This is a genomic window from Xanthomonas pisi DSM 18956, assembly GCF_001010415.1.
GTDB classification, from domain to species: Bacteria; Pseudomonadota; Gammaproteobacteria; order Xanthomonadales; family Xanthomonadaceae; genus Xanthomonas; species Xanthomonas pisi.
On the sequence record NZ_JPLE01000032.1, the window covers coordinates 57,672 to 115,026 of the forward strand.

General features: G+C 65.5%; 48 protein-coding genes and 1 other RNA gene (2 of these 49 only partly in view). 33 read left to right on the forward strand and 16 right to left on the reverse strand.

Annotation, left to right across the window (positions count from 1 at the left end):
• From Y887_RS08350 to Y887_RS08375, 7 genes are all read left to right on the forward strand, one after another.
• Positions 1-303, forward strand: the 3' portion of a protein-coding gene (locus Y887_RS08350) for an FKBP-type peptidyl-prolyl cis-trans isomerase (RefSeq protein WP_046963898.1). It extends 177 nt beyond the left edge of the window; 303 of the gene's 480 nt are visible here — the last part of the coding sequence; its start codon lies off the left edge, out of view; it ends in the stop codon at positions 301-303.
• Positions 304-364: 61 nt separating this feature from the next.
• Positions 365-440, forward strand: a non-coding RNA gene (locus Y887_RS18840) — sX9 sRNA.
• Positions 441-646: 206 nt separating this feature from the next.
• Positions 647-1,891 (forward strand): DUF418 domain-containing protein, encoded by a 1,245-nt coding sequence (locus Y887_RS08355; protein WP_046963899.1) that lies wholly within the window; start codon positions 647-649, stop codon positions 1,889-1,891.
• A gap of 6 nt (positions 1,892-1,897) precedes the next feature.
• Positions 1,898-3,148, forward strand: a complete 1,251-nt coding sequence (locus tag Y887_RS08360) for an NAD(P)/FAD-dependent oxidoreductase (protein WP_046963900.1) — start codon at positions 1,898-1,900, stop codon at positions 3,146-3,148.
• On the forward strand, positions 3,145-4,515 hold the full coding sequence (gene gorA, locus Y887_RS08365; RefSeq protein WP_046963901.1) for a glutathione-disulfide reductase: 1,371 nt from the start codon (positions 3,145-3,147) through the stop codon (positions 4,513-4,515). The genes Y887_RS08360 and gorA overlap by 4 nt, the downstream gene beginning before the upstream one ends.
• Positions 4,516-5,103: 588 nt before the next feature.
• On the forward strand, positions 5,104-5,517 hold the full coding sequence (locus tag Y887_RS08370) for an MGMT family protein (protein ID WP_046963902.1): 414 nt from the start codon (positions 5,104-5,106) through the stop codon (positions 5,515-5,517).
• 40 nt (positions 5,518-5,557) lie between these two features.
• On the forward strand, positions 5,558-6,259 hold the full coding sequence (locus Y887_RS08375) for a rhomboid family intramembrane serine protease (protein WP_046963903.1): 702 nt from the start codon (positions 5,558-5,560) through the stop codon (positions 6,257-6,259).
• A gap of 466 nt (positions 6,260-6,725) precedes the next feature.
• Here Y887_RS08375 and Y887_RS08380 read toward each other — a convergent pair whose 3' ends face one another.
• The 3 genes from Y887_RS08380 to Y887_RS08390 all read right to left on the reverse strand — a co-directional run bounded on the left by Y887_RS08380 (position 6,726) and on the right by Y887_RS08390 (position 13,421).
• A complete protein-coding gene (locus Y887_RS08380) occupies positions 6,726-8,738 on the reverse strand; it encodes a M13 family metallopeptidase (protein ID WP_046963904.1) in 2,013 nt (670 codons plus the stop codon).
• Positions 8,739-8,913: 175 nt separating this feature from the next.
• Positions 8,914-11,013 carry a M13 family metallopeptidase gene (locus Y887_RS08385; RefSeq protein WP_046963905.1) on the reverse strand — a complete coding sequence of 700 codons (2,100 nt, stop codon included), beginning with the start codon at positions 11,011-11,013 and terminating at the stop codon, positions 8,914-8,916.
• 305 nt (positions 11,014-11,318) lie between these two features.
• Positions 11,319-13,421, reverse strand: coding sequence for a M13 family metallopeptidase (locus Y887_RS08390; RefSeq protein ID WP_046963906.1), 2,103 nt, complete (start codon positions 13,419-13,421; stop codon positions 11,319-11,321).
• 351 nt (positions 13,422-13,772) lie between these two features.
• On the opposite strand from Y887_RS08390, the gene Y887_RS08395 reads away from it, so the two are divergent.
• Positions 13,773-15,368 carry a phytoene desaturase family protein gene (locus Y887_RS08395; RefSeq protein ID WP_046963907.1) on the forward strand — a complete coding sequence of 532 codons (1,596 nt, stop codon included), beginning with the start codon at positions 13,773-13,775 and terminating at the stop codon, positions 15,366-15,368.
• Positions 15,369-15,473: 105 nt separating this feature from the next.
• Here Y887_RS08395 and Y887_RS08400 read toward each other — a convergent pair whose 3' ends face one another.
• A complete protein-coding gene (locus Y887_RS08400) occupies positions 15,474-18,563 on the reverse strand; it encodes a TonB-dependent receptor (RefSeq protein WP_046963908.1) in 3,090 nt (1,029 codons plus the stop codon).
• A gap of 770 nt (positions 18,564-19,333) precedes the next feature.
• On the opposite strand from Y887_RS08400, the gene apbC reads away from it, so the two are divergent.
• Positions 19,334-20,185 carry an iron-sulfur cluster carrier protein ApbC gene (gene apbC / locus Y887_RS08405; protein ID WP_046963909.1) on the forward strand — a complete coding sequence of 284 codons (852 nt, stop codon included), beginning with the start codon at positions 19,334-19,336 and terminating at the stop codon, positions 20,183-20,185.
• A 95-nt stretch (positions 20,186-20,280) separates the two neighbouring features.
• On the forward strand, positions 20,281-20,850 hold the full coding sequence (gene dcd, locus Y887_RS08410) for a dCTP deaminase (RefSeq protein WP_005912996.1): 570 nt from the start codon (positions 20,281-20,283) through the stop codon (positions 20,848-20,850).
• A 22-nt stretch (positions 20,851-20,872) separates the two neighbouring features.
• Here the strand turns inward: dcd and Y887_RS08415 are convergent, their stop codons facing one another.
• From Y887_RS08415 to Y887_RS08430, 4 genes are all read right to left on the reverse strand, one after another.
• A complete protein-coding gene (locus Y887_RS08415; RefSeq protein ID WP_046963910.1) occupies positions 20,873-21,058 on the reverse strand; it encodes a LiaI-LiaF-like domain-containing protein in 186 nt (61 codons plus the stop codon).
• Between the two features lie 380 nt (positions 21,059-21,438).
• On the reverse strand, positions 21,439-21,606 hold the full coding sequence (locus Y887_RS20960) for a LiaI-LiaF-like domain-containing protein (RefSeq protein WP_005994260.1): 168 nt from the start codon (positions 21,604-21,606) through the stop codon (positions 21,439-21,441).
• A gap of 28 nt (positions 21,607-21,634) precedes the next feature.
• Positions 21,635-22,072: an HIT domain-containing protein gene (locus Y887_RS08425; RefSeq protein WP_046963911.1), complete on the reverse strand. Its 438-nt coding sequence runs from the start codon at positions 22,070-22,072 to the stop codon at positions 21,635-21,637.
• A complete protein-coding gene (locus Y887_RS08430; protein WP_046963912.1) occupies positions 22,069-22,731 on the reverse strand; it encodes a dienelactone hydrolase family protein in 663 nt (220 codons plus the stop codon). Before Y887_RS08430 ends, Y887_RS08425 begins: the two co-directional genes overlap by 4 nt.
• A 183-nt stretch (positions 22,732-22,914) precedes the next feature.
• Between Y887_RS08430 and rimO the strand changes: the two genes are divergently transcribed.
• A complete protein-coding gene (gene rimO / locus Y887_RS08435) occupies positions 22,915-24,288 on the forward strand; it encodes a 30S ribosomal protein S12 methylthiotransferase RimO (protein ID WP_046963913.1) in 1,374 nt (457 codons plus the stop codon).
• A 125-nt stretch (positions 24,289-24,413) separates the two neighbouring features.
• Here the strand turns inward: rimO and greB are convergent, their stop codons facing one another.
• Positions 24,414-24,920 (reverse strand): transcription elongation factor GreB, encoded by a 507-nt coding sequence (greB, locus tag Y887_RS08440; RefSeq protein ID WP_046963914.1) that lies wholly within the window; start codon positions 24,918-24,920, stop codon positions 24,414-24,416.
• Positions 24,921-25,031: 111 nt separating this feature from the next.
• Between greB and Y887_RS08445 the strand changes: the two genes are divergently transcribed.
• Entirely contained in the window at positions 25,032-26,498 is a 1,467-nt protein-coding gene (locus tag Y887_RS08445; protein WP_046963915.1) for a rhomboid family intramembrane serine protease, read from the forward strand.
• 240 nt (positions 26,499-26,738) lie between these two features.
• Here Y887_RS08445 and Y887_RS08450 read toward each other — a convergent pair whose 3' ends face one another.
• Positions 26,739-28,013, reverse strand: a complete 1,275-nt coding sequence (locus tag Y887_RS08450; RefSeq protein ID WP_046963916.1) for a DUF4013 domain-containing protein — start codon at positions 28,011-28,013, stop codon at positions 26,739-26,741.
• 435 nt (positions 28,014-28,448) lie between these two features.
• Here Y887_RS08450 and nudK point away from each other — a divergent pair, with 435 nt between their 5' ends.
• Positions 28,449-29,048: a GDP-mannose pyrophosphatase NudK gene (gene nudK / locus Y887_RS08455; protein WP_046963917.1), complete on the forward strand. Its 600-nt coding sequence runs from the start codon at positions 28,449-28,451 to the stop codon at positions 29,046-29,048.
• 58 nt (positions 29,049-29,106) lie between these two features.
• On the opposite strand, the gene Y887_RS08460 is transcribed toward nudK, so the two are convergent.
• Both Y887_RS08460 and Y887_RS08465 read right to left on the reverse strand, forming a co-directional pair.
• Positions 29,107-29,763, reverse strand: coding sequence for a hypothetical protein (locus tag Y887_RS08460; protein WP_245879370.1), 657 nt, complete (start codon positions 29,761-29,763; stop codon positions 29,107-29,109).
• Between the two features lie 32 nt (positions 29,764-29,795).
• Positions 29,796-31,301 (reverse strand): helicase HerA-like domain-containing protein, encoded by a 1,506-nt coding sequence (locus tag Y887_RS08465; protein WP_046963918.1) that lies wholly within the window; start codon positions 31,299-31,301, stop codon positions 29,796-29,798.
• Between the two features lie 284 nt (positions 31,302-31,585).
• On the opposite strand from Y887_RS08465, the gene Y887_RS08470 reads away from it, so the two are divergent.
• Complete coding sequence (locus Y887_RS08470) at positions 31,586-33,166, forward strand: transglycosylase SLT domain-containing protein (RefSeq protein ID WP_046963919.1); 1,581 nt, start codon at positions 31,586-31,588, stop codon at positions 33,164-33,166.
• Between the two features lie 292 nt (positions 33,167-33,458).
• Here Y887_RS08470 and asd read toward each other — a convergent pair whose 3' ends face one another.
• Both asd and Y887_RS08480 read right to left on the reverse strand, forming a co-directional pair.
• Complete coding sequence (gene asd, locus Y887_RS08475) at positions 33,459-34,307, reverse strand: archaetidylserine decarboxylase (RefSeq protein ID WP_046963920.1); 849 nt, start codon at positions 34,305-34,307, stop codon at positions 33,459-33,461.
• Positions 34,304-34,954, reverse strand: coding sequence for an SCO family protein (locus tag Y887_RS08480; protein ID WP_046963921.1), 651 nt, complete (start codon positions 34,952-34,954; stop codon positions 34,304-34,306). Before Y887_RS08480 ends, asd begins: the two co-directional genes overlap by 4 nt.
• Before the next feature lie 80 nt (positions 34,955-35,034).
• Here Y887_RS08480 and prmB point away from each other — a divergent pair, with 80 nt between their 5' ends.
• The 9 genes from prmB (at position 35,035) to Y887_RS08525 (ending at position 44,428) form a co-directional block, all read left to right on the forward strand.
• Entirely contained in the window at positions 35,035-35,961 is a 927-nt protein-coding gene (gene prmB / locus Y887_RS08485) for a 50S ribosomal protein L3 N(5)-glutamine methyltransferase (protein ID WP_046963922.1), read from the forward strand.
• Positions 35,951-36,439: a hypothetical protein gene (locus Y887_RS08490; protein WP_046963923.1), complete on the forward strand. Its 489-nt coding sequence runs from the start codon at positions 35,951-35,953 to the stop codon at positions 36,437-36,439. Before prmB ends, Y887_RS08490 begins: the two co-directional genes overlap by 11 nt.
• Positions 36,429-37,532 (forward strand): chorismate synthase, encoded by a 1,104-nt coding sequence (aroC, locus tag Y887_RS08495; RefSeq protein WP_046963924.1) that lies wholly within the window; start codon positions 36,429-36,431, stop codon positions 37,530-37,532. The genes Y887_RS08490 and aroC overlap by 11 nt, the downstream gene beginning before the upstream one ends.
• Complete coding sequence (locus Y887_RS08500; RefSeq protein WP_046963925.1) at positions 37,525-38,583, forward strand: 2-hydroxyacid dehydrogenase; 1,059 nt, start codon at positions 37,525-37,527, stop codon at positions 38,581-38,583. Before aroC ends, Y887_RS08500 begins: the two co-directional genes overlap by 8 nt.
• A gap of 86 nt (positions 38,584-38,669) precedes the next feature.
• Positions 38,670-39,695 carry an aspartate-semialdehyde dehydrogenase gene (locus Y887_RS08505; protein WP_046963926.1) on the forward strand — a complete coding sequence of 342 codons (1,026 nt, stop codon included), beginning with the start codon at positions 38,670-38,672 and terminating at the stop codon, positions 39,693-39,695.
• 767 nt (positions 39,696-40,462) lie between these two features.
• Entirely contained in the window at positions 40,463-42,436 is a 1,974-nt protein-coding gene (locus Y887_RS08510) for a motility hub landmark protein FimV (RefSeq protein ID WP_084725970.1), read from the forward strand.
• 17 nt (positions 42,437-42,453) lie between these two features.
• Entirely contained in the window at positions 42,454-42,816 is a 363-nt protein-coding gene (locus Y887_RS08515) for a VOC family protein (protein ID WP_181112951.1), read from the forward strand.
• A gap of 173 nt (positions 42,817-42,989) precedes the next feature.
• Entirely contained in the window at positions 42,990-43,763 is a 774-nt protein-coding gene (truA, locus tag Y887_RS08520) for a tRNA pseudouridine(38-40) synthase TruA (RefSeq protein ID WP_046963929.1), read from the forward strand.
• Positions 43,760-44,428 carry a phosphoribosylanthranilate isomerase gene (locus Y887_RS08525; protein ID WP_005991331.1) on the forward strand — a complete coding sequence of 223 codons (669 nt, stop codon included), beginning with the start codon at positions 43,760-43,762 and terminating at the stop codon, positions 44,426-44,428. The genes truA and Y887_RS08525 overlap by 4 nt, the downstream gene beginning before the upstream one ends.
• 402 nt (positions 44,429-44,830) lie before the next feature.
• Here the strand turns inward: Y887_RS08525 and Y887_RS08530 are convergent, their stop codons facing one another.
• Positions 44,831-45,748, reverse strand: a complete 918-nt coding sequence (locus Y887_RS08530; RefSeq protein WP_046963930.1) for a LysR family transcriptional regulator — start codon at positions 45,746-45,748, stop codon at positions 44,831-44,833.
• 107 nt (positions 45,749-45,855) lie between these two features.
• Here Y887_RS08530 and trpB point away from each other — a divergent pair, with 107 nt between their 5' ends.
• The 10 genes from trpB to Y887_RS08580 all read left to right on the forward strand — a co-directional run bounded on the left by trpB (position 45,856) and on the right by Y887_RS08580 (position 56,667).
• Positions 45,856-47,073 (forward strand): tryptophan synthase subunit beta, encoded by a 1,218-nt coding sequence (gene trpB / locus Y887_RS08535; protein WP_046963983.1) that lies wholly within the window; start codon positions 45,856-45,858, stop codon positions 47,071-47,073.
• Complete coding sequence (locus Y887_RS08540) at positions 47,070-47,588, forward strand: hypothetical protein (protein WP_084725971.1); 519 nt, start codon at positions 47,070-47,072, stop codon at positions 47,586-47,588. The genes trpB and Y887_RS08540 overlap by 4 nt, the downstream gene beginning before the upstream one ends.
• On the forward strand, positions 47,585-48,406 hold the full coding sequence (gene trpA, locus Y887_RS08545; protein ID WP_046963932.1) for a tryptophan synthase subunit alpha: 822 nt from the start codon (positions 47,585-47,587) through the stop codon (positions 48,404-48,406). Before Y887_RS08540 ends, trpA begins: the two co-directional genes overlap by 4 nt.
• 380 nt (positions 48,407-48,786) lie before the next feature.
• Positions 48,787-49,674: an acetyl-CoA carboxylase, carboxyltransferase subunit beta gene (gene accD / locus Y887_RS08550; RefSeq protein ID WP_046963933.1), complete on the forward strand. Its 888-nt coding sequence runs from the start codon at positions 48,787-48,789 to the stop codon at positions 49,672-49,674.
• A complete protein-coding gene (gene glmM, locus Y887_RS08555) occupies positions 49,671-51,020 on the forward strand; it encodes a phosphoglucosamine mutase (RefSeq protein ID WP_046963934.1) in 1,350 nt (449 codons plus the stop codon). Before accD ends, glmM begins: the two co-directional genes overlap by 4 nt.
• A gap of 113 nt (positions 51,021-51,133) precedes the next feature.
• Complete coding sequence (locus tag Y887_RS08560; protein WP_046963935.1) at positions 51,134-52,072, forward strand: isopenicillin N synthase family dioxygenase; 939 nt, start codon at positions 51,134-51,136, stop codon at positions 52,070-52,072.
• A 254-nt stretch (positions 52,073-52,326) separates the two neighbouring features.
• Positions 52,327-53,010: a methylamine utilization protein gene (locus tag Y887_RS08565; protein WP_046963936.1), complete on the forward strand. Its 684-nt coding sequence runs from the start codon at positions 52,327-52,329 to the stop codon at positions 53,008-53,010.
• A complete protein-coding gene (locus Y887_RS08570) occupies positions 53,007-55,373 on the forward strand; it encodes a putative bifunctional diguanylate cyclase/phosphodiesterase (RefSeq protein ID WP_046963937.1) in 2,367 nt (788 codons plus the stop codon). The genes Y887_RS08565 and Y887_RS08570 overlap by 4 nt, the downstream gene beginning before the upstream one ends.
• A 50-nt stretch (positions 55,374-55,423) precedes the next feature.
• Complete coding sequence (locus tag Y887_RS08575) at positions 55,424-56,242, forward strand: DUF3034 family protein (protein WP_046963984.1); 819 nt, start codon at positions 55,424-55,426, stop codon at positions 56,240-56,242.
• Positions 56,242-56,667: a group I truncated hemoglobin gene (locus Y887_RS08580; protein WP_046963938.1), complete on the forward strand. Its 426-nt coding sequence runs from the start codon at positions 56,242-56,244 to the stop codon at positions 56,665-56,667. The genes Y887_RS08575 and Y887_RS08580 overlap by 1 nt, the downstream gene beginning before the upstream one ends.
• A gap of 74 nt (positions 56,668-56,741) precedes the next feature.
• Here Y887_RS08580 and Y887_RS08585 read toward each other — a convergent pair whose 3' ends face one another.
• On the reverse strand, positions 56,742-57,355 hold the 3' portion of the coding sequence (locus tag Y887_RS08585; RefSeq protein ID WP_046963939.1) for an SDR family NAD(P)-dependent oxidoreductase. It continues 187 nt past the right edge of the window; the window shows 614 of its 801 coding nt (coding positions 188-801); its start codon lies beyond the right edge, outside the window; the stop codon is at positions 56,742-56,744.

Below are 57,355 nucleotides of genomic sequence, written 5' to 3' on the forward strand. Positions count from 1 at the left end.
GTGGACGTCAAGGCCACCGAGGCCTATGGCGAATACCGCGAAGGCCTGAGCCAGCGCGTCCCCAAGAAGCACTTCGGCGCCACCAAGCTGGTCCCGGGCACCCAGGTGGTGCTGCAGACCAACTTCGGCCCGCGCGCGGTCACCGTGCAGAAGGTCGGCATGAGCGTGGTCGACGTCGACCTCAACCACCCGATGGCCGGCAAGGACCTGCACTTCGACGTGGAAATCATCGAAGTGCGCGAAGCCACGCAGGAAGAGCGCGATCACGGGCACGTGCACGGCGATGGCGGTCATCACCACTAAGCGCAACTCACAAAACGACTGCGCTCCCCGCCAGGCGGGCGCGGCCGGTACTCGGTGCGGCATGTACCACGCGTACACTGAGTTTCCTCCGCGCCGCCCACGCCCACCTGACGACTGCTCGCTACGTTTTGTAAGCCGCTCCAAGCGCGGCGATCAACACCTCTGTGCGGCCGCGCTGGGTACGCCCGGCCAGCGCCTCCGGCACGCACCGCGCGTGCACGCTGAGGTCTGCGTGCTACCCACGGTTGGTTGGTGGTGACGCGCAACGTGGTAGTGGCCGCAGCCCGTGGTGGCCGTCTGCTTTCTGCGGTGCGCAACGCCGCATCCGCTTGCCTGAGCTGCGATGACACAACGCGATCTGCTGTTACCCACTGCCGCGACCGAGCGCATCGTCGTCCTGGACGTCCTGCGCGGCTTTGCGTTGCTCGGCATCTTGCTGATGAACATCGAAGCCTTTGTCGGTCCGCTGGATCTGGCGCTGAGCGGTGTGGAGCCGCATTGGCACGGCGCCGATCGCGTGGCCGACGCGCTGGTCTACATTTTTGTGCAGGGCAAGTTCTACCCGCTGTTTTCGATGTTGTTCGGCATGGGGTTTGCGGTGATGGCGCAGCGCGCCGAGCGCGCCGGGCGCGGGTTTTTCGGCATGTATCTGCGGCGCACGGCCGGCTTGCTGGTCATCGGTCTGGCGCATGCGGTGCTGCTGTGGTCGGGCGACGTTCTGGTGACCTATGCCTTGCTGGCGATGTTGCTGCTGGGCGCTCGCACTGCGCCGACCGTGACGCTGCCGTGGCTTGCCGCGCTGGTTTACCTCTGTGCGCCGGCCCTGGTGCTGTTGTACGGCGTTGCCGGTGCGATGATGCAGGCCGATCCGGCATCGGCGTTGGACTGGAAATCGGCCATGGCCGATGTTGCGCAGCAGGCCGTGGCCAACGTGCAGGCACAGCGCGCTGCGCTGGGGCACGGCACTTATCTGCAGGCCACTGCGCAGCGCTGGCACGATCTGCGCGAAGCGATGAGCGGGCTGAGCATCAACGGCCCGGCCATGCTCGGCATGTTCCTGCTGGGCAGCTGGTTCGTGCGCAGTGGCGCGATAGCCGCGCCCGAGCGCTTCCCCCGGTTGTTCCGGGTGCTGCGCTACGGCGCCTTGCCGCTGGGGTTGGGCGTGATGCTGCTGAGCTATGCCGTGGAGCCCTGGATGGACCCGACGCGGTTGAGCATGCGCCTGTCCGGCGCATTCGCGCTGGCGTTGGTGGCCGGGCCGCTGATGAGCCTGGGCTACGCCGCGTGGGTGGTGCGCTTTGCCTCGCATCTGGACTGGCTTGCGCCGGCCGGCCGTATGGCATTGAGCAACTACCTGCTGCAGTCATTGCTATGCACCTGGATGTTTTACGGGTACGGGTTGGGGTATTTCGAGCAGCTGCCGCGCCTGTGGCAACTGCCGTTCGCGGTAGGGCTGTTTGCCTTGCAGGTGGTGACGAGCCAGCAGTGGCTGCGCCGGTTCCGCTTCGGGCCGATGGAATGGCTGTGGCGTAGCGTGACCTATCTGCACGTGCCGCCGATGCGGCGCGGCGACGCACGCACGGGATAGCGCGCGATGGCCGCCGTGCGCGAAGACGTGGTGGTGATCGGTGCGGGTGCGATCGGATTGGCCACTGCGCTGGCATTGGTGGAGGCGGGCCGCCAGGTCCGCGTGCTCGATGCCGGTGCCATCGGCGCGGCAACCTCGCACGGCAACTGCGGCACCATCACGCCGAGTCATGCGCCACCGTTGGCAGCACCGGGCATGATCACCCAGGCGCTGAAGTGGATGCTGACACCGGATGCGCCGCTGTATATCCCGCCGCGTCTGGATCCTGCGTTGTGGCGTTGGTTGCTACGGTTTGCGCAGCGCTGCAATGCGCGCGATTGGCAGGCCAGTGCGCAGGCGCGTGCGGCGCTGCTGCATGACGCGCGTGCCCGGCTGGACGATTGGGTCGCACGCTATGCGTTGGACTGCGAGTTCCGCGCCGATGGGTTGGATTATGTATTCGGCGACGCACGTCGCTTTGCGCAGTACCGCGACGAATGCGCAGTGCTGGCGCAGTGGGGGATCCAGGCGCAGGTGATCGAAGCGGACGACTACCTGCGGCAGGATCCGGCATTTCGCACAGGACTTGCCGGCGCGATCCATTTTCCTGGCGATGCGCACCTGCGCCCGGAGCGCTACACCGCAGAGCTGGCCAGAGTGGTGCGCAGCCATGGTGCGGTGATCGAGGAGCGCTGCCGTGTGCAGGGCATATTGCCCGATGCATCCGGTGCACGCGTGCAGACCGAACACGGCACGCTGCACGCGCGCGAGGCGGTCATCGCGACCGGGCCATGGTCGCCGTTGCTGGCCGCGCAACTCGGCTTGCGCCTGCCGGTGCAGGCCGGCAAAGGCTATTCGATCACCTACCGCGCCCCTGCGCTGATGCCGCGTCGCCCGGTGGTGTTGAAGGATCGCTGGGTATTCGTTGTGCCATGGCGCGACCGGCTGCGGATCGGCAGCACGATGGAGTTTTCCGGCCGCAACACGCAGCTCACGCCCACCCGCCTGGCGGCGCTGGAACGCGCAGCGGCCGACTATCTGCATGCACCGTGCGGACCTGCAGTGATCGAGCGCTGGTACGGATGGCGCCCGATGACCTGGGACGATGTGCCGGTGTTGGGTGCGGTGCCGGCATGTCCTCACGTCTGGCTCGCAGCCGGCCATGGCATGCTCGGCATCAGCATGAGCACTGCAAGCGGACAACTGATGGCCGACCTGATCACGGGCCGCGCACCTGCGCTGGACCCGCATCCCTACCGGGCGGAGCGATTCGCATGAGTGCGCGTTACGACTACGACGTGGTGATTCTAGGCGGCGGTTCCGGTGGGCTGGCGGCGGGATTTCGCGCTGCAAGGCACGGTGCACGTGTGGCGATCATGGAGCCTGATGCGTTGGGCGGCACCTGCGTCAATCTGGGGTGTGTGCCGAAGAAAGCGATGTGGTTGGCAGCCGATCTGGCCGGCAAGATCGAGCTCGCCAGCGCGCTCGGCTTCGATGTGCCGCGGCCGACGCTGCAGTGGCAGGAACTGGTCACGCATCGGCAGGGCTATATCGCCAACATCCATGCCAGTTATCGGCGTCGACTCGATGAAGACGGCGTGGTGCTGATTCCGCAACGCGGCGTGCTGCAGGACCGCCATACGATCATGGGGGGCGATGGGGTCGCGGTGACGGCCGAGCACATCGTGATCGCGACCGGTGCGTATCCATTGCGCCCGGACGTGGAAGGCGCCGAATACGGCGACGTCTCCGACGATTTCTTCAATCTGTGTCATGCGCCTGCGCACGTGGCGATCATCGGCGGCGGCTATATCGCGGTGGAAATCGCCGGCCTGTTGCAGGCGCTGGGCAGTCGTGTGCATCTGTATGTGCAGGGCGAGCGCTTGCTGGAACGCTTCGACGCCGAGCTGACGCTGCAGCTGGCCGACAACCTGCGCCATCTGGGTGTGCGCCTGCATTTCGGTTTCACCACCACCGGCCTCGAACGCGATGCGCAGGGCGGGCTGCGCGTGCACGGCCATCCGGTGCACCCGCGCGAACAGGGCAACGATGTGTTCGACAAGGTGTTCTTCGCGATCGGCCGGCGCGGCAATACGGCCGGTCTGGGTCTGGAGGCCCTGGGGGTGAAGTTGGGCGAGAAGGGCGAGGTGGTGGTGGACGATGCTCAGACCACCACGGTGCCCAACATCCATGCGATCGGCGATGTCGGCGGCAAGGTCGGGCTGACGCCGGTGGCGATCGCGGCCGGCCGCAAATTGATGGACCGGCTGTTCGGCAATCAACCGGATGCACGCATGGACTACGAAGGCGTGCCAAGCGTGGTGTTCTCGCATCCGCCGCTTGGCCATGTCGGACTCACCGAAGAACAGGCACGCGCGCGTTACGACGGCGCGGTACGCGTGTATCGCAGTAACTTCCGCCCGATGCTGCATGCCTTGGCCGATGCGCCGCAACGCAGTCTGTTCAAGCTGGTCTGCGTGGGCGACGAGGAGCGTGTGGTCGGCGTGCATCTGCTTGGCGAAAGCGCCGACGAAATGCTGCAGGGCTTTGCCGTGGCAGTGAAAATGGGTGCCACCAAGCGCGACTTCGACGAGACCGTGGCGATCCACCCTACGTCGTCGGAAGAGATCGTGTTGATGCATTGATGCATTGATGCATTGATGCATTGATGCAGTGGTGTGGAGAGCGTGGGAGCGTTAGCTGTCTGCGCCAGGGAAACGATGGAAGCGGCGCAAGGGAAGGCGGGCGGGGCGCGAGTGGAAGCAGAGGGCGCAGCGCCAACCGCCAACCTCAACTAGGGCCCTGCTCCAGCCAAGAGCGGGATTGAGGTGACGGTTGAGCATCAAGAAGGTGGTAGGCAACGCTGGCTCCGCACTGGGCGGTAGCCGCCCTGTGCTCATGCAATGTTGCGGGCTGTGTGGAGCTGATAGCCGTTTCGCTCTTCATGGCTTGGCCCGTACCCTCACCCCAACCCCTCTTCCGGCGGGAGAGGGGCTTTGCTGTTTTTCTCTCCAGGTGGGAGGGCGTGATGCTGCGGCTTTCGACGTTGGGCACTGCTTGATGTCTCGCGTGCTCGGCCGTGCGTGGCTTGGTCCGTACCCTCACCCCAACCCCTCTCCCGGCGGGAGAGGGGCCTTTGCGTTTTCGTCAAGATAGCCTTGGGTGACGCGCTTGGTCGCAGAAGCGCGGTGGCCCGGCCGGCATCGAGTCGCGTCAGCTGGCATTCTTGCCTGATGTCCAAACCTCGCCAGCCATCTTTGCGTTCGTTCGCAGCTGCCAAGTCCGCCACCTGTTCCGCGTCAACGCCGGTAGCGCTCTCAGGTGAGCAGGCGCGGCTGCGTATTCTTGATGTCATCCGCGCCATTCCTGCCGGTCAGGTCGCCGGCTACGGCGAGGTCGCTGTGCGTGCCGGGTTGCCTGGGCGTGCGCGCATGGTGGCGCGTGTGCTCAGTGGCAATGACGATCCGGATCTGCCCTGGCATCGGGTGCTCCGTAGCGATGGGCGCATTGCGTTGCCGCCGGGGTCGCCCGGCTACCATGCGCAATGCCAGCGGCTGCGTGCGGAGGGCGTGCCGGTGGTGCAGGGGCGGGTGCGCCGCGCCACGGCCGCGCAGCGGCTGGATGCGGCCGTGTGGGGTCCTTCATAAGGCTGACGTTATCATCTGCAGCATTCAGAAGGATGCCGCCATGCCTCAATTGCCGCCCGTTACCAAAGCACTGTTGATCGCCAATATCGGCCTGTTCCTGCTGCAATGGGCCCTGGGCGATCTGGGGGCGGGGGTGTTGCCATCCGACTCCAGCTTGTCGTGGCTCATGCTGTGGCCGATTTCCAACGGCTTTGATGCGTTCTCGCCGGGCGCCAGCTTCATGCCGTGGCAGTTGTTGACTTACGCGTTTTTGCACAGCGGCTTCAATCAGTTGTTCTTCAGTGCGCTGGTGATCTTTATGTTCGGCGCGCCGTTGGAGCAGACCTGGGGCCAGAAGCGCTTTTTGACGTACTACCTGGTGTGTGTTGCGGGGGCTGGTGTGTGCCAGCTCTTGATGGCCTGGATCGTCCAGAGCGTGGCACCTGTACTGGGAGCGTCCGGTGGCGTGTTCGGCCTATTGTTCGCTTACGCCATGCTGTTTCCCAAGCAGCGCGTGATGTTGTTGTTCCCGCCGATCCCGATGAATGCACGTACCTTGGTCATTGTGGTCGGTTTGATCGAGGTGATGCTGGGTGTACTCGGTCAGCGATCGGGAATTACATATTTCGCCTATCTTGGCGGGATGCTGTTCGGTTGGTTGATGATTCGCTATTGGCGCGGCCAGTCGCCGTTTGGCGGCAGCGGTGGCCGCAAGGGTGGCGGCGGAAAGGGGCGCAAGCCGCCGCTGCGGGTGGTGCGCTGAGTCGCGCGGCGCTGTGCCGGATCGGCTTGATGCGTAGCAGCGACGCTGGCTGCGATTGACGCTGCCGGTCATGCCTCATCGCGGCCGGGGCCGCTCCTACCAGAGCAAGAGTGCGGACGGCATAGCGTCGGAAGCAGGTGGGCGCTGGCGCATCTGGCGACCAGCGGACTGGGCAGCGAGCAGGCTGTAATGCAATCCAGGGAAGGGGCTGGCTGGATGCTGATCCGAGGATGGGTTTTGCTAGATCCAGCGGAAAGCGGATCGAGTTAAAGGCGGAACAGGCGAGAAGCAGATCAAACCAAGGCAGATCAAGCAAAGACGGATTGAGCAAAACGCACATCAATCCAAAGCAGATCAAGCCAAGGACAGATCAAGCGAAAGACAGATCAAGCATTTCCGTCACGAACGCCCATGAAAAAGAAGAGCGCGGAATCCGCGCTCTTCTTGTTGCCGATCGTGTCGGGACTCAGCGCCAGAGCTTGATCTGGTCTGCGTCCACGCGCTGCATCGGCTGGCCCGCCTTGCAGCTGAACGCTGCACCGAATTCCGGCAGGTTGGACAGCGGGCCATTGGTGCGCCACTGGCCCGGTGCGCGGATGTCGGCGCTTGCGCGCTGCACCGCTTCGTTCGGCGACAGCTGCTGTGCCCACAGGCCGGCCCAGGCGGTGAAGAACGCCTGCTTGTCGGCTTCGGTGGCGGCCGGTTGCGCCTTGCTGAAGGCCTGCAAGGCCAGTTCGACACCGGCCAGGTCGGCGAGGTTTTCTTCGGCCGTCTGCGCGCCGTTGACCTTGACGTTGGGCACGCCCGGGTACGGATAGGCGGCGAACTGGTTGGCGACCTTGCCGGTCAGCTGGGTCCAGCTGCTCTTTTCGGCAGGTGTCCACCAGCTGCGCAGCTCGCCCTTGGCGTCGACCAGCGAACCCTTGGCATCGATCGCACGGGTGAGTTCGTGCGCGACCAGCGCGCCGTAGGCGCCGTACTGGGCCGCCGGGGTGCTGCCGGTGGTCAGCACCGGTGCCTGCAATACGGCTGCGGTGACGATCAGGCGGTTCTGCGCGATGTCGTAGGCCACCGCCGGCTGCTGCGGCAGCACGTCCCAACGACGGTCCGCGTTGCCCTTGCCGATGCGCTTCATCTCTTCGCGGTGACGCCAGGTCGAGGCGATCAGCATGTTGCCGCCAAAGCTGCCGCGGCCCATCGGCTGCACGGTGTAATCCAGATCGCGGCGCGGTGCGCCGACTTCGATCTTCATCGCCGCCAGCTTGGCCTTGGCCTCGGCGATCACCTCACCGTTGCCCCAGCCGGTGCGCTCCAGCGCGGCCAGCTGCGCGTCGCGCACCTGGTCGGCAATGGACTCGGCCTGGCGACGGGTGTCGCTGCTCAGGTAACGCGCCACGTACTCGCGCCCCAGCATCGGGCCGGCAGCGATATTGATCGCGTCCAGCACCTGCTGCCAGCGCTGCGGCGGCATGGCGTCGCCGCGCAGCAGACGGCCGCGGAACTGGTATTCGGCATCGTGGAAGCTCTTGGACAGATACGGCGCCATCGCATCGCCGACGCGCCAGCGCAGGTAGGCCTTCCACTGCTCCGGCTTGATGCTGACGATCATGCTGTCGAGCTGCTTGAACATGGCCGGGTCGGCCATCGACACCAGGTCGTCCTTGACGCCCTGCGCTTCCAGGAAGTCGGCCAGGCGCAGGTTCTTGTACTGCTTGGTCAGCTCCTTGGTGGCGATCGGGGCATAGTTGTTGAACGGGTTGTTGATGCCCTGCACCGACTGCGCGCTACGCGCCAGTGCGGTTTCGATCTGCAGCACGGAGGCGGCATCGGCGTCGAGCTTGTCGGCCGGGGTGCCGGTCAGTGCCAGGATCTGCTTGACGTAGGCGCGGTAGCGGCCCATCAGCGCCTGGGTGTCGGCATCGGTGCGGGTGTAGAACGCCGGATCCGGCAGGCCCATGCCGCCCTGCATGAAGTAGCCGATGTGGCGGTCCAGCGCCTTCAGGTCCACGTCCGGGCCGAAGTTGAAACCGACCGGGATGCCGACCTGGTGCAGCGCGGCGATCGAAGCGGGCACATCCTTGGCCTTCTTGATCGCGTCGATGCGCGACAGCAAGGGGGCGATCGGGTTGGAGCCGTCCTTTTCCACCGCGGCCTCATCCAGGCCGCTGGCCCAGAAGTCGCCGAGCAGCTTCTGTACGTTGCCTTGTGGCGCCTTCATCGATGCGTCCAGCAGCTCGCGTTGCTGCTGCAGGGCACGCTCGGACAGCTGGCCCAGGGCGGTGACGGCACCGGCCTGCGGCACCGGGTTGGCCTTGAGCCAGCCGGCGTTGGCGTAGTCGTAGAAATCGGTGCAGGCCGCAGACACGGCCGGCGCCTTGGGGGCTGCCTTCTTCTTGCGAGCGGCGTCGGCGTCGGGAGCAGACAGCAGCGTGATCAGGCTGAAGCCAAGAGCGAGGGCAAGCGGGCGAATGGTGGGCATCGAGAAGAAGGGTGGCCAGATTGAAGTCGGCGGAGTTTAGCAAGGCTGCGCCTCGCGCAGGCGGGCGGCCGCAGCCGTTTGTCATCGGTACCGGCCGTCTGCATGAATGCGACAGGCCCGCGTTCGCGGGCCTGTGCGTCCTACCACTGTGCTGGAAGCGCTTGCAGCCGCTGGCTTACCAGATCACCACCCGGTCCTTCTCGGGCCGCACCATCGCATCGCCCGGCTTGCAGGCGAATGCACTGGCGAACTGCGGCATGTTCGAAGGCGGCGCAATGGCGCGCAGGTTGCTGGGCGCGTGCGGGTCCGAGGCCAGGTAGACCATCTGCTGCTGTTCGCGTACGCGTTGACGCCAGCTGCGCGCAAACGCCAGAAAGAACCGTTGATCGGGGCTGTAGCCGTCGATCGCCTTTGCCCGCTCGGGATGCTGATGCAGGGCGGTCTGCAGCGCGTCGTAGGCCACGTTGGTGCCGCCCAGGTCGGCGATATTTTCGCCCAGGGTGAGCTTGCCGTTGACGTGCAGCGTCGGGTGTTTGGGCAGTGGGGTATAGGCATCGAACTGGTCGACCAGCTGCGCGCTGCGCTGCTCGAACTTGCGTCGATCCTCGGCAGTCCACCAGTTGACGTTGTTGCCTGCACCATCGAACTGGCTGCCCTGGTCGTCGAACCCATGTGTTGCTTCGTGACCGATCACCGCGCCAATTCCGCCGTAGTTCAACGCATCGTCGGCGCTGGCGTCAAAGTACGGCGGTTGCAGGATCGCTGCGGGGAAATTGATGGAATTGGTGCTGGGGTCGTAATACGCGTTGACCGTCTGCGGGGTCATCTGCCAGCGTTTGCGGTCAGTCGGTTTACCGATCTGCGCGATGTCGTAGCGATAGTTGAACTTGGCCGCGGCCTGCAGATTGCGGTAGTACGCGCCGGGGACGATCTCCAATCCGGACCAGTCGCGCCAGGCATCCGGATAGCCGATCTTGGGCAGGAAGGTGTTCCACTTGGCGATGGCCTTGTCCTTGGTTTCCGCGCTCATCCAGTCGACGTTCTCGATGCGCGTCTTGAGCGCGGCGCGGACGTTGTCCACCAGTTCGCTGGCGCGCTGCTTGGCCTCGGGCGTAAACACCTTGGCGACGTAGAGTTGACCCACGCCTTCGCCCATTGCGCCATTGACCGCGCGCAGGACGCGCTTCCAGCGTGGCAGTTGCTCTGGCTGCCCGGAGAGGGTCTTGCCGTAGAACGCAAAGCGGTTGTCGACGAATGCCTTGCTGAGCTGCGCGGCTGCCTCATCAATCGCATGGAAGCGCAGGTAAGCCTGCCACTGCGCGATCGGCGCAGTGGCCAGTTCATGATCGAATGCAGCGAAAAAGCGCGGCTGCGCCAGCGAGAAGCCCTTGCCGATCTCCACGCCCTGGGTGGCGAAGAAATCTTTCCACGGAAAGTGCGGCGTGAGCTTGTCCGCCTCGGCGAGACTGACCAGGCGATACTGGTTTTTCGGCTCACGCGCCTCCACCGGCTTCATCGACGCGGCAGCCAGACGTGTTTCGAGTGCCAGCACATCGTTTGCCTGCGTCTTGGCCACGTCGGCAGAACTGCCGTTGAGTTCGAACGACCTGGCGATGTAGGCCAGATAGGCGGCGCGGATGGATGCGTGCTCGGCGTCGGTGTAGTAGTCCTTGGTTGGAAGGCCCAGGCCGCCTTCCTGGGTAAACGCAATCTGCATGTCGGCATTGTGGAAGTCTGCGCCGGCCCCGAATCCGAACACCTGTCCATCGCCTTCGCCATGACGGCTGATGATGTAACCGGCGACATCCTTGCCCGACTTCAACGCGGCAATGGTGTCCAGTTGTGGCTGGATCGGCTGGGCGCCTGCCGCTTCGATGGCAGCTTCGTCCATGCCGGCGGCATAGAGCGTTCCGATTTTTTGCTCCAGCGGATTTGCAGCTTTGCCTGGCTGTGCGGCCGTTTCGACAATGTTGCGCTGAATGGTCATGCTTTTTTCGGTGAGGATCTCGTCCACGCCCCAACTGGTGCGATCGGGCGGAATCGGATTGGTGTTCGCCCATTTGCCGTTGACGAATTCGTCGAGGTTCTGGCAGGCGCTGGCTGCCGGGCCGAGTTCGCTGATGTCGAACGCAGGCGTTGCCGGCGTGGCAGGGGCAGCCGCAGGTGTCCGGGGTGAGGTGTTTGCCTGCGTGCCGGTGTCCTCGGCGTTGCGCTTGCAGCCTGTCAGGGCCACAACCAGGGCAAAGGCGAGCGTGGAAGTCTTGAGCAATGGCATGGACGTCAGCCGCAGTGAGGGGCAAGGACGCTGAGCATAAGCGGGCGCGAGCTTGCCTGCGCACGCGTTGAGCTTTGTTGAGGCTTGTGTGTCGATGCCGTTATGCATGCAGTCCCGGTGGTGTGCAGTGTGCCGCGGGGGCGGCGTTCGGATGCCTGCGGCGTTGATTGAACTGCGTGACTCGAAACGAAGGTGGCTGGCCAGCGTGATTCACCTGCCGAGCAGAAGAACGATCCGAAAAGTCCCAAAAAAAAACGGGCGACGATCTTGCGATCGCCGCCCGCCTGATTTACCGCAATGCGCAATTACCAGATCACGACCTGCTGATCGCCCTGACGCACCATCGCATCGCCTGCCTTGCACGAGAACGCAGCGGCAAATGCCGGCATGTTCGACGGTGCACCGATGGCGCGGAAGTTGGCCGGTGCGTGCGGGTCGGTCTTCAGGCGCACCACCAGTTCTTCCGGGGTGAAGTTGCGGCGCCACACCGTGGCCCAGTTGAGGAAGAAGCGCTGGTCGCGGGTGATGCCATCGGTCTTGGGGTCGTCCTTGCCGGCGGTGGCGGTCTTCATGGCGTCGTAGGCGGTGTTGAGGCCGCCCAGGTCGGCGATGTTCTCGCCCAGGGTCAGGTCGCCCTTGACCTTGTCGCCGGCGGGCGTGCGGTAGCCGTCGAACTGCGCGACCAGCTTGCCTGTGCGCGCCTTGAACGCGTCCAGGTCCTTCTGCGTCCACCAACCCGGATCGGGGATGAAGTTGCCGTCGGCACCGAAGCGGCTGCCCTGATCGTCGTAACCGTGGGTCATTTCATGGCCGATCACCGCACCGATGCCGCCGTAGTTCATTTCCTCCGGCGCATTCGGGTCGAAGAACGGCGGCTGCAGGATCGCGGCCGGGAACACGATCTCGTTCTGCAGCGGGTTGTAATAGGCGTTGACCGTCTGCGGGCTCATGCCCCATTCGGTCTTGTCCACCGGCTTGCCGATCTTGGACAGGTTCCACTTGTAGTTGAATTCCTGCGCGGCCAGCACGTTGCCCAGGTAGCTATCGCGACTGGTGGCAAGGCCGTTCCACTCGCGCCACTTGTCCGGGAAGCCGATCTTGGGCGTGAAGCTTTCCCACTTGGCGATCGCCTTGGCCTTGGTCTCCGGGCTCATCCAGTCGAGCTTCTCGATCCGGGCCTTGAGCGCAGTGCGCAGGTTGGTGACCAGGGTTTCCATCTTGGCCTTGGAATCGGCCGGGAAGGCGACCTTGACGTACATCTGGCCCAGCGTCTCGCCGGCCTTGCCGTTGATGGTGGCCAGCACGCGCTTCCAGCGCGGCTTGATTTCCTTCTGGCCGCGCATGGTCTTGTTGTAGAACGCGAAGTTCTCGTCCACGAACGGCTGGCTCAGGAACGGCGATGCGCCATCGACGGTGTGGAAGCGCAGGTAAGCGCGCCAGATCGCCGGGTCGGTGTCGGCGATCATCTTGCTCACTTCCTGGTGGAAGGCCGGGATCGCCAGCGAGAACATCTCCGGCGTGGCCACGCCCTGCGACTTGAAGAACTCCGTCCACGACCAGTTCGGCGTCAGCTTGTCGGCCTCGGCCGGGGAGATCGGGTTGTACGCCAGCTTGGCGTCGCGCGACATTTCCGTGCTGGTCTTGGAGACCTTGGCCAGACGGGTTTCGAACGCGACCACCTGCTTGGCCTGCGCGGCAGCATCGGCGGCAGCCACGCCGGACAGCTCCAGCACCTTGGCGATATGTGCCTGGTAAGCCTCCAGCTTGGCCTTGTTGCCGGCGCTGGTGTAGTACTCCGGATCCGGCAGGCCCAGCCCGCCCTGCATGGCGTAGGCGATGTTCTGGCTGGACTTGTTGAAATCGGCTTCGGCGCCGAAGCTGAAGAGTTCGTTGTTGCCCTTGGCGGCGTTGCTGCGCAGGTAGTCGACCAGCTTGGCCTGGTCGCTGATGGCGTCGATGGCCGCCAGCTCCGGCTTCAGTGGCTCGATGCCCTGGGCGTTGATCTTGGCCTCGTCCATGCCGGTGGACCACAGGTCGCCGACGATCTTCTCCACACCGGTGGCGCCGGTGTCGGCAGCGGCCTGCTCGGCCAGCTGTTGCTGGATCGCGTTGGAGCGCTCGTCGAGCATCTCGAACGCGCCCCAGCTGGTGCGATCGCTCGGCACCGGGTTGGCGGCCAGGAACTTGGCGTTGGCGTAGGCGTTCAGATCGGTACAGGCGTTGCCGTTGGGGTCCAGGTCGGCCGCGGTGAAGCGGTTCACCGCCGGCAGCTTGCTCTGGTCCAGGGTCAGGGTCTTGGGCGCAGCGGGCGTGGCCGCCGCGGTATCGCCAGCCGGGGCCGCAGGCGCGGCGTCGTCGGACTTCTTGCAACCGCTCAGCGCGGCCGCCACGGCCAGGGTCAGCGTCAATAGATGAGGTGTTCGAATCACAAAGGCTCCAGGAGCAACAGTCGATTGGGGAGCCCCGTCACGGGGCCGTGGCCGGCACTCTACGCCTGCGCAGCCGATAGGCATGGTGTCGAAGGTCATGGGTGCGGGGTGTGTAGAGGAGCTGGCTTGGCGCGCCCTGGTGAGCGGCGGGCATCGTCGGGAGGCTGTGCGCGGCGGCAGTCCGGAGTGTTCTCGTGCTGGGCGCTGCGGCTGCCTGCCATGTTCGTGGTCACGTGGCCCGATACATCGATGTCGATGTGCCGAGTGCGCTCGGGATGGTGGCCAAGGCGCGAATGGTCCAGCTGCGCAAGCGGTGCTATATACGCGTGCATGCCTACCGCTTCCGAACCGTTGGACGCTTTGATCATTGGCGCCGGCCACAACGGCCTGGTGTGCGCTGCCTATCTGGCCAGGGCCGGCAAACGCGTGCTGGTACTGGAAGCACGCGACGTGGTTGGCGGCGCAGCCGTCACCGAAGAATTTCATCCCGGGTTTCGCAACTCGGTAGCGTCCTACACGGTGTCGTTGCTGCAGCCCAAGATCATCGACGATCTTGCGTTGGAGCGGCACGGGTTACGCGTCGTGGCGCGCCGCATCAACAACTTCTTGCCGCTACCCAATGGCGAGTATCTGCTGGCCGGTGCGGGGCGCACCGCCGTGGAAGTGGCAAAATTTTCCGCGCGCGATGCCGCAGCTCTGCCTGCCTATGAAGCGCGCCTGGAACAACTGGCCGATGTCTTGCGTGCACTGGCCTTGCAGGCGCCACCCGATGTCACCGATGCCGGATGGCTGCGTGCGTTGCCGCAGCTGTGGCGCGCGGGCAAGCTGGGGCTGGAGCTGCAACACTTGCCGATCACGTTGCGGCAAGACCTGCTCGACCTGTTCACCATTTCGGCTGCCGAATACCTGGATCGTTGGTTCGAGAGCGCTCCGATCAAGGCGCTCTTCGGTTTCGACGGCATCGTCGGCAATTACGCCAGCCCGTACACGCCGGGGACGGCGTATGTGTTGTTGCACCACGTGTTCGGGCAAAGCAACGGCGTCAAAGGCGCGTGGGGCCACGCGATCGGCGGCATGGGCGCCATCACCCAGGCGATGGCCGCCAGTGCGCGCGAACATGGTGCGCAGATTCGCACCGGCTGTGCGGTGGAGCGGGTACTGGTGGAGCAGGGGCGTGCGGTGGGCGTGGTGATGGCCGATGGCCAGACGCTGCGTGCGCGTGCCGTGGTCGCGAACGTCAACCCGAAGTTGCTCTACCAGCGTTTGATGCAAGCTGAAGACGTACCGCAGGCCACGCGCGAACGCATCGCCCATTACCGCTGCGGCTCGGGCACCTTTCGCATGAACGTCGCATTGTCGCGTCTGCCCGATTTCACTGCCTTGCCCGGCGCCGGCGACCATCTCACTGCCGGCATCATTCTGGCTCCCAGCCTGGACTATATGGACCGCGCCTGGCAGGACGCGCGTGCATCGGGATGGTCGCGCGAACCGGTGGTCGAATTGCTGATTCCCAGCACGCTGGACGATGCGCTGGCACCGCCCGGCCAGCATGTGGCCAGCCTGTTCTGCCAGCACGTTGCGCCGACGTTGCCGGATGGCCGGCAGTGGGACGACCATCGCGACGACGTCGCCGACCTGATGGTCGCCACCGTGGAGCGGTATGCACCGGGTTTTGCTGCATCGATCCTGGGCCGCCAGGCCCTAAGTCCACTCGACCTGGAACGTATCTTTGGCCTGATCGGCGGCGACATCTTCCACGGCGCGCTCAGCCTCAACCAGCTGTTCAGCGCACGCCCGCTGCTGGGGCAGGGCGCCTATCGCGGCGCGGTGCCCGGCTTATATCTGTGCGGCGCAGGAACCCACCCTGGTGGCGGGGTCACTGGCGCGCCTGGGCATAATGCGGCGCGGGTGATTCTTCTCGGATGAGCCAGGCCGCTGCAAATGCGCAAAAAAAGCCCCGGACGAGCCGGGGCCTGGAGCAAATACCGATGACGCACCGAAGACATTTGACGTCTTCGGCTGCCTTCCGCCTCAGAAATCGTAAGAGGCAGTCAGGCGAACATAGCGTGGCGGGTTGTAGTTGTAAGGTTGCAGACCCACGCGATAGGTGTTGGAGACGTTGAAGGGAACATCGCCTTCGTAGACACCATCGACACGATTGACCGCTCGGTCGTTGAGGACGTTAAAGATCTGCATGCCAAAGGCCAGTTTGTGATCGGCGAACGCCGGGCGGTACGTCAAGCCCAGATCGAGGTTTTTGATCCATGGCGTCCGCCCCGCATCGCCAGGAGACGATGGCTGTAGGCCGCAATAGTGGTACGAAGAGCCGTAGCCGATCGGATCGTAGTCGACCGCCTCTGCATTCGGGCCGCCATAGAAGCCAAGGCAGCTGATCGGCGTACCTGACATCACGCGCAGGGTTGCCGAGGCCATCCATTCCGGATTGATTTGATATGCACCGAATGCCTTGATCTGGTGGCGCCGATCGTTAGCCAGGCTGCCACCAGCGTAGTACATCAGCTCGGCCGAGTCCCAATCCTGCGTCTTGGACACGTCGGCCTGGCCGAGGTCGGACTTTACCTGACCTTCGGTATTGCCGTAGCTGTGCGACCAGGTGTAATCGACGCGGCCATACCACTTCTCGTCGAACGGGTGTTCCAGGAACAGGTCGACCGACACATAGCTGCGCTTGGCCTTGTCGGTGAATCCCCAGTCCGACTGCGACATGGCGACCTGCGTGTAACCGGATCCATCAGAATTGGGAAGGTTATACGTATTGGTCTTGCCAGGATTGAACATCACGCAGCCGGGAATCTCCACTGATCCGGAATCTCCGCCGCTGGCATCGATCTTATCAGCCATACGGCCGGTATCGCAGACGTCATCGATGGCGGCCTGCAGCTTGCGGTAGGTTACCTTTGCACCCGAGTTCCAGCTTTCACCCAGCGTCTTCTCGAAGCCCAAGATGAATTCATCCTGGTACTGGGACTTCAAATCGGTTGGCGCAAAAGCATTCGGATCCGGGGCCTGGCCGTATTCGCCATTGCTCGACACCGGGCCAGGGCCGATCGGCCGCAGGCCAGTCGGCTCGCCATTGGCATCGATGCCGGTATAGGCGAAATACTCATCGGTATAGGTCGATGCAGACGCGCCGCGGATCGCCACTTGATTAGGCAGGGCGAGGTAGTAGCGTCCCAGATTGGCAAAAATCTTCAACGAGGAGTCGCCGAACACGTCCCAACTCGCGCCCAAGCGTGGTGCCCACTGGTCGCCGCTATCGACATAGGGCACATGATCGCTGTTGAAATTGGTGAATTTGTCGTTGCGGATACCCAGCGTCAGCAGCCAATGATCACTGACCTGCCAGCGGTCTTCCAGGTAGTAGGCCTTCTGCTCCACCGCCATGCTGGTGGTGGTGGTGAAGATCCGTTGTTGAGCATAGTAGCCGTCGGTGCCCGGGCCGGTGGCGCCAACGCCCAGGGTGCCGCGAACTGGCGAAACTTCGTCACCCGCACTGCCGTAGATCCACTGATAACCAGGGCCGGTCGTGCGCACGCCTTCGTCGTAGGCGTTGAAGTACATGTTGTCCACGCCGGCGGTCAGATCGTGGTCGCCCAGCCGGTAGTTCAATTCCAGACGCAGATTGCGCGTCTTGTTGATCGGGTCATCCGCTTTGGAGCGATTGGTCGCCTGATTGTTGGAGATCGGCGTGCCACCGGTGATGGCCGGATTTTGCAGATTCAGGCCGGCGATGAAGGGCAGCGGGGAAATCAGCGGGTTGAACTGCTGGTTGTGCTGTGTGCTGCGGCCCCAGGTGGCATTGACCGTCAGGTCGTCAGTAATGTAGCCGGTGTACTTGAAGATGTCGTAGGTGTCTTTGATCTTGTAAGTATCGGCGTAGAGGCCGGACGGACCACCATCGGATCGTGTGTCGTAATCATAGTTGCTGTAAGCGCCGGCACGACGATCGGTATTTTCTATGCGGGTGTATTCGAGAATGTTGTTGTCGTTGATGTTCCAGTCGATCTTTCCGTAGAACTTCGGCGAACTGTAATCGTAATGGTTACGGCCTTGTGTCGTAGCGGCGGTCGCTGTGTTGGTCACTGCACCGTCGGTCTTGTCGGTTTCGCCCGCGACGAAGATAAACAGTTTGTCCTCAATCAACGGGCCGCCGGCATAGGCGCTATAGACAGTGCGGCTTTGCACGTCGCCTTTGCCGCTACGATAGATCGTGCCCGGCAGCTCTGGATCCTCGTATTTGTAGCGCGGATTAGAGTTGAGCGTATTGTTCGGGTACCAAACATCGCCGACCGAACTCGATAGGTTTTTCGGCTCCCATACTGCCTGCGCACCGAAGTGCCATTCGTTGGTGCCGCGCTTGCCGACCTGACTGATCACGCCGCCGGTCGATCGACCGTACTTGGCGCTGTAGCCGCCGGTATAGGTTTCCTGCTGGTCGATGGCACCATACGGGAGGCTGACGCCGCCCAAGTTGCTGAGTGGATTACTGACGTTGAAGCCGTTGATGTAGTACGCATTTTCAGTGACGCCAGAACCGCCGAAGGACACCACAGAGCGAGAGCCGTTGTTGAATGCACCAGCGCCCGATACCGCTCCAGGCGCCAACAACGCAATCGCTTCTGCGCTACGTCCCAGCGGCAGTGTGGCCAGCTGTTCGGAGGTGATCACCGAGCGCGAGCTGGTCGAACTGACATCGATCTTCGGTGCGTTGGCTGCAGTCACCGTGATCGCGCCCAGAGTAGTCGCATCGGTGTTGCCTGCGGCGCTGGCACCAGCGAACGAGACTTCGGTGCCCGAGCCGACGCGCAGCTGCACGTTCTTGCGGGTGTCGACGACCTGGTCGCCGCGCTTGAGGGTGACGGTATAGGCGCCAACTGGCAGCGAGCCGAGGTTGTAGCGGCCGTTCGCGTCTACGGTGATGGTGCGGCTCAGACCGGTGTCGCTCTGAACGACAATCGTGCTGCCGGCTTCGGCAGGGGCGCTGCCATAGATGCTGCCGGTGGTGCTCTGCGCGTAGACCGCGCCGTTGGTTAGGCAAGCACCGAGTACGACGGCTAACGCGGTGCGCTTGAGGACTTGGCGACGAAACTGATTGCTCATTCCTGACCTTTCAACTGGGAGTGCGAATAAGGGGCGGTCATCGGGGAGTCAGATGGCCTTAACTCGAACGTAATGAATGTCTGCACTGCAGCGCAAGCAAACGAAATGATTTGTTAATGAAATAACTGAAATCCGCATCAGAAGTGAGGAACTCGGCACAAATCCGAGGACTGCAACACAGAGAAAGAAACAACCTCAACAATAACGAGCGTTTTGGTAGTTACATTCGATACAGATAATTCGGCGATAGAGCCAATCCGGGCGCCGGGTAGCGGTCGCGACAGCGACGCGCAGGCCGATAGTTGGCAAGAAGCATCACGCGCGCGCTCGCCATGCCGGAGAAGAGAAGCCCCGACAGCAGGGCTTATTCAAGCGGCACTCCGGTCAGCTCGCACCGTTGTCCCAACGGGAAGATTCGTCAGGCGTTGCCTTGCAACGCAGAGGTGAGGTCAGAGTCCAATTGCGTCGTTAGGCCGTGACCTACAGCCACGCGCGCTGAGTGCGCTGCATCGCTTTCCGCAGCTAAATTTCCCGCCTTCATCCATTCATGATTGTGAATGAATCGAGCTCTCGCGGGCACAGCTGCCGCCACTGCGCGCTTTGCAGCGACGGCGATGGCGGAGGCGGCCGACACGAGCCGGTAAACTGGGTGTCTTTCGCGCTGCGGCGGGTATGGCCCGTGCAGCCCGCACACGACGGATGGGACTGGGAATGGCAACGATGTGGGACAACACTCCGCGCGCAGCGACAGGCGCACCAGGCGGCCAGGCATGAGCGGCGAACGCAGGATCGCCACGCACGCGGTGCAGGGCGCGCTGGCGCCGCACCCGCGCATCCGCAATGTCATTGCGGTGGGGTCGGGCAAGGGCGGGGTCGGCAAGTCCACGACGGCGGTCAATCTGGCGCTGGCGCTGCGGCAGCAGGGCGCGCGCGTGGGCGTGCTGGACGCCGACATCTATGGGCCAAGCGTGCCGGCGATGCTGGGCTTGAGCGGCAAGCCCGACAGCCCGGACAACAAGTCGATCGAACCCTTGCGCGCGTTCGGGATCGAGGCGATGTCGATCGGCCTGCTGGTCGACCAGGACACGCCGATGATCTGGCGCGGGCCGATGGCCACCTCGGCCCTGACCCAGCTGTTCAACGACACGCTGTGGGACGACCTGGATTATCTGCTGATCGATCTGCCGCCCGGCACCGGCGACATCCAGCTGACCCTGTCGCAGAAGATTCCGGTGGCCGGCGCGGTGATCGTGACTACGCCGCAGGACATCGCCACGCTGGATGCGCGCAAGGCGCTGAAGATGTTCGAAAAGGTCGACGTGCCGGTGCTGGGCATCGTCGAGAACATGGCGGTGCACACCTGCAGCAACTGCGGGCATCGCGAGCATCTGTTCGGCGAAGGCGGCGGCGAGCGCATGGCCGCGCAGTACGGCGTGCCGTTGCTGGGGTCGTTGCCGCTGGCGATCGCGATCCGCGAGCAGGGCGATGCGGGCCAGCCGATCGTGATCGCCGCGCCCGACTCTGCGGCGGCGCAGGCCTATCTGGCCGCAGCCAGGCGCTTGTCGGAAGAGTTGGGCAAGCGTCCGCGCGCCAGCATCCCGATTTCCGCCTCGCTGCTGTAATGCGTCGGCCGGCCTCCGGTGCCGGCCGCTGGTAGAATTCGCCGTCCTCGCGCGGGCCGCTCGGCCCGCCGCCTTCCGTCTTCAAGGAACACCGCATGAGCATCAAGAGCGACCGCTGGATCAAGCGCATGGCCGAGCAGCACGCGATGATCGAGCCGTTCGAGCCCGGCCAGATCAAGCACGACGCCGCCGGCCAGCGCATCGTCAGCTTCGGCACCTCCAGCTACGGCTACGACGTGCGCTGCTCGCGCGAGTTCAAGGTCTTCACCAACATCAACTCGACCATCGTCGACCCCAAGCATTTCGACCCGGGCAGCTTTGTCGACATCGAATCGGATGTCTGCATCATTCCGCCGAACAGCTTCGCACTGGCGCGCACGGTGGAGTACTTCCGCATTCCGCGCGACACGCTGGTGGTGTGCCTTGGCAAGAGCACCTATGCGCGCTGCGGCATCATCGTCAACGTGACCCCGCTGGAGCCGGAATGGGAAGGTCATGTGACGCTGGAATTCAGCAACACCACGCCACTGCCGGCGCGCATCTACGCCAACGAAGGCGTGGCGCAGATGCTGTTTTTCCAGTCCGACGAAGTCTGCGAAACCTCGTACAAGGACCGTGGCGGCAAGTATCAGGGCCAGACCGGGGTGACCTTGCCGCGCACCTGAGTCCCGGGCGCGGCCGTGGCCTTCAGCAGGTCGTGGTCGCCTTCTCGCGGTAGCGCAGCAGTTGGCGCACCCCGGCAGCGACCAGAAAGGCCGGCCACCAGGTCGCGATCAGGCCGCCCAGGTCCATGCTGGTCAGGCCGAGGTTGTTCAGCAGGAACAGCGTGCCCAGGGTGATCAGGAACAGGGCGGGAATCAGGCGGCTGTGCATGGCGGCGTCCTCGTTGGGTGTGAGGCCATGCTGCGCGCAATGGCCCTGCCAATCAGGTGCCGGAAGTCAACAGTTGCAGGTGACAGTCGTCATGTCGCGCCGCTGCCGGGTGCGCATCGATCGTGAGGGGAAATCAAGGCGCACGCTGTGCAGGGCGAAGCGGCAATGGCCGCAGACGCTATTGCATCGACGGATGGCGCTGGATCAGCACGCGTCATTGAAGGCGTGAGGCTACGCACCGACCCTCATCCGCCCCTTCGGGGCATCTTCTCCCGAGGAGAGAAGGGGAGGGCAGCGACATGCAGCGGGACAGCCACCCCAGTCACCAGCACCGAAACACCGCTGTCGGCAATCCCCACTCCCGGCTCCCCGACCCCAGCCTACTTGCCGCGCCCGAACAGCATGCCGATGCCGCAGGCCACCAGCGCGGCCGGCCACCAGGTGGCGATCAGCTTGCCCAGGCTGAGATTGGTCCAGCCCAGGTTGTTGGCCAGAAACAACAGGCCGACCAGGATCAGGATCAGTGCGGCGACGACATTGGATTTCATGCGAGAAGGCAGGTTGGCGAACGGGCGCCTATCGTAGCCGCTGCGCCCATGCCGCGACACGCTCCTGCCGTGCGTCGGCGGCAAACCGCTGCGCCGCGCCGCTGCCCCAGACCGGCCCCGGCCAGGCCGCATCGCCTGGATGACGGCCGACCAGATGCACATGCAGCTGCTGCACGATATTGCCCAGCGCACCGATATTGAGCTTGGTCACGGCAGGCTCCACGCGCAGCAGCTGCGAGAGCTGGTTGATTTCGGCCAGCAACAGGCGCTGCTGGCCGCCGTCCAGATCGATCCATTCGCTGACATCGGCCACGCGCGGCACCAGCACCAGCCAGGGGAAGCGGGTGTCGTCCATCAGGCGCACCTGCGACAGCGGCCCGTCGGCGACGAACACGCTATCGGCCGCCAGCCGCGGATCCAGCTGGAAGTCGCCTCCTGCCGGCGCGCGGGAGGCCGGTGCGCTCATCCCAGATGCGCCTCGAAGAAGCCCAGGGTGCGTTCGAGCGCACGCTCGGCGCTGTCGGCGTCGTAGTGGGTGGGGTCGATGCTGCGGTTGAAGGCATGGCCGGTGGGATACACGAAGGTTTCCATCTGCGGCAGTTTCTCGCGGTGCGCCTGGATCGCTTCCGGCGGGATGCTGGCGTCCTGTTCGCCGAAGTGGAACATCACCGGCGCCTTGGGCGTTTCGTCCAGCAGCTGGGTGTTGCGGCCACCGTAATAGCTCACCGACGGCAGCCCAAGGCGGATGGCCGACAGCAGCGCCACCGAGCCGCCCCAGCAATACCCCACGGTGCCGACCTTGCCGGCGCGGGTCAGCAAGGTTGCGGCGGATTTGACCACCTCCACCGCGCGCTCCAGGCCCACCGCGTTGGCCAGCGCCAGGCCGCGTTGCACGCTTGGCTGGTCGTACGGCAGTTGCACGTCCTTTTCTTCCAGATCGAAGAAGGCCGGTGCCAGCACTTCATAGCCGCGTGCGGCGTAGTCGTCCGCAACCGCGCGGATATGTTCGTTGACGCCGAAGATTTCCTGGATTACCACCAGGCCGCCGCGCGGGCTGGAGGCGGGGGTGGCGTGCCAGGCGGCAACCTGGCCGTCGGGGGTGTCGAGCGTGGTCCAGTGACCCATGGGGATTCCTGATGTGCAGCGAGGGAGGTGCGCATTATCGACCGGACCGGCATCGCGAAAAGTGAGGGTTTCGCAAAGCCGGCCGGGCTGGAGAGGCCCGGCGGTTCAGAGCGCTGCCCGCACGCCGCTATAATTGGCCTTGCCCAGGCCCCAGGCCGCTCCGTTTCCCAGGCTCCTGCTTCCATGTCCCAGCTGAACCCCAAAGTCGGCTTCGTCAGCCTTGGCTGCCCGAAGGCGCTCGTCGATTCCGAACGCATCCTCACCCAGCTACGCGTGGAGGGCTACGACATCGTGCCCAGCTACGACGCGGCCGACGTGGTGGTGGTGAACACCTGCGGCTTCATCGATTCGGCGGTGACCGAGTCGCTGGACGCGATCGGCGAGGCGATGAATGCCAATGGCAAGGTGATCGTCACCGGCTGCCTGGGCAAGCGCCCGGAGCAGATCCGCGAGGCTTACCCGCAGGTGCTGGCGGTGTCCGGCCCGCAGGACTACCAGAGCGTGATGGAAGCGGTGCACGCCGCGCTGCCGCCGCGGCACGACCCGTTCGTGGATCTGGTGCCCGACTACGGCATCAAGCTGACCCCGCGCCATTACGCATACCTGAAGATCTCCGAAGGCTGCAACCACCGTTGCAGCTTCTGCATCATTCCCTCGATGCGTGGCGATCTGGCCTCGCGTCCGGTCGACGAGGTGCTGCGCGAAGCCGAACGCCTGGTCCGTGGCGGCGTCAAGGAACTGCTGGTGGTGTCGCAGGACACCTCGGCCTATGGCGTGGACCTGAAATACGCCGAGCGTCCCTGGCGCGACCGCATGTACCAGACCCGCATGAAGGCGTTGTGCGAAGGCCTGTCGGAGCTGGGCGTGTGGACGCGCCTGCATTACGTGTATCCGTATCCGCACGTGGACGATGTGATTCCGCTGATGGCCGAAGGCAAGCTGCTGCCGTACCTGGACATTCCGTTCCAGCACGCCAGCCCGCGCATCCTCAAGCTGATGAAGCGGCCCGGTGCGGTGGAAAAGACCCTCGAGCGCGTGCAGCGCTGGAAGGCGATGTGCCCGGAGATCACGGTGCGCTCCACCTTCATCGTCGGCTTCCCCGGCGAGACCGATGCCGAGTTCGAATCGCTGCTGGATTTCCTGGATCAGGCCCAGCTCGATCGCGTCGGTGCGTTTGCCTATTCGCCGGTGGACGGCGCCAGCGCCAACGCGCTGCCGGACCCGGTGCCGGAAGAGGTGAAGCAGGAGCGTCTGGCGCGTTTCATGGCCAGGCAGGCGGAAATCTCCGCTGCGCGGCTGGAGGCCAAGATCGGCAGCGTGCAGCAATGCCTGGTCGACCTGGTCGAAGACGATATCGCTGTGGCCCGTTCGCGTGCGGACGCGCCGGAAATCGACGGCCTGGTGCATATCCAGAACGGCGGCGAGCTTGGGCTGAAGGTCGGCGACCTGATCGATGTGGGAATCACCGACAGCGACGAGCACGATCTGTTCGGCGACGCATTGCCGCCCACCGCTCCTGCCCAGCACGGACGCGCACTGAATCTGCAGATGGTGTAACCGGTCGCTGGTGCGTACACATGGTTGCGTAGGAGCGCACTTGTGCGCGATGGGGCCTTATCGATAACGCCCCATCGCGCACAAGTGCGCCCCTACACGCAGGTCAGCAGATTGCGATCACTCGCCTACTGAGTGGCGTATTCCACCGACACCACCACAAAGGTGTGTTTGCCTGCCGGCAGTTGCGCTTCGAACTCGTCGTCCACGCGTTTTTTCAGCAGCGCGCGCGCCAGTGGCGAATCGATGCTGATCCAGCCCAGGCCGGCATCGGTTTCGTCCGGGCCGACGATGCGATAGCGCAACAGCTCACCGCTATCGGCATCCTCCAGCTCCACCTGCGCACCGAAAAACACCGCGTGCGGGTCGGTGGGCGCGGTATCCACCACGCGTAGCGCTTCCAGGCGTTTGCTGAGATAGCGCACACGCCGGTCGATCTCGCCAAGCTGCTTCTTGCGATAGGTGTACTCGGCATTTTCCGATCGATCACCCTCGGCGGCAGCGGCGGCGAGCGCGCGGACCACCTCCGGTCGACGCACCCGCCACAGATCCTCCAGTTCGACCTTCAGACGGGTGTGACCCTCGGGCGTGATCAAGGCGGTGCTTTTTTCGGCGGGCGGGCGCCAGCGGCTCATGGACAGGCTTGTGGGGCGAGGAGTGGGGCGCGATCCTAGCGCGCATGCTCCACTTGCGCATCTGTCGCCGCACGGCGAAGCTTTGCGCCATTCTCGGACACGGACGTCGTCATGTTGCTCATGCCGCTGCACAAGCCCTGGTCGCGCCACAACATCCCGTGGGTGACCCTGCTGCTGGTACTGATCAATGTCGTCGTCTATCTTGGCTATCAGCGCAGGGACGACGACCTGGTCGACAACGCCGTGCACTACTACGTCGAGTCCGGGCTGGGTACGCTGGAAGCGCAGGCCCACGCACGCTACCTGGCGCAGACCGCCGACCCCAAACGACGCGCCGCGCGGCAGGGCAAGCTGGACAGCGTGTCGGCGCCGCAGCGCACTGCGTACCTGGCGCATCTGACGATGCACGATGTGGCCTTCGCGCAAGCCTTGCGCGAAGGCACGCTGTTCGAGGACGAAGAGCAGATGCGTCAATGGCGCGGCCTGCGTGCGCCCTACGATGCCCGCCTGTCCCAGGTGTTCACGCTGCGTCATCTGCAACGCAGTTCGGAGTGGTCGCCGGCACGCATGCTCACCGCCACCTTCCTGCATGGCGACTTCGATCATCTGTTCGGCAACATGGTGTTTCTATTGGCGCTGGGGACCTTGCTGGAAGGGGCGATCGGCAGCGGCTGGTTCCTGCTGCTGTATCTGCTGGGCGGGTTTGGTGCCAGCGCAGCCAGTTTGTGGTGGCGCTGGGGCGAGCCCGGCGGCGGCTTGGGCGCGTCTGGCGCCATCGCCGCATTGATGGGGGCGTTCTGCGTGGTGTGGGGCCGCCGTCGGGTGCGGTTTTTCTACTGGTTTTTTGTGGTCTTCAACTACGTGCGCGGGCCGGCGATCCTGTTGCTGCCACTGTGGCTGGGCTGGGAGCTTTACAGCCTGCTGGGGAGCGATAACGGCGGTGTCGCGTTCGAAGCGCATGCCGGCGGATTGATCAGCGGTGCGCTGCTCGGCGCATTGCTGGTGGCGGTGCGGCAGACCCGCCCGGCCTTCATGGACGAGCAAGATGCCGCACAGCGCGACGACCGTTGGGAACGCGCGCAGCGCCATCTGGGTCGCATGGAAAACCAGGAGGCCGAACGCCTGCTGGCCGAGCTGGCCAGCGAGCAGCCATATAGCCAGGACGTCGCGCTGGCCCGTTACCGCGTTGCGCGTAACGCCGGGCGCACGCAGGACGCCATGCGCCATGCGCAGACGCTGTTGCACCTGCCCAGCCATCACGCGCAACAGACGCGCGTGCAGTTGGGCGTGGCAGCAGAACTGAGCAAGGACAAGATCGCCGTTGGGCTGCCGGCACGCATGGCTCTGGTCGACGCGTGCCTGCGCAACGGGCTGCTGGCCGATGCCGAACGGTTATTGAAGGAGTGCGACATCGATGCGCCACGCGCCGAGCTGGCCCAGCACTGGTTTGTGCTGGCGCTGCGGCATGGCGAATTGCAGGCCGGCGAACAGCGCACGCGGTTGCTGCAGCTGGTGCGCGATCAATTTCCGGAGCAGGGCCAGGCGGCGAAGGCCCGTTTCCTGCTTGAGAATGGTTGACGCGGCTGCGCGTTCGACCAGATTCCGGGCATCAACGGCACCGGTTTGAAGCCGCATCAGAAGCGGCTGCGAAACCTGGCGAGCGGTCGTCGTTGCGCTTGGAGGGCGCGCTCGGCATCTCACTGCATGCCGGTGGCAGTGCCGACGGTGTCCGCCGTGCGGCTGTACAGGCGGTTCATGCAGCGCGTTGAGACGTTCTGCGTGCGGTTCGCGACCGCACGCGGCGGTGTTTGGGATGCGCTAGGCCGGTTGGATCGCAACCGCCCGTAACGCCGCATCCAGCTTTGCCCGTTGTGCGTCGTTGTCGCAGCGATCCGCGGCGTTTTGCAGGATGGCGCGGGCCTGCGCATCGCGGCCGAAACGCTCGGCCAGCATCAGGCCTGCATCCAGCGACCAGCTCGGCAGCATCGGATCGCGTGGCCAGCCCGCGATGGCGGCCAGCAGCCCATCGGTCGCAAGCTGAAACTGCCCGGCCATCTTGGCGCGTTCGGCGAGCAGGGTGGCGTGTTCGGGCAGCAGCGGGGTAAAGGCGGGATCGCTGTCCAGTGCTTCGCGCTGCAGCGCGAGCGCACGACGCTCCTGCTTCTCCTGCAGCAAGCGGTTGATGTATTGCCGGGTGTGCTCGCGCAGCTCGTCGTTGCGATGGTGCTGGCGCAGCAGGCGTTGATACAGCTCGTGCACCGCCAGGCTCACCGCGCGCGAGCGTACCGCGCCGCGCAGGGCCTTGAACGCCTCGTCGGAATGGCCGTCGCGCACGTACTGTTCGGCCTCGTCGAGCAGGCGCTGGTCCGGGTCGATGCGTTCGTGCGCAGCCCCGCCGCTGGGCACGTAGCCCAGCTCTTCGTGGTACTGGTACACCAGATATCCCAGCAGATGAAAACTGGCGAACAGGGTCCAGATCGAGGTCATCATCACCGCCGCCTCGCGCACCAGCGGCGGGAGGTACTTCAGCGCGACGAACACCGCGGCCGTGCCGCTGCCCTGGATCACGTACAGCAGGCCGTAGGCGGCCAGATACGGCCAGCCGATCCGCAGCGCCATGTCGATGGACACCGCCGGGTTGAGCGCGCGGCGCAGGCTGCCGTCGATGGCCAGCGAGATCAGCATGCCGGGCAGCAGCAACATGGTGCCCAGGTAGGCGATGGTCAGCCCGAAGGGGCCTGCGATCCCGGCGGCGACGCCGATCACGATGCCCAATGCGATGGCCAGCAGGATCAGGCGCAGCACCGCGCTGTCGAAGCTGTCGTAGCCGAGCCGGGGCGCATCGGCCTGGCCATCGGCGGTATGCCGCAGGATGTCGAAGGCATAGGTGTAGGTCGCCATGCCCAGCACGCCCATGACCACCAGTTTGAGGATGCCCGGCAACACCAGCAACGCACTGCACAGGGTCAGCGCGATCAGCGCATACAGCGCCGAGCCGCGTAGCGGATAGGTGGCGATCGCCGGAATGCGGGTCCAGAACGCTGCAGGCGCAGCCTGCGCGGCAGCCTTGCGTGCGCGAAAACGGTCTTCCATGACGCTCCCCAGGCGTGTGATGTGAAGGGATTGTGAGGCGACGCGCGACCGGGCGCAATTGCGGCATCGCGTCTGGCACGTCGAGGTCCGGTCGAGTGGGGTCGGGGCGCCCGCCTGTGGCCCGGCGGCTGCCCTGCGCGCCGCGGTGGACGGCGTGACGCAGGCAGCTGGCGGAGGCGGGACTGCCCAGTCGACCGTACCAAGGCGCGCCGATGGTGCTGGCACCCGCAGTGCTCGCGACGATTGCGATCATCGAGATCATTGCAACCGGCGGGCCGTGGCCATCATGCCCATCGGCCGTGCATGGACTTCTGCACAGAACCTGTGGTCCGCTACCTGTCCGCCGCCCGCCATGTGGCGACGTTGCTGCAGGCGGCATGCGCTTGCGTGCAATCGCGAAGGTGCGGCCCGTCCCCTTATTGCAAGGAATCTCGCTTGAATCCATCCGTCGCCGACACCCCGCAGGTTCGCATTCGCAGCATCGATGTGCTGTCGGACAACTGGTATGTGCTACGCAAGGTCACCTTCGACTTTCAACGCAAGGACGGCCGCTGGCAGACGTTGTCGCGCGAGGCGTATGACCGCGGCAATGGCGCCACCATCCTGCTCTACAGCCGCGCCAGGCAGACGGTGATGCTGACCCGGCAATTCCGCCTGCCGACGCTGCTCAATGGCAATCCGGATGGCATGTTGATCGAAGCCTGCGCCGGCCTGCTCGACCAGGACGATGCGCTGACCTGCATCCGCAAGGAAACCGAAGAAGAGACCGGCTACCGCATCGACAACGTGCGCAAGGTGTTCGAGGCCTTCATGAGCCCCGGCTCTGTCACCGAACGCCTGTACTTCTTCGTCGGCGAGTATTTCGACGGCGACAAGGTGAGTGCCGGCGGCGGGGTCGAAGAAGATGGCGAAGAGATCGAGGTGCTGGAACTGTCGCTTGACGCAGCGCTGGCGATGGTTGCGTCCGGCGAAATTGCCGATGCCAAGACCATCATGTTGTTGCAGTACGCCAGGTTGCATGGCGTGCTGGAATGACGTGCCACGTTGCTCATCGCATCGGCATTGCCTTGTCGCGTGATGGCATGGCTGACGTTTAGCGGACGCGTTTCAACACTTTGTCGCGGTGTTCCGGCCAATCGCCGCTGTGGCAGTTCTGCCCATCCTGTGCAAGTTCATAGCCTGCTCGGTGGCCTTTCGACGTGCCCGCTGGGTTGATCCGAAATCCATACAGGTTGGGGTTGAGCGAGAGATCGGACACATCCTCGCGCGACAGGATCAGGCACTCGTCTCCCATCATGTCGAGCCACCACGGCCCGCGTTCGGTGAGGGTGGCTGCGCGACCTTGGGCTTGGCCAGTGATGCACGTTGTCTTGAGCGTATACCGGCGGCTGTCCTTGTTGGCTTTTGCCGCCTCCAGCCAGAGCTCGGCGCGAACGGATTGACACTGCCTGTTATCCGGGTGCAGCTTGCCGACATAGTGGCCGGCAAGCAGGTGTTGCCGGCTCAATGGCCAGTCGGTGAGGGCATCGTCTTGACTTGCTCTCTTCTCAGCCTGCGCCGGGCTGGCGCCGCTGACGAACAGGATCAACAACACGGAACGAGCGATGGTCCGGTGCGCGTGCGCAATCCGCAGGAACCGGCGCGCACGATTGCGATCTGTCGATTCGGTGTGCCTGCCGCGCCCGTCCGACAAGCGCGCAGTCGCTTGGTTGGCGGCTTCAAGCGCGGCGGCAGCTGCATCTCCCTGCATGTTGTGGCTCCCGTCTCTGGGTGACGCTGTACTCAGCGCCTCCCACCAAAAATGCTACCGAAGATGCCGCGCACGATCTGCTGGCCGATCTTGCTGCCGATGGTGCGCGAGGTCTGCTTGGCCATCGTTTCCAGCATGCCCTGACGGCGACCAGTGCCGAACACGGCGTCCTTGACGGCTTTTCCGAAACCGCTGTCCTGCGTTTCCTCGTCCTCGCGGGTACGTGCAGGCGGGGCGGCGGTCTGCTCGGCCACCTGTTTGACGCGGCGTGCCAACAGCTCGGCGGCCGATTCGCGGTTGATCGCAGCGTCGTAGCGCGTGCCCACCGGGCTGGTTGCGCGCACCTGCGCGCGCTCGGGCGCACTGATGGCGCCCATGCGGCAGCGCGGCGGCGCGATCAGCGTCTGCTGCACCGGGGCCGGTACCCCCTTGCCTTGCAGCGGCGATACCAGCGCCTCGCCGGTCCCCAGGCTGGAGATGGCCGTGGCCACGTCGAGCTTGGGATTGCCCACGAAGGTCTGCGACGCGGTCCTGACCGCTTTCTGGTCGCGCGGGGTGTAGGCACGCAATGCATGCTGCACGCGGTTGCCGAGCTGGCCAAGGATGGTGTCGGGAATGTCATCGGGAAACTGCGAGCAGAAATAGATGCCTACGCCCTTGGAGCGGATCAGCCGCACCACCTGCTCGATGCGCTGCACCAGCGCCGCCGGCGCGTCCTCGAACAGCAGATGCGCCTCGTCGAAGACGAATACCAGCTTGGGCTGTTCCAGATCGCCCACCTCCGGCAGGCCTTCGAACAGTTCCGACAACAGCCATAGCAGAAAGGTCGAATACAACCTCGGTTTGAGTACCAGCTGGTTGGCCGCCAGGATGCCGATCACGCCGCGGCCGTCCGGCGCAACGCGCATCAGCTCGGCCAGTTCCAGCGCCGGCTCGCCGAAGAATTGCTCGCCTCCATCCTGCGACAGCCGCAACAGCGCCCGCTGGATCGCGGCCACCGATTGCGCCGAGACCAGCCCGTAACTGGTCGACAGCTCCTTGCGTTCTTCGATCACCAGCGCCAGCAGTGCGCGCAGATCGTCCAGATCCAGCAGCAACAGGCCGCGGTCGTCGGCCAGCTTGAACACGATGTCCAGCACGCCGGACTGGGTGTCGTTGAGCTCCAGGATGCGCGCGAGCAGGGTGGGGCCCATTTCGCTCACGGTGGTGCGCACCGGGTGGCCGAGCTGCCCGTACAGGTCCCAGAACACCACCGGGCTGGCGGCCGGCGCGTAATCGACGATGCCCACATCCGTGGCGCGCTGCAGCACGCCGGGCGCGCCGTCCCCGGCCACGGCCAGGCCCGCCACGTCGCCTTTCACGTCGGCCAGGAACACCGGTACCCCCAACCGCGAGAAGCCTTCGGCCAGGGTCATCAGGGTCACGGTCTTGCCGGTGCCGGTGGCGCCGGCCACCAAGCCATGGCGGTTACCGAAGCGGCCTTCGAGCACGACCGGGATATCGTCGGTGACGCCTTTGCCGAGCAGGAACGAGGCCATTGGGCAGATCCTAATGAGGAAAGACCGGATTCTAGCGGGCAATGTTGCCGCACGAATCGGCGCGCGACCGATGGGGCGTGGCAGTCGGGCCATGCGGCGATCCGGCACCTGGATCCAGCGCGATCGACACCAGGCTCGCCGGTGCCGGACAACCGGTTCCGCCAGTCTTCAACGCATCGGGCGGGCGCGCCAAGCTAACGCGCCACTGACCTGCCGGCGGCGTTGCCTTGCCCCGGTGTCGTCCCGGCGGCTACCCTGCCTGACTTTCCGCTGCACTGTCTCCGATGCCGCTCGCTCATTTTGGTTTGCGCCCATGGCCTGTCCTGGCTGTGGTGGCGCTGATGTCTGTCGTCCCCGCCGCCCACGCCATTTCCAAGCGCGACACGGAGAAGGCTGCCGTGCTCGATGCACGCATGGCCGCAGCCGAAAAGCGCTACCGCGATGCGTTGGTGCTGGTGAACAACTCCGACCCGAAGGGCACCGCCGAAGGCGACGCCGCCCTGGAAGACATGGAGGACGTCATCGATGCCTGCATCAAGCAGCGCGGCTGCCTGGTTGCCAATCAGCTGGCCACCTACAAGCGTCTGCTCAAGGCGCGCGCCGATGCCGAAGCGCCGGCCGCCGAAGACGCCGAGGACGACGACACCTTGCTGCAGGCCGACCCGGACCATCTGGGTCCGGCAGCCAATGGCGTGCCCGAAGCCGCGCGTGCGGCGACCCTGCTCAACGACCAGCGCCACGACTTCGACAAGATGGTGCAGTACAACCCCGCCGTGCAGGCGGGCATCCGCCGCTGGCTGACCGATATGCGCCCGGCGTTGATGACCAGCTACGACAATTACAGCAACCTGCGCGGGGTGATGTGGCCGGAATGGCAGAAGCGCGGCCTGCCCGAAGCACTGCTGTTCGGCATCATGGCCAAGGAATCCAACGGCAAGGTGCACGCCAATTCGCGTGCGGGTGCGGCCGGGCTGATGCAGTTCATGCCGGCCACCGGGCGGCGGTTCGGGCTGGGCCCGGATGGTAGCGGCTTCGACACGCGCTTCGATGCACGCAGCGCCGCCGAAGCCAGCGCCGCTTATCTCAACGAACGCATGGCCGGCCTCAACCGCAGCATCGAGCTGGCGCTGGCCGCCTACAACGGTGGCGAAGGCCGCGCTGCGCGGGTGTTTTCGCAGACCGGCGGGCGTGGATTCTGGGAGCAGGATGTCTACAACCAGTTCCCGGCCGAAACCAAGGACTACGTGCCGATGGTGATCGCAGCGGCGTGGATCTTCCTGCACCCGCGTCAGTACGGCGTCGATTTCCCCAAGCTCGACGCGCAGCCGGCCACGCTCAAGCTTGCCAAATCCACCACCATCTACGAGTTGACCATCTGCCTGGGCGGCATGGGCGCGCGCGATGGCTACATGCGCGCGCTGCGCAACCTCAACCCGCGCTACGAACCCGATGGCTGGATTCCGGCCGGCACCGTGATCAACGCCACCAACCGCATCGCCAGCCTGTACACGCGTTACTGCGTGAACGGTCCACGGGCGGACCTGGCACGTACCTTGATCACTGCCGATCTCAATAGCGCCATCGTGCGCAGCAGTGCAGTCGAGTACACGCCCACCGTGGCCGTGGGCGATGTCAGCCCGATGGCCGGCGTGCCGACCACCGTGGCCACCGGCCAGCCGGCGATTGCCAAGCCCAAGGCAAAGCAGGCACGCAGCTATACCATCGCCAAGGGCGACACGCTCGGCCGCGTCGCGCAGAAGTACCAGTGCGAGATCAAGGAGCTGGCCAAGGCCAACGGCCTGAAGGCACCGAGCTACGCACTCAAGCCGGGGCAGAGCATCAAGCTGGCCGGCTGCGATCGCTGACCGGTGCCGCGTCGGTTACAGCATCGGCCAGCCGCGTCGGCAAGCTGTGCCGAGCCGGCGCCCGGAGAAGCGCTCGGCGCCCCGTAGGAGCGGACCCGGCCGCGACGAAGCGTTCTCGCTAGCTCAGGCGTGCCCCGCAGCTCTGGCGTAAGCGAGGACGCTCTCCATCGGAGGCTGGGGGTGCGACATCGGGAGGCTGGGAGTGCGACAAACTTCGTCGACAATGCCCTGTCGCGGTCAGGCCCGCTCCTACAACGGCGTCGCTGCACTCCAGCAGCGCTCGCTGCGTTGATCAGCTCAGCTGGCGACGTGCGAGCGCTTGCCCCAACCGAACCGATGTCTCCGCAGCAAGTGCGCCATCGAGCTTCGCCACACCCGGCGGCAGCAGCACGATCACCGTCGAGCCGTAGTTGAAGCGCGCCATCTCCGCGAACTTCTCCAGCACGATGCCCTGGCCGCGGTAATCCTTGCGCGTGATGCGATCGCCGTAGCGCGGAATCTCCACGCCGCTCCAGACCGTTTCCACGCCCGACACCAGCAACGCACCCACCATCACCGAGGCCATCGGGCCGAATTCGGTATCGAAGTGGCAGACCAGGCGCTCGTTGCGCGCGAACAGCCGGGGCACGTTGCGCACCGCATCCGGGCCCACGCTGAACAGGCGGCCGGGCACGTGCACGGTCTCGCGCAGGGTGCCGGTCCACGGCATGTGCACGCGGTGGTAGTCCTTGGGTGACAGATACACCGTTGCGAACAGGCCATCGTTGAACGGCGCTGCCGCCGCCTCGTCGCCGAGCAGTTCGGCTGCGCTGAACGACTGGCCCTTGGCCTGGAAAATGCGCCCGTTCTCGATCGGGCCGAGCTGGCTGATGCGGCCGTCGGCCGGCATCAGCACGGCTGACGGATCGGCGTCGGGCACGCGTGCGCCCGGCTTCAGCGCGCGGGTGAAGAAGGCATTGAAGGTGGGATACGCGCGCGGATCCGGCTCCTGCGCTTCGCTCAGGTCCACGCCGAACTTGCGCGTCACCGTGTCGATCAACCATTGCTTGGTCGACGGCGTGTCCGAATACGCCAGCGCGCGCGCCATGGAGGACAGCAAGCGATGCGGCAGCACGTAGGTCAGGGAAGTGACGAAACTCACGGAGCGGTTACCTTGGTCAGCTGTTGGAGGTCGGCGGCAATCGCCTTGGGGTCTAGCGGTGGACGGATCAGGCCGGTCAGGCGGCCCTGTGGGTCGAGCACGGCGATGCCGGCCGAGTGATCCATGCTGTAGTCGTTGGGGTTCTGATCGAAGTTCTTGCCCGGCACCTTCTGGAACACCAAGCCCAGCGCAGTGGCAAAGCGCTCCAGCGCCGGCACGTCTGCGGTGGCCGCCAGCGTGTCCTTGTGGAAGGCGTGGGCGTACTCGCCCAACCGCGCGGGCGGGTCGCGCTGCGGGTCCACCGACACGAACAACACGCGCGGGCGCAGCCCATCGGGAATGCTTTCCCACTGCTTCTGCGCCACCGCCAGATCGGTCAGCGTGGTCGGGCAGACGTCCGGACAGAAGGTGAAGCCCAGAAACACCAGTGTCCAATGCCCTCGCAGTTCGCCAGACACCAGCTGGGTGCCATCGGACTGGCGCAGGCTGAACTGCGGCAAGGGGCGCGGCTGCGGGTAAAAAGTGATGGTCTGGGTGGGCGGCCAGGGCGAGCGGGGCGCTCCGCCGAAGAACTTCTGACCCAGCAACAACCCAAGACCGGCGGCCAGCGCCACCAGCAGCACGATGCCGGTATTGCGATTGAACATGGCGGTTTCCAGTGCAACGGACGCTCATGATACCGATCCGACCTCTATAATCGGGGGCCGATTCCTTTTTAGTTGTTGCCATGACTGCCGCCGCGGCCGACGAACTGCACACCATCATCGACCTGATCCGCTACGGCACCAGCCGTTTCAACGAAGCCGGTCTGACCTTCGGTCACAGCTACGACAACGCGCTGGACGAAGCCACCCAACTGGTCTTGCACAGCCTGCATCTGCCGCACGACCTGGGCCCGGCCTATGGCCAGGCGCGCCTGCTGCGTGAGGAAAAGGAACGCGTGCTGGGCCTGTTCGAGCGCCGCATCACCGAGCGCGTGCCGGCGGCGTATCTGACCGGTGAAGCCTGGTTTGCCGGCCTGAGTTTCAAGAGCGATGCGCGCGCCCTGGTGCCGCGCTCGCCGATCGCCGAGCTGATCGAAGCCGGCTTCGAGCCATGGCTGGGCGGCCGCGAAGTCACCCGCGCGCTGGACCTGTGCACCGGCTCGGGCTGTATCGCCATCGCCATGGGCCACTACAACCCGCAGTGGGACGTGGACGGTGTGGACATCAGCGACGACGCGCTGGCGCTGGCCGCCGAAAACAAGGCGCGCCTGCATGCCGACAACGTCAGCCTGCTCAAGTCGGATCTGTTCGCCGGGTTGGGCGGGCGTCAGTACGACCTGATCGTCACCAATCCGCCGTACGTCACCAACGACGAGACCGATGCGTTGCCGCATGAGTATTCCTACGAGCCGGAGCTGGGCTTGCGTGCCGGCGACGATGGCCTGGACCTGGTGCTGAAGATCCTGCGCGACGCGCCGCAGCACCTGAGCGAAGACGGCCTGCTGATCTGCGAGGTGGGCGAGTCCGAGCAGCATCTGATCAAACTGCTGCCGGAAGTGGACCTGGCCTGGGTCGAGTTCAAGGTCGGGCAGATGGGCATCTTCGCAGTGGAATGCCGCGAGCTGATCGCGCACAGCGCGCGCATCGCCGAGTTGGCCGGTGCGCGCTGAGGCGCCCGCATCCCGTCCGCAGCGGATCGATATCGTGCTGCTGGTGCCGGTGTCGCTCTTCGGGGCGGCCATTCCGCTCGGCCTGCTCGACGTGGTGTTTCGCTTGTTCGACCCGATGTACGGCGGCCCGACCGCGCAGCGCTGGGCGAGCGCCGCAGCGCAGATCAGCTTCGGCTTGATCGCAGTCCTCGGCCTGGTATCGGCCTGGATCGTGGCGGCCAGTTCGGATGCCGTGTTGCGTGCGCATCGGCGTCGCAGCCTGGGCGTGGCGCTCGGCTTGCTGGGTGGGATCGGCGTGGCGCTGTACCTGCTGGTCGACTGGCTGTTCGGTGGCCGGGTCGTGCCGGATATGTTTCTGGTGGTGGTCGGCGCTGTGTTGGCCGTGGCACCGATGCTGGTGGCGGCACGGCATCTGCCGCGCATCGTGCGCGCGCTGCCGCCTGCCGCCATGTTGAGAGGATGCCGCTATGGGCAGTAACAGTTTCGGCCGCCTGTTGACGGTCACCACCTTTGGCGAGTCGCACGGGCCGGCAATCGGCTGCGTGGTCGATGGCTGTCCTCCGGGCCTGGAATTGGCGCCGGAAGAATTCACCCACGATCTGCAGCGGCGTGCATCCGGCAAGAGCCGGCACACTTCCGCACGCCGCGAAGCCGACGAGATCGAGATCCTGTCCGGCGTGTACGAAGGCCGTACCACCGGTACGCCGATCGGCTTGCTGATCCGTAATACCGATCAGCGCAGCAAGGACTACAGCAACATCGCCCAGCAGTTCCGCCCCGGCCATGCGGACTACAGCTACTGGCAGAAATACGGCATCCGCGACCCGCGCGGCGGCGGGCGTTCTTCCGCGCGCGAAACCACCATGCGCGTGGCTGCGGGCGTCATCGCCAAGAAGTGGCTCAAGCAGCGCTACGGCGTGCTGGTGCGCGGTTACCTCTCGCAGCTGGGCGAGATCCGCCCGACCGGTTTCGACTGGAATGCGGTCGAAGACAATCCATTCTTCTGGCCACACGCCGAGCAGGTGCCGGAGCTGGAAACCTACATGGACGCGCTGCGCAAGTCCGGCGATTCGGTCGGTGCGCGCGTGGACGTGGTGGCCGGCGGCGTACCGCCCGGCTGGGGCGAGCCGATCTACGGCAAGCTCGATGCCGAGCTGGCTGCCGCCTTGATGAGCATCAATGCGGTCAAGGGCGTGGAGATCGGCGATGGCTTCGCCAGTGCCGCGCAGAAGGGCACCGAACACCGCGACCTGATTACCCCGGAAGGCTTCCTCAGCAATCATGCCGGCGGCATCCTGGGCGGCATTTCCACCGGCCAGGCGGTCACCGCGTCGATGGTGCTCAAGCCGACCTCCAGCCTGCGCCTGCCCGGCGCGACCGTGGATGCTGACGGCACCGTGGTCGATGTGATCACCACCGGTCGGCACGACCCGTGCGTCGGTATCCGCGCCACCCCGATCGCCGAGGCGATGATGGCCTTGGTGCTGATGGATCAGGCGCTGCGTCATCGCGCGCAATGCGGCGATGTCGGCGAGGTATCGCCGCGGATTCCCGGTCAGATCGATGTCTGAAGCAACGCGCCCCAAGGTGTGGGTCAGCCAGCCGCTGTTCGACGATGTCGTCGCACAGCTGGGCGCGCATTTCGCGCTCACCACCACCGAGCGCGTCACCGCATATTCCCCGCAGGAGCTGGCCGCGCACCTGGCCGGCGTCGATGGCGCGCTGATCACGCTCAACGAGCGCGTGGGCGCGGCAGAAATCGCATCGGCCCCGCAGCTGCGCGCCATCGCCAACGTTGGCGTGGGCTACAACAATCTCGATATCGACGCGCTGAGTGCAGCCGGCATCCTGGCCAGCAACACGCCCGACGTGTTGACCGAAACCACCGCCGATCTGGGCTTTGCGTTATTGATGGCCACCGCACGCCGCATCACCGAAGCCGAGCGCTGGTTGCGCGACGGGCAGTGGGGGCAGTGGTCGTTCAAGACCATGCTCGGTGCAGACATTCATGGCAGCACGCTCGGCATCCTGGGCATGGGCCGGATCGGGCAGGGCATCGCACGCCGCGGCGCGCACGGCTTCGGCATGCGCGTGCTGTACCACAACCGCAGCCGGTTGCCGACGCAGATCGAGCAGGACCTCGACGCGCGGTATGTCGATATCGACAGCTTGCTGGCGCAGTCCGATCACCTGGTGCTGGTGCTGCCGTACAACAGGGACTCGCACCACATCATCGATGCCGCCGCGCTGGGCAAGATGCGGCCCACCGCCACGCTGGTGAACATCGCGCGCGGCGGCATTGTCGATGAGCTCGCGTTGGCCGACGCGCTGGCCAATGGGCGTCTTGCCGGCGCCGGCCTGGATGTGTACGAAGGCGAGCCTGCGGTGCGCCCGGAACTGCTGGCGCTGCACAACGTGGTGCTCACCCCGCATATCGGCAGTGCCAGCCTGGCCACGCGCCGCGCGATGGTGCAGCTGGCGGTGGACAACCTGATTGCCGCACTCGGCCACGGCCCCGACGCCGGGCGTCCGCCGAGCGCGCTCAATGCCGATGCGATCGCAGTCGCCAAACGCGGCGGCACGATCGTGGACGCCGGCAAAACCGGTGCGACCAAACGATAGGGAACCTCCGCGGCCAGCTTTGGAGGTTCCCCGAACCCACTGCGCAAGCGTGTTCCCCTCTTTCCTTATTCGATAAAGACAATCTCATGAGCAACGAAAACCGTCGTTTCAATGTCGCGGTCGTGGGCGCCACCGGCGCTGTCGGCGAGACCATGCTGAGCATCCTGGCCGAGCGTCAGTTCCCGGTCGCCAACCTGTATGCGCTGGCCTCGGCGCGTTCGGCCGGTGGACAGGTCGAGTTCAATGGCGGCAAGGTCGACGTGCTGGACCTGGCCGACTTCGACCCGACCGGCGTGGACATCGCGCTGTTCTCCGCAGGCGGCAGCGTGTCCAAGGAATACGGCCCCAAGTTCGCCGCTGCCGGCGCGGTGGTGATCGATAATTCCTCCGCGTTCCGCTACGACGACGACGTGCCGCTGGTGGTGTCGGAAGTCAATCCCGAAGCGCTCAAGCAGCGCCCTCGCGGCATCATCGCCAACCCCAACTGCTCGACCATGCAGATGCTGGTGGCGCTGGGCCCGATCCACCGCAAGTACGGCATCGAACGCATCAACGTGGCGACCTACCAGTCGGTGTCCGGCGGCGGCCGCTCGGCGATGGAAGAACTGGGCAAGCAGACCAGCGAGTTGCTGAGCTTCCAGGAAATCGACCCGCAGCGCTTCCCGGTGCAGATCGCCTTCAATCTGATCCCGCATATCGACGACTTCCAGGACAACGGCTACACCAAGGAAGAGATGAAGCTGGTCTGGGAAACCCGCAAGATCCTGGGCGACGAGAACATCCAGGTGAACCCCACCGCGGTGCGCGTGCCGGTGTTTTACGGCCACTCCGAAGCGGTGGCCATCGAGACCCGCGACAAGATCACCGTGGAAGCGGCGCGCGCGCTGCTGGAAGCATCGCCCGGCGTGGAAGTGGTGGACGAGCGCAAGCCCGGTGGCTACCCGACCCCGGTCACGCACGCTTCCGGCAAGGATGCGGTGTTCGTCGGCCGCATCCGCGAAGACTTCTCGCACCCGCGTGGCCTCAATCTGTGGATCGTTTCCGACAACATCCGCAAGGGCGCCGCACTCAACGCCGTGCAGCTGGCCGAACTGGTCGCACAGGAAGGCTGATCTGCCTGTAGTACAGGAGCGCGCTTGCGCGCGAGGTGTGTCCCTGTGATGCCTCGTCGCGCCCAGGTGCGCTCCTACACGGGCTGATGGCCTGCGTCCGCCATCAGCGCAGAGCCGTGGTCACGAAGCGCCCTTCGCGGGGAGGGGCTTGCCGGTGGCATGGGATTCCCCTGCAACTGCACGCAACGCCGCCCAGCTGACCGGCCTGGTCGCACGACAGGAAGGCTGATGCACGTGCCTTGGCTGATGCACGTACCTCGCAGGAGCGCGCTTGCGCGCGAGGGCTGTCCCTGTGATGCCGCATCGCGCACAGGTGCGCTCCTGCACGGGCTGATGGTCTCAGGCGGTCGCTTGGTGCCTGGGTCAAGAACGTGCCTGCCATAAAGGGCGCTCGCATGTGACCGGTATTCCCTGCGAAGGTCGACCGCCTGCACTATGTGCCTTTCGGATGAAGCGCAGGTCCGACGCGTAAAGCGCTTCCCACGATCGATCTGCGCATGAGCCGATATCGATCGCGCCAACAACCGAAGCCGGATCCCCGTACCGCGCACAGGTTTCTGTACCGCACACTCCATAACAGTTGCAGCACGCGTTCTTCCTCCTGGTGTCTTGGGCCTGTGGGGCGGCGATGCACGGTCGACCGCTGCGCCTGTGCACCGATGTCGCAGTGCGGCATCGCAGCGGCAGCCTGCATACAACGCGCGAACGACTTTTTCGCTCATTCAGCGGCTATATTGATGCCCATGAAACATAGGGGCAGGGGCGCGATGCGTCCGATACAAGGGATAGGTGCGTTGCTGCTGCTGGCTTGCAGCGGCGCCGCGATGGCGTTGGGCTTGGGCGATATCCGGGTGCTGTCCAAGCCCGGGCAGCCATTGGTGGCCGAGATTCCGGTCATCTCCAACGAGCCGGGCGAGCTCGACAACGCACGCGTGGCGCTGGCATCGGCAACCACCTTTGCGCGCGTTGGGCTGGAGCGGCCGCAAGGTCTGGTCAGCAACCTGCAGTTCCAGTTCGCACAGGACGCGCGCGGGCGTGCGGTGATCCGCGTGACCAGCAGCCAGCCGGTGGACCAGCCAGCGATCAATTTTCTGATCGAAGTGGAGTGGAGCCAGGGCCGTCTGGTGCGTGAATATGCCGCACTGGTCGACGCGCCCAACACGGCTGCGGCGGTTGCCGAGCCAGCCATCGAGGCGCCGCGTGCCGGCGCCAGCAATACGATTGCACGCGAGCCAGCGGCGGCTCCGGCGGTGGAACGGTCGGACCGGGCTGCTGGCGCTGCGGCGCCGACTCGGGCCGGCGCAACCGCAACTGCACCCGCACCCGCTGCCACGCAGGCTGGCGATGCGTTGCCGGCCGTCCGCTCGGGCCAGACCCTGTCGCAAATTGCAGCGGGCCTGGCCCGCTCCAGCGGCCATTCGCTGGATCAGACCATGCTGGCGTTGCTGCGGACCAATCCGGATGCCTTCGTCAACGGCAACATCAATCGCCTCAAGCAGGGCGCCGTGTTGCGCACGCCGCAGGAAGACGCGCTGGCGCAGGTCAATGCGGCCGAAGCGGCGGTGATGGTGCGCGAGCAGGCCGCCCAGTGGCGGCAGGCACGCTCGGCCATTCCGCAACCGGCCGATGCCGGTGCCGCTGCTGCAGCAATGCCTGCCGCACCGGCTGCGTCCACCGCGGCCGGTAGCGGCGCGCGGCTCGAAATCGCCCCGGCAGTGGCGAGTCAGACCAACAAGGCCGGCGCCACGTCCGGCACCAGTGCCGAAGGCGAGGGCGAGATGGCGGCCAACCAACAGTTGCAACAGGCCAAGGAAGACATCGCCACCCGCGATGCGGAATTGCAGGACCTGCGCTCGCGCGTGGCCGACCTGGAAAAGCTCAAGCAGCAGCAGCAAGCCTTGATCGCCATGAAGGACACCGATCTGGCAGCCGCGCAGAAGCGCCTGGCAGAGGTGCCGCAGGCTGCCCCGCAGGGCGGCGGCTTTCCGCTGTGGTTGATCGGGGCGCTGGTGTTGATCGTGGCGGCTGTGGTCGCGTGGCTGGCAGCGCGTCGTCGCAAGCCATCGCCGCTGCCGCCGTTGCCGCGCCGCCAGTTCGACTTCGCACCGCCGATCGCTCCGGTGGAGGCTGCCGAGCAGCACGGCGACCCGCAGGCCACCGAGCCCAGCGAGCACGAGGTGCTGCACGAAACCGAGTTCGAACACGCCAACCTGCGCGAAGACGAGCGCGTCCACGACGCGCCCACGCCGCTGTCGGACATGTTGCGGCGCGAGCCGTTGCCGTCCGAACCGGTCGTTGCGGCACCGGTGATCAATAGCGACGAATGGCGTGCACTGCGCGCGGCCCCGCCGGCGCCAGTGACAGAGCTCGACCTGGACGACCGGCAATCCGAGCTTGCACAGCAGCCCGAGGTTCCCTCGCAGCAGGTTCAGACGCAACACGAGCATGGCGAGCGCCCAGCGCCCGCAACGACGGCCTCCGTCCAGGAGGGCTTGGACTTCGATCATGGGCTGCAGCACCCCGAAGATGTCGAGCAGGCCTCGGTCGTCCCGGTGGAGTCGCCCACGGCGGTCGGCAACAGGGAGTTCGCCTCGGCAGGACGCGACCGCCTGGAATTGGCGGTTGCCTACATGGACCTGGGCGACAAGGACACCGCCCGCGGTCTGTTGCTGGAAGTGGCGGCGACCGGCGACGACGCCACCCGCGCCGAAGCGGCCCAATTGCTGGAACAGCTGGCGTGAGTCCGGCGACGGAGCGCATGGCGGTGCGCGAGCGCCGGATCGATTATGTGGAGTTCGCGTCCATCGATCCCGATGCCAGCCGGGCCTTCTTCGAGACCGTGTTCGGCTGGCAGTTCCAGGCCTATGGCCCGGATTACCTGGCCTTCAACGATGGCCGGCTGGACGGGGGCTTTTATCGCGCCACGGTACCCGTCCCGGCAGAAGGTGGACCGTTGGTGGTGCTGTATGCCGACGACCTGCAACACATGCTGGAACGCGTGCGCGCGGCAGGCGGCGAGATCGTCAAGCCCATCTTCGGCTTTCCCGGTGGCAGCCGGTTTCATTTTCGCGAGCCGGGCGGCAGCACGCTGGCGGTGTGGTCCGAGCGCGCTGCGGCCTGAGGCCAACGGTCGATGACGTATTGCCGGCAGGCGTTGTCGGCATCTTGTTCGCCGGCTGTACCATGCACCCGCAGCATGCCTCGTGCGCTGTCGGCGCCGCTGCTCGATGACGCACTGCGGTTTGCGACGTTCGATGCAGACGCTTCACCGATTCAATCAACAGGCAGGTACCGATGCGTTACGCGCTGGGCGTGGAGTACGACGGCAGCGAGTTTCAGGGCTGGCAGCAGTTGGGTGAGCACGGCGGGCCGAGCGTGCAGGCCAGCTTGCAGGCGGCATTGTCCTCGGTCGCCGATGCGCCGATCCAGGTGGTCTGCGCCGGTCGTACCGATGCCGGCGTCCATGGCGAATGTCAGGTGGTGCATTTTGACAGCGACGCGCTGCGGCAACCGCGTGGCTGGATGCTGGGCACCACCGCGCGGCTGCCGCCGTCGATCGCGGTACGCTGGTGCGTGCCGGCCGCGGCCGATTTTCATGCGCGTTTTTCCGCGCGCGCGCGCCGCTATCGCTACCGCCTGCTGAACCGGCAGATCCGCCCGGCCCTGTATCGGCAGACGCTAAGCTGGGAGCGTCGGCCGCTCGATGCCGAGGCCATGCACACCGCCGCGCAGGCCTTGTTGGGCGAAAACGACTTCAGCGCGTTCCGCAGCGTGCAATGCCAGGCCCTGCATGCGCGCCGCAACCTGCAGGCCATCACCGTGCAGCGCATCGGCGAGGTGGTGGAGGTGCAGGTACAGGCCAATGCATTCCTTCATCACATGGTGCGGAATATTGTGGGCTCGCTGATGTTGGTCGGTACCGGCGAGCAGCCGATCGACTGGATCGCGACGTTGCTCGCCGGGCGCGACCGCACGGTCGCCGGGCCGACAGCGCCGCCACAAGGCCTGGTCTTTATCGGGCCTCTGTATCCTGCAGAGTGGCATCTGCCTGCCGAGGTGACCCAATGAATCGATCGCTGTACCGCACCCGTATCAAGTTCTGTGGCATGACCCGCGCCGGTGACATCCGATTGGCCGGGGAGCTGGGTGTGGACGCGGTGGGTTTCATCTTTGCGCACGGCAGTCCGCGCCGCGTGGCGCCGGCCGAGGCGCGCGCGATGCGCCAGGCCACCGCGCCGATGGTCGATGTGGTCGCGCTGTTCCGCAACAATTCCAAGGAAGAAGTGCGCGAAGTGGTGCGCACCGTGCGCCCGACGCTGCTGCAATTCCACGGCGAGGAAGACGACGCGTTCTGTCGCAGCTTCAATCTGCCCTACCTCAAGGCGGTGCCGATGGGCAGCGCCGGGGTCAATGGCGAGGACGCAAACGCACGCACCTTGCAGTTGGCCTATCCCAACACCGCCGGCTTCCTGTTCGACAGTCACGCGCCTGGCGCAGGCGGCGGCACTGGCAAGACCTTCGACTGGTCGCGCCTGCCCACCGGCCTGCATCGCCCGTTCCTGCTTGCCGGTGGCATCACCGCCGACAACGTGTTCGACGCGATCGTCGCCACGCTGCCGTGGGGGGTGGACGTGTCCAGCGGGGTGGAGCTTGCGCCCGGCATCAAGGACGGCCACAAGATGCGCAAGTTCGTCGAAGAAGTACGCCGGGCCGATTGCCACGAGATGTCGTGAGGTTGCGGATCGGGGTAGTGGGATTGGCGATTGGCAAGAGCGGGTTTGCTGCGGCGGTGTGATTGGTTGAGGACCGCTGCCGGTGGACCGCGCTTGTCGACAGGGTTTTGTCTGCGGTCGCAAGCACTCGCAGCGACTTCTTCACTCATTTGCCGCACTGCGTCTTTTGTCCCTTGGTCCATTGCGCAGCCAGGTTCGTGCTGTAACGCATCCGGTTGTCTTCAATGCCGTTAAACCTGTTGCGCGCACCGTCGGACGGGCGCGGCGGGTGTTCGTTGCGGCATGTCACAGGCATGCTCCCCGGTTCCAGGCGCGTCCCCATCCCCATCCACTCGAAGACGCGTTTACGGCCCGTCAGCTGCGCTTGAGCGCTGTTTGACGATGCCGGTGCGCGATGCAAGCTCAGGTGCCTCGCGTATCCGGCGTGTATTGATCCTTCTCCAATGCATCGCCCAGCCAGCCGGCAAGGCGTTCGATGCGTGGGTCTGGATTGCGCCTGGCGGCGCACAGCACCCAGCGGCCGCGTGTGGCGGAAAATCCCCATGGTGCCAGCAGGCGTCCGGCGGCCAGATCCGCGGCAACCAGTGGGTAGGGGGCGATTGCGACTCCCAGGCCGGCAGCCGCAGCTTCCAGCAGGTACACCAGATGCTCGAACTCGGTCCCGAAGCGCAGCGCGTCGGGTGCCACGCGATGTGCCTGTGCCCATTCCGGCCAGGCCTGCGGACGTGAGCGGGTGTGCAGCAAACGGTGATCGTGCAGGACCCCTGGGGGTTTTCCGTCGATCTGAAGGGCGCTCGCCAGCTGCGGATTCAGCACCGGGCCAATCCATTCCACGCCCAGCTCGTGCACCTGCCATTCGCCGGGCCACGGCGGGGTGTCCAGCAGCAAGGCCGCGTCCAGGCCGTCCAGATCCGGGCCTGGCGGTTGTTCGCTGGCCGACAGGTGCAGGCGCAGGTCGGGCAGGTCGCGCTGCAGCAGGCCAAGCCGCGGAATGACCCAGCGCGCCAGCAGGCTGCCGGAGCAGCCCAGTACCAGCGGCGCCTCGCTGGCCGGGTGGCGTAACGCGGCCCAGGTATCGGCGATCACTGCGAAGCCTTCGCCGGTCGCATCGCGCAAGCGGGTACCGGCAGCCGTCAGCACAAGGCCGCGACCCTGGCGCGCGAACAACGCCGCGCCCAGGGCCTGCTCCAGCGAGCGGACGTGGCGGCTGATGGCGCCATGGGTGACATGCAGTTCCTGCGCGGCGCGGCTGACGCTTTGCAGGCGTGCGGCGGCTTCGAAGGCGCGTAACGCCGCCAGTGGTGGAAGGACGGTACTCATGTGTGAGTCCAGGTCACAGGTTGCGGCAATCTTATCGATTTATCGCGGTGCCTGGCTGCGGTAAGGTGGCGGCTTCGCGTATGACCGCATTGCTGCAGAGGATCTCCATGTCGGCCCAGCCCATCAGTGACTTTTACGCCTATCCGGATGCTGCCGGCCATTTCGGCAAGTTCGGTGGCCGGTTTGTCGCCGAAACCTTGATCGGCCCGCTGCAGGAACTGTCTGCCGCCTACGATCAGGCGCGGCAGGACCCGTCGTTCATCGCCGAATACGACAAAGACCTCAAGCATTACGTCGGCCGGCCCAGCCCGATCTATCACGCCGAGCGGCTCAGCCGCGAAGTGGGCGGGGCGCAGATCCTGCTCAAGCGCGAAGACTTGAACCACACCGGCGCGCACAAGATCAACAACACCATCGGCCAGGCGCTGCTGGCCAGCCGCATGGGCAAGACCCGCATCATTGCCGAGACCGGTGCCGGCCAGCACGGCGTGGCCAGCGCCACGGTGGCGGCGCGGCTGGGCCTGGAATGCGTGGTCTACATGGGCGCCACCGATATCGAACGGCAGAAGATCAACGTCTACCGGATGCAGCTGCTGGGCGCGAAAGTGGTTCCGGTAACGTCCGGCTCGGCCACGCTCAAGGATGCGCTCAACGAAGCGATGCGCGACTGGGTCACCAATGTGCGCGACACCTTCTACATCATCGGCACGGTGGCCGGCCCGGACCCGTATCCGCGCATGGTGCGCGACTTCAACGCGATCGTGGGCCGCGAGGCACGCGAGCAGATGCTGCAGGACTATGGCCGGCTGCCGGATGCGATCAGCGCCTGTGTCGGTGGCGGCAGCAATGCCATCGGCCTGTTCCACGCCTTCCTCAACGACCCCGGCGTCAAGATCTATGGCGCCGAAGCCGCCGGCGACGGCATCGCCACCGGCCGCCATGCCGCGTCCATCGCCGCCGGCCGCCCTGGCGTGCTGCACGGCAACCGCACCTATGTGATCTGCGACGACGACGGCCAGATCACCGAGACCCATTCGATCTCCGCCGGCCTGGATTACCCCGGCGTCGGGCCCGAGCACGCGTTCCTGTCCGACAGCGGCCGGGCGGTGTATCAGGGCATCACCGATGACGAGGCGATGGCGGCGTTTCATCTTCTGGCGCACACCGAGGGCATTCTCGCGGCGCTGGAATCCAGTCACGCGGTGGCGCAGTCGATCAAGCTGGCGCGCGAGCTGCCCAGGGACGCGCTGATCCTGTGCAACCTGTCCGGGCGTGGCGACAAGGACGTCCACACCATCGCAGCACGCGAAGGCATGGTGCTGTGATGGCAGCGCAGATGCGCATGCTGGGCAGCGGTGCGGCACTGTTGTGCATGTCTGCGCTCGCCCTGGCCGCGGCGCCTGCGCCCGAGCTGGATCGCAGCGGTGCCGTGCGGGTCGGTCAGCGCTTCAGTGAGCTGCAGACGCGCGCCCGCTGGGTATCTCTCAATGTGGGGCCGTTGGGGCCCTGCGGCTATGTGGAGGCGGGGCTGCTACCCGAAGCAGTGTCGATGATGGTCGAAGACGATCGCATCGTCCGGTTCGACGTCAGCGACCGAGGCGCGGTGGGGCCGTTCGGCATCCGGGTGGGCGACAGCGAAGCTGCCGCGCGGGCGCGCCTGCCGTCGGGCTACAGCGTCCAGCCGCATAAGTACGGCCGCGACGGCGGCAACGATCTTTATCTGACTTGGCGCGACCCGCAAGGCGAGTTCGCCGTCCGTTACGAAACCGGAGAAGGCACTGTGACATCGATGTACTGGGGAAGCTGGGATGCCGTGCAGTTGGTGGAGGGTTGCGCATGAGCCGCGCGCCAGACCGTATCGCCACGCGTTTTGAGGTCCTGCGTCAGGCCGGCCGCAAGGCACTGATCCCCTTCATCACCGCCGGCGACCCGTCGCTGGAGGCCACCGTGCCGGTGATGCACGCGTTGGTGCGCGCCGGTGCTGACGTGATCGAACTGGGTGTGCCGTTTTCCGACCCGATGGCAGACGGCCCTACCATCCAGCGCAGCTCCGAGCGCGCGCTGAGCCGTGGCGCCGGCCTGGCCTACGTGCTGGAGGCGGTGCACGAATTCCGCCGCGAAGACGCCACCACCCCGGTGGTGCTGATGGGCTATCTCAACCCGGTCGAGATCCACGGCACGCGGCGCTTTGCCGAAGCCGCAGTGGCTGCTGGCGTGGATGGCCTGCTGCTGGTGGACCTGCCGCCGGAAGAGGCCGACGAGACCCGCGCCATCTTTACCGAGGTCGGGCTGGCGCTGATCGCGCTGGCCTCGCCGACCACCAGCGAGCAGCGGCTGGACATGCTGTGCAGCACCGCGCAGGGCTACCTGTACTACGTCAGCTTTGCCGGCGTGACCGGCGCCTCGAACCTGCTCGATACGCATGCTGCCAGCGACCGCCTGCGCCAGCTGCGTCAACGCGCCGGCGCACCGGTGGTGGCAGGATTTGGCATCAAGGACGCTGCCAGTGCCGCCGCAATGGCGGTCGATGCGGATGGTGTCGTTGTCGGCAGCGCCCTGGTCGCGGCGCTGGCCGACGCCACCGACGTGCGCACTGCGCGCGAATGCGCCGAAGCTTTTCTGACGCCGCTGCGCCAGGCGCTGGATAAGAAGGGCTAGGGCAAGGCCCGTTTTCCGGCTGCGATGGGCTGTGTGGATCGCCCGGCGCGAGCGATGCCCCCCTCCGCCCTTCGGGCACCTTCCCCCGCAGGCGGGGGAAGGCAGGTAGGCCACTGTTGCGCTGAAGCCCCTCTCCCGCGCGCAGGAGGAGGCAGCCGACCGTGAAGCCCTTCTCGCGCGCGCGGGAGAGGGGTTGGGGTGAGGGCACCGGACACTGGCAAAGCCCCCGCGCACCCAATAAGCAGCGCACCTGGCCACCCTCCCAACTGACGCCCCACGTCCACATTCACCCGCCGCGCTACCTGGGCCTTCGCGCAGCGCGTTAGACTGTCGCCCCTCTGCGGCTCGCATCGCCGCCCTGCATGGATTGTCATACACGCATGAGTTGGCTCAGCAAATTGATGCCCTCCGGCATCCGCACCGAGAACACCCCGGCCAAGAAGCGCAGCGTTCCCGAGGGTCTGTGGGAAAAGTGCAGCAACTGCGGCAGCGCGCTATACGGCCCGGAGCTTGAGGAGAACCTGGAGGTGTGTCCGAAGTGTGACCACCACATGGCCATTCGCGCGCGCGCGCGCCTGAACTCGCTGTTCGACCCGGAAACCGCGACCACCGAGATCGCCGCGCAGCTGGGCCCGGTCGACGTGCTCAAGTTCAAGGACCAGAAGCGCTACGGCGAGCGCATCAAGGCCAGTCAGAAGGCCAGCGGCGAATACGACGCGCTGATCGCCATGCGCGGCACGCTCAAGGGGAACCCGCTGGTCGCTGCCGCCTTCGATTTCGCCTTCATGGGCGGCTCGATGGGGTCGGTGGTCGGCGAGCGCTTTGCGCGTGCGGCCGAGGTGGCGTTGGAAGTGGGCTGCCCGTTCGTGTGCTTCTCCGCCAGCGGCGGTGCGCGCATGCAGGAAGGCCTGTTCTCGCTGATGCAGATGGCCAAGACCTCCGCAGCGCTCGGTCGCCTGCGCGAAGCCGGCCTGCCGTACATCTCGGTGCTGACCCATCCTACGACCGGTGGCGTGTCTGCATCGTTTGCCATGCTGGGCGACATCAACATCGCCGAGCCGCATGCGTTGATCGGCTTCGCGGGCCCGCGCGTGATCGAGCAGACCGTACGCGAAACCTTGCCGGAAGGCTTCCAGCGTTCGGAATTCCTGCTCGATCACGGCGCCATCGACCAGATCTGCGACCGTCGCGAAATGCGCGACCGCATTGCCGAACTGACCACGATGATGATGCGTCAGCCGCATCCGCAGGACGCTGACGCCGCATGAGCGCCCGCAAGTATTTTGGCACCGACGGCATCCGCGGTCGGGTGGGGCAGGGCGTGATTTCTGCCGACTTCGTGCTGCGCCTGGGCAATGCGCTCGGCCGTGTGCTCACCCAAGGTCGCAGCAAGCGCCCGTTGGTGTTGATCGGCAAGGACACCCGCATTTCCGGTTACATGTTCGAAGCCGCCTTGGAAGCCGGCCTGGTCGCTGCAGGCGCCGATGTGCAGATGATCGGGCCGATGCCGACGCCGGCCATCGCGTTCCTGACCAGCACCTTGCGCGCCGATGCCGGCGTGGTCATCAGCGCCTCGCACAATCCGCATTACGACAACGGCATCAAGTTCTTCTCCGCCGAAGGCGAAAAGCTCGATGACGCCACCGAAGCGGCGATCGAAGCCGCGCTGGACGAGCCGTTCCACACCGTGGAATCCGAGCGCCTGGGCAAGGCGATCCGTACGCGCGATGCGATCGGCCGTTACATCGAATTCTGCAAGGCCAGCGTGGCGCGCGGCTTCACCCTGCAAGGCCTGAGAATGGTGCTGGATTGCGCGCACGGCGCCACGTATCACATCGCGCCGATGCTGTTCCGCGAGCTGGGCGCCGAGGTGGTGGTGATCGGCGCTGCACCGGACGGGCTCAACATCAACGATGGTGTCGGCTCCACCCATATCGACAATCTCGCCGCCAAGGTGCGGCAGAGCGGTGCGCATCTGGGCATCGCCTTCGATGGCGACGGCGATCGCGTGCTGATGGCCGACGACCAGGGCAACCCGGTCGATGGCGACGATCTGCTGTATCTCCTGGCGCGCTCGTGGCAGGCCAGCGGCCGGTTGACCGGCACCGTGGTCGGCACCTTGATGACCAATTACGGCCTGGAGCCGGCACTGGCCGCGCTGCGGATTCCGTTCCAGCGGGCCAAGGTGGGCGACCGCTACGTGCATCAGGCGCTGGTCGAAGGGGGTGGCACGCTGGGTGGTGAAACATCAGGCCATCTGCTGTGCCTGGACCGCGCCAGCACTGGCGACGGCATCGTCAGCGCGCTGCAGGTGCTCGAAGCGCTGGGGCGCGATGGGCACAGCCTTCGCCAGGCACTGAGCGGCCTGACCAAGGTGCCGCAGAAGACCGTGAATGTGCGTCTGGATGGCGGCGCGGCCAAGGCCATCGTCGACGCGCCCGGCGTGCAGCAGGCGCTCCAGCAGGCGCAAGCCGCCGTGCATGGGCGTGGACGTGCGTTCCTGCGTCCGTCAGGTACCGAGCCGGTGGTGCGCGTGACCGTGGAAGCGGACGACGCGGGTCTGATGCAGGACACGCTCGACCGGCTTTCCGGAGCGGTGCGTGACGCGGCGTGAGTCGCTGATCATTGGCGTCTGCGTCGTGGTTGCCAAGGCCGCGACGTTCTATCTGTTGTATCGCCTGCTGATCTGATCGGCAGGCCTTCTCTCACTTCGACCAAGACATTCGTATGAGCGCGCGCATCCCCACCCTGGACATCACCCGTTTCGATACCGATCGCGACGCCTTCGTCGCCGAGCTCGGTGCGGCCTATCGCCAATGGGGCTTTGCCGGCATCCGCAATCACGGCATCGCGCAGACCGATATCGATGCGGCCTACGACGTGTTCAAGGCGTTTTTCGCCTTGCCCGAACAGGTCAAGCGCCGCTATCACGTACCGGGCAGCGGCGGCGCACGGGGCTACACCGCCTTTGGCGTGGAAACCGCCAAGGATTCCAAGCACTTCGATCTGAAGGAGTTCTGGCATATCGGTCGCGAGATTCCGGACGATTCGCCGTACCGCGACGTGATGGCGCCGAACCTGTGGCCGGAAGAAGTGCCCGGATTCCGCGAGCGCGGCTACCAGTTGTATCAGCAGCTCGACCAGCTGGGCTCGCGCGTGCTCTCGGCGTTGGCGCTGCACATCGGCCTGCCGCAGGGCTATTTCGTCGACAAGACCAACAACGGCAATTCGATCCTGCGCCCGATTCACTACCCGCCGATCACCAGCGACGATATTCCCAATGTGCGTGCCGGTGCGCATGGCGACATCAACTTCATCACCTTGCTGGTCGGTGCCAGCGCTGCCGGTCTGGAAGTGCGTTCCAACGACGGCGAGTGGGTGCCGTTCACCGCAGACGCCGACACCATCGTGGTCAACATCGGCGACATGCTGCAGCGGCTGACCAATCACGTGTATCCGTCCACGATCCACCGCGTGGTCAATCCGCCGGGCGAAGCGGCGCGCAAGCCGCGCTATTCGGTGCCGTTCTTCCTGCATCCGAATCCGGATTTCCTGATCGACGTGCTGCCCTCCTGCGTCAGCGCCGACAACCCCAGCCGCTATCCCGAGCCGATCACGGCGCATGGGTTCCTGGAAGAACGCCTGCGCGAGATCAAGCTCAAGTAACTCCGATGTCGTCACCGTTGGCGATCGGTTTACGCATCGCCGAACGTCACATGCACGCATGTGGCCCATCTCGCGCATGGCCGCGTCCGCAACATGCGCCATGACAGAGCCCACAGTTCTGTTCATAAAATTCCTCTCGTGTCTGGTTAAAGCTTGCGTTCACCCGCGCCGATAACACAGGCTGATCGCTAGCGCGACGTCGGATTTGCCTGGCGCCCGCTACCGATTGCACGACGTAGGGGGCGCGCATGCGGATGCGGTGGTTACAACAACTAGGTGCGGTGTCGTTACTGGCGCTGAGTGGCGCAGTGGCACCGGCCGCAGCGACGCCGGTCAGTGTCACCGTGACCGACGCCAACGGCGTTCTGGTCGATGCGGTGGTCAGTCTGGAACTGCCGCACCCCGCCGCAGCCAGCGCCGGCAAGATGCTGGAGATGGATCAGGTCAACTCGCAGTTCGTGCCGGCGGTCCTGGTGGTGCGCACCGGGACCTCGGTGCGGTTTCCAAACAACGACCAGATCCGCCATCAGGTGTATTCGTTCTCGCCTGCCAAACGCTTTGAACTGCCGCTGTTTCAGGGCACCACCGCTGCGCCGGTGCGGTTCGATCAGGCCGGTCTGGTCACGGTGGGCTGCAATATCCACGACTGGATGCTCGGCTATATCGTGGTGCTGGAAACGCCGTACTTCGGCAAGACCGGCAGCGACGGTCGCGTACAACTCGATGCCCCGGCAGGAAACTACACGCTGCGCGTCTGGCATCCACGCATCAAGGGCGCTGCAGTGGGCGAGCCGCTGGTGATTGCGCGCGATGCCGTGCAACGCAAGGTCACCTTGCAGACCACCGGCGCCGCCCCGGTTCTCGCGCCGCCGGACGAGCGCGTGCGCGCACTGCAGGACAAGTTCCGCCGCGCCGATCCCAAGAAGCCGCACCCATGAGGGCGATGCGCCTGCATACGCGCATCGCGGCCTTGCTGGTGCTGGTCGTGCTGGCCACGCAGGCATTGACCTTCATCGCCGTACAGCTGGCGACCGAGCGCAGCGTCAAGGCGCAACTGGGCGAAGAACTGCAGATCGGCGAGCGCGTCTGGCAGCGCATCAATCTGCGCCGCGATGAGCAGCTGCTGCAGTCGGCGTCGGTGCTGGCAGACGATTTCGGGTTTCGTGCCGCAGTGGCCAGCGGCGATGTGCCCACCATGCAATCGGCGCTGCGCAACCATGCCGCGCGCATGTCTGCGCAGACCGCCTTGCTGCTCTCGCCCGATGGCCAGTTCCTGACCGGACTGGCCGACCTTCCGCAAGCCGAACAGCTGCGTGCGGTGCAGGCGTTGTTGCAACAGGCGCAGCGCGATGGGCGCGCGGTCGGCGTGGTTGCCCTGGATCAACACATCGTGCGCCTGGCCGTGGTGCAGGTGCTGGCGCCCAGCCGCGTTGGCTGGATCGCGATCGGCAACGAATCCGGCGACGGCCTGGCACAGGATTTCCGCAGCACGACGGGATTGGATGCCACGTTCTTTACCGATGGGCCGCCGGTGCGCGTGCTGGCATCGACCCTGGAGCCGGCGATGCGTGGCGAGTTCGCGCAGCAGTTGCCGGTTGCCGAGCACACGCCGGCGGCGGCGATTCCGCTCAACCTGGGGCAGTCGCGCTACCTGGTCAAACTGCAGGCGATCCAGGGCGACAGTCATGTGCGGGTTGCGTTGCAGGCATCGCTGGATCGCGCGGTGGCACCGTATCGCATTCTCAAGTTGCGCATCCTGCTGTTGGCCGGTCTGGCGACTGCTGCTGCGTTGGCTGTGGCGATCTTTCTGGCGCGCGGCGTCAGCAAGCCGGTCGCGCAACTGGTGCAGGCGGCGCGCCGCATCCAGCGCGGCGATTATCAGACGGCGGTGGACGTTCCGCCCGGTCGCGAGCTCGCCGAGCTGGCCGATAGCTTCGGGCGGATGCAGCATCAGATCGCCAGCCGCGAGCAGCACATCCTGCATCAGGCGCGGCACGACGCATTGACCGGGCTGCCCAATCGGGTCTGGTTGCTGGAACGGCTGAAAGAAGTGACCGCGCAGACAGTCGCCTCCGGCGGGACCGCGGCGGTACTGATCCTGGATCTGGATCGTTTCAAGGAACTCAACGACAGCCTTGGCCATGATTTCGCCGACCAGGTGCTGGTCGAGGCCGGGCGCAGGCTCGCCGAGGTGGTACAGGAACCGAACCTGGTCGGGCGGCTGGGCAGCGATGAGTTCATGGTGATCGTGGCGCACGCCGATGCGACCACCGTGCAGCAGGACGCACAACGCCTGCTGCTGCAACTGCGTCGTCCATTGGTGCTGCCGCAGGCACGCATCCAGCTCGAAGCCAGCATCGGGATCGCCCTGATTCCCGAGCATGGCGCCGACCCGGACACCTTGTTGCGCCGTGCCGATATCGCGCGACGGCAGGTGGACGATGTCGCCACCATCGGTGCCAGCGTCTACCGCATGGGCCAGGACGAACAGCATCTGCGGCGGCTGCGTCTGACCGGCGATCTGCGTCAGGCCATCGGCGGCAACGAATTAACCCTGCGCTTCCAGCCCAAGATCTGCCTGCGCAGCGATCGCGTCGAACAGGTCGAAGTGCTGGTGCGTTGGCATCATCCGACGCTGGGTCCGATCGGTCCGGACGAATTCATTCCGCTGGCCGAGCATTCCGGCGTCATCCACCCATTGACCCGCTTCGTGCTGGACGAGGCACTGCGCTGCCAAGCGCGCTGGCGTACACAGGGGCTGGAGCTGGGCATGGCGATCAACCTGTCGGCGCTGGATCTTGCCGATCCGGGGCTGCCCGATTACGTGCGGGCACGGTTGGAGCTGCATGCGGTGCCTGCGCAGTCGGTCACGCTGGAATTGACCGAAAGCGCCTTGATGCGCGATGTCGAATCCGCGCTGCACATGCTGCATCAACTGCGCAGCGTCGGCGTGCGGCTGTCCATCGACGACTTCGGTACAGGCTATTCCTCGTTGGCCCAACTCAAGCGCATGCCGGTAAACGAATTGAAGATCGACAAGAGCTTCGTCATGCAGCTGGCCGAAGGCACCGACGATGCCTTCATCGTGCGCAGCACCATCGATCTGGGTCACAACCTGGGCCTGAGCGTGATCGCCGAGGGCGTCGAAAACGAAACCGCGCTCGATCTGTTGCGCGGCTACGGCTGCGACATGGTGCAGGGCTATCTCTACGCACCGCCGCTGGAGCAGGCGCCCTTCGTTGCGTGGTGCATGCGTCAGCTCGGAATGACCTCGCCCTCGCAGACAGGAGCGCAAGGATGAAGCAGCGTTTGCGTGCTCCTCTGGCTTTTGCGGTGTGCAGTCTCGCACTGATGCCGGCGCTTGCGGTTGCCGGCGACGGCCGACTGCTCGCCACCGGCGGCGTGTCGATGATCGAAGGCAGCAGCGGTGGCGGCATCGTGCCGTGGGCCACGCTGTCCGGGTATGGCACGCGCGATGAACTCGGCACCGTGCTGTTCGCCACGCATGTGGACAGCGGCGATTACCGGCTCGATGTGCAAGGCGCCGCGCTGACGGTCGGCAACCGGCTGGAGCTGTCGCTCGCGCGCCAGCGCCTGGACCTGGGCACCTTGCAGGATCGCCTTGGGTTGCCGTGGAATGCGCTCGGTCAGGATGTCTTCGGCGCCAAGCTGCGCGTGTCTGGCGATCTGGTCTACGGGCGCGTCCCGCAAGTCAGCGTCGGCGTGCAGTACAAACGGCTGCGCGATGGCACGCTGCCGCTGGCCGTCGGTGCGCGCGACGACCACGGGACCGATGTCTATGTCAGCGCCAGCAGACTCCTGCTGCAAGGCGCCGGTGGCTATCAATTGCTGCTCAACGGCACGTTGCGCGCGACCCGCGCCAATCAAACCGGCTTGCTCGGCTTTGGCGGCGACCGTCGCAACAGCTATCGACTGGTCGCCGAGGCCAGTGCTGCGGTCGTGCTGTCGCCGTCGTGGGCGGTCGGTGTGGAATATCGCGACAAGCCGGACAATCTGGGCTTTGCGCGCGAACAGGCCTGGGCCGACGGTTTTGTCGCCTGGTTTCCCAACAAGCATGTATCGCTGACCGCCGCCTGGGCCGATCTTGGCGATATCGCCACGCTGACCGACCAGCGCGGCCCGTATCTCTCCTTGCAGGTAGCGTTCTGATGAATCGATGGCTGCGTTGGTCCCTGCTCTGCGCGCTGAGCCTAAGTGCCTGCGCCACCACGCAGCCGCGTGGCACGCTCTACGACGAACTCGGTGGGCAGGCCGGCATCGAGGCGCTGGTGGAAACCATGTTGTCGCGCATCGCCGACGATCAACGCATCGTCGACAAGTTCGCACGGGTCAACATCGTCATGCTCAACGCACGCCTGGTGCAGAAGTTCTGCCACGTCGCCGACGGCCCGTGCCCGGATACCGCCAAGTCGATGCAGCAGGCGCATGCGCACCTGGCCATCCGCGAGGGCGACTTCAACGCCCTGGTCGAAGATCTCAACTGGGCAATGGACCGGCAAAAGATCCCGCGCCGCACCCAGAACCGCCTGTTGGCGCGGCTGGCCGCCATGCACGGCGAGATCGTCAATCACTGAGTCGCGCAGCTGCATGCCATCGGCAGCGACCGTGCAGGACGCGCATCGCGAGGCAACTGCCAACCGGCAGCGTTTCAGTCCAGCGGTCTTACCCGATGCGAGCCGCGCGCCATCAGTGCCAGCGCAACCGAATGCGGCAGCAGGCGCAGGCCGGCATTGACCAGCCGATAGCGCCAGCCCGGCACCGCCAGCACCTGACCGCGCTCCAAGGCGGCAATACCGTACTCGGCAACCGCATCGGCCTGCAGCCAGGCCCAGCCGGGCAGGGTGGACATCGCCGCGCGGGTGCCGGTGACATCGTGGAACTCCGACCACGCAAAGCCGGGACACAGGGCGCAGACCTTGACCGCGCAATCGGTGTTTTCCAACGCCAGCGACTCGCTGAAGCGCAGCATGAAGCTCTTGCTCGCCGCATAGAGGGTCTGGCCGTCGGCACTGGGCGTGAGTGCGGCAAACGAGGCGACGTTGAGAATGCGGCCCTGGCCGCTGGCACGGATCATCGGCAACAAACGCCAGGTCAGCTCGCACACCGCGCCGATCATCACCTGCAGGAAGCGTGCATGCGTGGTCCAGTCGTTGTGCAGATAGCGCCCCGGCACGCCATAGCCGGCGTTGTTGACCAGCGTGCCCACCGTCCAGCCATTGCGCTGGATCTGTGTCACCAGCGCCTCGACCGCCGCAGGTTCGG

Excerpts from the sequence above, each read along its gene's own strand:
- Y887_RS08370 (WP_046963902.1), top strand. The coding sequence starts at position 5,104 with ATGTCCAAACCTCGCCAGCCATCTTTGCGTTCGTTCGCAGCTGCCAAG.
- Y887_RS08500 (WP_046963925.1), top strand. The coding sequence starts at position 37,525 with ATGTCTGAAGCAACGCGCCCCAAGGTGTGGGTCAGCCAGCCGCTGTTC.
- Y887_RS08445 (WP_046963915.1), top strand. The coding sequence starts at position 25,032 with ATGTTGCTCATGCCGCTGCACAAGCCCTGGTCGCGCCACAACATCCCG.
- Y887_RS08565 (WP_046963936.1), top strand. The coding sequence starts at position 52,327 with ATGCGGTGGTTACAACAACTAGGTGCGGTGTCGTTACTGGCGCTGAGT.
- gorA (WP_046963901.1), top strand. The coding sequence starts at position 3,145 with ATGAGTGCGCGTTACGACTACGACGTGGTGATTCTAGGCGGCGGTTCC.
- trpB (WP_046963983.1), top strand. The coding sequence starts at position 45,856 with ATGTCGGCCCAGCCCATCAGTGACTTTTACGCCTATCCGGATGCTGCC.
- Y887_RS08360 (WP_046963900.1), top strand. The coding sequence starts at position 1,898 with ATGGCCGCCGTGCGCGAAGACGTGGTGGTGATCGGTGCGGGTGCGATC.
- Y887_RS08515 (WP_181112951.1), top strand. The coding sequence starts at position 42,454 with ATGGCGGTGCGCGAGCGCCGGATCGATTATGTGGAGTTCGCGTCCATC.
- Y887_RS08375 (WP_046963903.1), top strand. The coding sequence starts at position 5,558 with ATGCCTCAATTGCCGCCCGTTACCAAAGCACTGTTGATCGCCAATATC.
- trpA (WP_046963932.1), top strand. The coding sequence starts at position 47,585 with ATGAGCCGCGCGCCAGACCGTATCGCCACGCGTTTTGAGGTCCTGCGT.
- Y887_RS08470 (WP_046963919.1), top strand. The coding sequence starts at position 31,586 with ATGCCGCTCGCTCATTTTGGTTTGCGCCCATGGCCTGTCCTGGCTGTG.
- Y887_RS08430 (WP_046963912.1), bottom strand. The coding sequence starts at position 22,731 with ATGGGTCACTGGACCACGCTCGACACCCCCGACGGCCAGGTTGCCGCC.
- Y887_RS08525 (WP_005991331.1), top strand. The coding sequence starts at position 43,760 with ATGAATCGATCGCTGTACCGCACCCGTATCAAGTTCTGTGGCATGACC.
- Y887_RS08355 (WP_046963899.1), top strand. The coding sequence starts at position 647 with ATGACACAACGCGATCTGCTGTTACCCACTGCCGCGACCGAGCGCATC.
- glmM (WP_046963934.1), top strand. The coding sequence starts at position 49,671 with ATGAGCGCCCGCAAGTATTTTGGCACCGACGGCATCCGCGGTCGGGTG.
- prmB (WP_046963922.1), top strand. The coding sequence starts at position 35,035 with ATGACTGCCGCCGCGGCCGACGAACTGCACACCATCATCGACCTGATC.
- Y887_RS20960 (WP_005994260.1), bottom strand. The coding sequence starts at position 21,606 with ATGAAATCCAATGTCGTCGCCGCACTGATCCTGATCCTGGTCGGCCTG.
- apbC (WP_046963909.1), top strand. The coding sequence starts at position 19,334 with ATGAGCGGCGAACGCAGGATCGCCACGCACGCGGTGCAGGGCGCGCTG.
- Y887_RS08580 (WP_046963938.1), top strand. The coding sequence starts at position 56,242 with ATGAATCGATGGCTGCGTTGGTCCCTGCTCTGCGCGCTGAGCCTAAGT.
- Y887_RS08425 (WP_046963911.1), bottom strand. The coding sequence starts at position 22,072 with ATGAGCGCACCGGCCTCCCGCGCGCCGGCAGGAGGCGACTTCCAGCTG.
- Y887_RS08505 (WP_046963926.1), top strand. The coding sequence starts at position 38,670 with ATGAGCAACGAAAACCGTCGTTTCAATGTCGCGGTCGTGGGCGCCACC.
- Y887_RS08460 (WP_245879370.1), bottom strand. The coding sequence starts at position 29,763 with ATGCAGGGAGATGCAGCTGCCGCCGCGCTTGAAGCCGCCAACCAAGCG.
- Y887_RS08450 (WP_046963916.1), bottom strand. The coding sequence starts at position 28,013 with ATGGAAGACCGTTTTCGCGCACGCAAGGCTGCCGCGCAGGCTGCGCCT.
- Y887_RS08560 (WP_046963935.1), top strand. The coding sequence starts at position 51,134 with ATGAGCGCGCGCATCCCCACCCTGGACATCACCCGTTTCGATACCGAT.
- Y887_RS08400 (WP_046963908.1), bottom strand. The coding sequence starts at position 18,563 with ATGAGCAATCAGTTTCGTCGCCAAGTCCTCAAGCGCACCGCGTTAGCC.
- Y887_RS08465 (WP_046963918.1), bottom strand. The coding sequence starts at position 31,301 with ATGGCCTCGTTCCTGCTCGGCAAAGGCGTCACCGACGATATCCCGGTC.
- Y887_RS08575 (WP_046963984.1), top strand. The coding sequence starts at position 55,424 with ATGCCGGCGCTTGCGGTTGCCGGCGACGGCCGACTGCTCGCCACCGGC.
- Y887_RS08415 (WP_046963910.1), bottom strand. The coding sequence starts at position 21,058 with ATGCACAGCCGCCTGATTCCCGCCCTGTTCCTGATCACCCTGGGCACG.
- accD (WP_046963933.1), top strand. The coding sequence starts at position 48,787 with ATGAGTTGGCTCAGCAAATTGATGCCCTCCGGCATCCGCACCGAGAAC.
- rimO (WP_046963913.1), top strand. The coding sequence starts at position 22,915 with ATGTCCCAGCTGAACCCCAAAGTCGGCTTCGTCAGCCTTGGCTGCCCG.
- greB (WP_046963914.1), bottom strand. The coding sequence starts at position 24,920 with ATGAGCCGCTGGCGCCCGCCCGCCGAAAAAAGCACCGCCTTGATCACG.
- Y887_RS08570 (WP_046963937.1), top strand. The coding sequence starts at position 53,007 with ATGAGGGCGATGCGCCTGCATACGCGCATCGCGGCCTTGCTGGTGCTG.
- Y887_RS08510 (WP_084725970.1), top strand. The coding sequence starts at position 40,463 with ATGCGTCCGATACAAGGGATAGGTGCGTTGCTGCTGCTGGCTTGCAGC.
- Y887_RS08395 (WP_046963907.1), top strand. The coding sequence starts at position 13,773 with ATGCCTACCGCTTCCGAACCGTTGGACGCTTTGATCATTGGCGCCGGC.
- aroC (WP_046963924.1), top strand. The coding sequence starts at position 36,429 with ATGGGCAGTAACAGTTTCGGCCGCCTGTTGACGGTCACCACCTTTGGC.
- Y887_RS08480 (WP_046963921.1), bottom strand. The coding sequence starts at position 34,954 with ATGTTCAATCGCAATACCGGCATCGTGCTGCTGGTGGCGCTGGCCGCC.
- dcd (WP_005912996.1), top strand. The coding sequence starts at position 20,281 with ATGAGCATCAAGAGCGACCGCTGGATCAAGCGCATGGCCGAGCAGCAC.
- Y887_RS08385 (WP_046963905.1), bottom strand. The coding sequence starts at position 11,013 with ATGCCATTGCTCAAGACTTCCACGCTCGCCTTTGCCCTGGTTGTGGCC.
- Y887_RS08530 (WP_046963930.1), bottom strand. The coding sequence starts at position 45,748 with ATGAGTACCGTCCTTCCACCACTGGCGGCGTTACGCGCCTTCGAAGCC.
- Y887_RS08380 (WP_046963904.1), bottom strand. The coding sequence starts at position 8,738 with ATGCCCACCATTCGCCCGCTTGCCCTCGCTCTTGGCTTCAGCCTGATC.
- truA (WP_046963929.1), top strand. The coding sequence starts at position 42,990 with ATGCGTTACGCGCTGGGCGTGGAGTACGACGGCAGCGAGTTTCAGGGC.